General features: G+C 54.4%; 49 protein-coding genes. 28 read left to right on the forward strand and 21 right to left on the reverse strand.

All coding sequences use genetic code 11. The features are described from left to right. Positions 1-139 precede the first annotated feature (139 nt). On the reverse strand, positions 140-1,123 hold the full coding sequence (locus tag ACFL9S_RS22565; protein ID WP_405264110.1) for an arabinose ABC transporter substrate-binding protein: 984 nt from the start codon (positions 1,121-1,123) through the stop codon (positions 140-142). 372 nt (positions 1,124-1,495) lie between these two features. On the opposite strand from ACFL9S_RS22565, the gene ACFL9S_RS22570 reads away from it, so the two are divergent. From ACFL9S_RS22570 to ACFL9S_RS22590, 5 genes are all read left to right on the forward strand, one after another. Beyond that, entirely contained in the window at positions 1,496-3,181 is a 1,686-nt protein-coding gene (locus ACFL9S_RS22570; protein ID WP_405264111.1) for a ribulokinase, read from the forward strand. 11 nt (positions 3,182-3,192) lie between these two features. Beyond that, positions 3,193-4,698: an L-arabinose isomerase gene (gene araA / locus ACFL9S_RS22575; RefSeq protein ID WP_405264112.1), complete on the forward strand. Its 1,506-nt coding sequence runs from the start codon at positions 3,193-3,195 to the stop codon at positions 4,696-4,698. A 248-nt stretch (positions 4,699-4,946) separates the two neighbouring features. Beyond that, positions 4,947-6,158, forward strand: a complete 1,212-nt coding sequence (locus tag ACFL9S_RS22580) for a hypothetical protein (protein WP_405264113.1) — start codon at positions 4,947-4,949, stop codon at positions 6,156-6,158. A gap of 23 nt (positions 6,159-6,181) precedes the next feature. Next, a complete protein-coding gene (locus ACFL9S_RS22585; protein WP_405264114.1) occupies positions 6,182-7,366 on the forward strand; it encodes an amidohydrolase in 1,185 nt (394 codons plus the stop codon). Positions 7,367-7,634: 268 nt separating this feature from the next. Continuing rightward, positions 7,635-7,814, forward strand: coding sequence for a hypothetical protein (locus tag ACFL9S_RS22590; protein WP_405264115.1), 180 nt, complete (start codon positions 7,635-7,637; stop codon positions 7,812-7,814). 29 nt (positions 7,815-7,843) lie between these two features. Here ACFL9S_RS22590 and ACFL9S_RS22595 read toward each other — a convergent pair whose 3' ends face one another. From ACFL9S_RS22595 to ytfQ, 6 genes are all read right to left on the reverse strand, one after another. Beyond that, positions 7,844-8,167: an N-acetylmuramoyl-L-alanine amidase gene (locus ACFL9S_RS22595; RefSeq protein WP_405264153.1), complete on the reverse strand. Its 324-nt coding sequence runs from the start codon at positions 8,165-8,167 to the stop codon at positions 7,844-7,846. Beyond that, entirely contained in the window at positions 8,146-8,313 is a 168-nt protein-coding gene (locus ACFL9S_RS22600) for an N-acetylmuramoyl-L-alanine amidase (protein WP_405264116.1), read from the reverse strand. The genes ACFL9S_RS22595 and ACFL9S_RS22600 overlap by 22 nt, the downstream gene beginning before the upstream one ends. A 197-nt stretch (positions 8,314-8,510) precedes the next feature. Beyond that, the gene (gene yjfF, locus ACFL9S_RS22605; protein WP_405264117.1) at positions 8,511-9,494 is read right to left on the reverse strand and encodes a galactofuranose ABC transporter, permease protein YjfF; all 984 of its coding nucleotides are present in this window, start codon (positions 9,492-9,494) and stop codon (positions 8,511-8,513) included. Further along, complete coding sequence (gene ytfT, locus ACFL9S_RS22610; RefSeq protein ID WP_133845181.1) at positions 9,487-10,506, reverse strand: galactofuranose ABC transporter, ATP-binding protein YtfT; 1,020 nt, start codon at positions 10,504-10,506, stop codon at positions 9,487-9,489. Before ytfT ends, yjfF begins: the two co-directional genes overlap by 8 nt. Continuing rightward, complete coding sequence (gene ytfR / locus ACFL9S_RS22615) at positions 10,499-12,022, reverse strand: galactofuranose ABC transporter, ATP-binding protein YtfR (RefSeq protein ID WP_405264118.1); 1,524 nt, start codon at positions 12,020-12,022, stop codon at positions 10,499-10,501. The genes ytfT and ytfR overlap by 8 nt, the downstream gene beginning before the upstream one ends. 50 nt (positions 12,023-12,072) lie before the next feature. Further along, on the reverse strand, positions 12,073-13,029 hold the full coding sequence (gene ytfQ / locus ACFL9S_RS22620) for a galactofuranose ABC transporter, galactofuranose-binding protein YtfQ (protein ID WP_133845185.1): 957 nt from the start codon (positions 13,027-13,029) through the stop codon (positions 12,073-12,075). A 490-nt stretch (positions 13,030-13,519) separates the two neighbouring features. On the opposite strand from ytfQ, the gene ydgT reads away from it, so the two are divergent. The 10 genes from ydgT to ACFL9S_RS22670 all read left to right on the forward strand — a co-directional run bounded on the left by ydgT (position 13,520) and on the right by ACFL9S_RS22670 (position 21,553). Beyond that, on the forward strand, positions 13,520-13,735 hold the full coding sequence (gene ydgT, locus ACFL9S_RS22625) for a transcription modulator YdgT (protein WP_405264154.1): 216 nt from the start codon (positions 13,520-13,522) through the stop codon (positions 13,733-13,735). A gap of 123 nt (positions 13,736-13,858) precedes the next feature. Beyond that, the gene (locus ACFL9S_RS22630; protein WP_405264119.1) at positions 13,859-14,299 is read left to right on the forward strand and encodes a DUF2569 domain-containing protein; all 441 of its coding nucleotides are present in this window, start codon (positions 13,859-13,861) and stop codon (positions 14,297-14,299) included. Between the two features lie 126 nt (positions 14,300-14,425). Beyond that, positions 14,426-15,007 (forward strand): electron transport complex subunit RsxA, encoded by a 582-nt coding sequence (rsxA, locus tag ACFL9S_RS22635; protein ID WP_405264120.1) that lies wholly within the window; start codon positions 14,426-14,428, stop codon positions 15,005-15,007. Further along, entirely contained in the window at positions 15,007-15,582 is a 576-nt protein-coding gene (gene rsxB / locus ACFL9S_RS22640) for an electron transport complex subunit RsxB (protein WP_405264121.1), read from the forward strand. Before rsxA ends, rsxB begins: the two co-directional genes overlap by 1 nt. Beyond that, positions 15,575-17,788, forward strand: a complete 2,214-nt coding sequence (gene rsxC, locus ACFL9S_RS22645) for an electron transport complex subunit RsxC (RefSeq protein ID WP_405264122.1) — start codon at positions 15,575-15,577, stop codon at positions 17,786-17,788. Before rsxB ends, rsxC begins: the two co-directional genes overlap by 8 nt. Beyond that, complete coding sequence (rsxD, locus tag ACFL9S_RS22650) at positions 17,789-18,850, forward strand: electron transport complex subunit RsxD (RefSeq protein ID WP_405264124.1); 1,062 nt, start codon at positions 17,789-17,791, stop codon at positions 18,848-18,850. It begins immediately after the preceding gene. Continuing rightward, positions 18,850-19,482 carry an electron transport complex subunit RsxG gene (rsxG, locus tag ACFL9S_RS22655; RefSeq protein ID WP_405264125.1) on the forward strand — a complete coding sequence of 211 codons (633 nt, stop codon included), beginning with the start codon at positions 18,850-18,852 and terminating at the stop codon, positions 19,480-19,482. The genes rsxD and rsxG overlap by 1 nt, the downstream gene beginning before the upstream one ends. After that, positions 19,475-20,176 carry an electron transport complex subunit E gene (locus ACFL9S_RS22660; RefSeq protein ID WP_405264126.1) on the forward strand — a complete coding sequence of 234 codons (702 nt, stop codon included), beginning with the start codon at positions 19,475-19,477 and terminating at the stop codon, positions 20,174-20,176. The genes rsxG and ACFL9S_RS22660 overlap by 8 nt, the downstream gene beginning before the upstream one ends. Continuing rightward, a complete protein-coding gene (gene nth, locus ACFL9S_RS22665; protein ID WP_405264127.1) occupies positions 20,173-20,805 on the forward strand; it encodes an endonuclease III in 633 nt (210 codons plus the stop codon). Before ACFL9S_RS22660 ends, nth begins: the two co-directional genes overlap by 4 nt. Positions 20,806-20,917: 112 nt before the next feature. Further along, positions 20,918-21,553, forward strand: coding sequence for a carbonic anhydrase (locus ACFL9S_RS22670; RefSeq protein WP_405264128.1), 636 nt, complete (start codon positions 20,918-20,920; stop codon positions 21,551-21,553). A 68-nt stretch (positions 21,554-21,621) separates the two neighbouring features. Here the strand turns inward: ACFL9S_RS22670 and betA are convergent, their stop codons facing one another. From betA to betI, 3 genes are read right to left on the reverse strand one after another with little or no spacing between them, the layout of a single operon-like run. Continuing rightward, complete coding sequence (betA, locus tag ACFL9S_RS22675; RefSeq protein ID WP_405264129.1) at positions 21,622-23,268, reverse strand: choline dehydrogenase; 1,647 nt, start codon at positions 23,266-23,268, stop codon at positions 21,622-21,624. Between the two features lie 46 nt (positions 23,269-23,314). Next, positions 23,315-24,772, reverse strand: coding sequence for a betaine-aldehyde dehydrogenase (betB, locus tag ACFL9S_RS22680; protein ID WP_405264155.1), 1,458 nt, complete (start codon positions 24,770-24,772; stop codon positions 23,315-23,317). 20 nt (positions 24,773-24,792) lie between these two features. Next, positions 24,793-25,392 (reverse strand): transcriptional regulator BetI, encoded by a 600-nt coding sequence (gene betI, locus ACFL9S_RS22685; protein ID WP_405264131.1) that lies wholly within the window; start codon positions 25,390-25,392, stop codon positions 24,793-24,795. A 554-nt stretch (positions 25,393-25,946) separates the two neighbouring features. Between betI and dtpA the strand changes: the two genes are divergently transcribed. After that, on the forward strand, positions 25,947-27,440 hold the full coding sequence (dtpA, locus tag ACFL9S_RS22690; protein WP_405264132.1) for a dipeptide/tripeptide permease DtpA: 1,494 nt from the start codon (positions 25,947-25,949) through the stop codon (positions 27,438-27,440). Between the two features lie 46 nt (positions 27,441-27,486). On the opposite strand, the gene ACFL9S_RS22695 is transcribed toward dtpA, so the two are convergent. Together ACFL9S_RS22695 and ACFL9S_RS22700 are read right to left on the reverse strand one after the other, a co-directional pair. Continuing rightward, positions 27,487-28,374, reverse strand: coding sequence for a pyridoxamine 5'-phosphate oxidase family protein (locus ACFL9S_RS22695; protein ID WP_405264133.1), 888 nt, complete (start codon positions 28,372-28,374; stop codon positions 27,487-27,489). Between the two features lie 2 nt (positions 28,375-28,376). Beyond that, positions 28,377-28,994: a glutathione S-transferase gene (locus ACFL9S_RS22700; protein WP_405264134.1), complete on the reverse strand. Its 618-nt coding sequence runs from the start codon at positions 28,992-28,994 to the stop codon at positions 28,377-28,379. A 93-nt stretch (positions 28,995-29,087) separates the two neighbouring features. On the opposite strand from ACFL9S_RS22700, the gene ACFL9S_RS22705 reads away from it, so the two are divergent. Both ACFL9S_RS22705 and gstA read left to right on the forward strand, forming a co-directional pair. Further along, positions 29,088-30,005, forward strand: a complete 918-nt coding sequence (locus ACFL9S_RS22705; RefSeq protein ID WP_405264135.1) for a LysR family transcriptional regulator — start codon at positions 29,088-29,090, stop codon at positions 30,003-30,005. Between the two features lie 100 nt (positions 30,006-30,105). After that, positions 30,106-30,711, forward strand: a complete 606-nt coding sequence (gene gstA, locus ACFL9S_RS22710) for a glutathione transferase GstA (protein WP_405264137.1) — start codon at positions 30,106-30,108, stop codon at positions 30,709-30,711. Positions 30,712-30,757: 46 nt separating this feature from the next. Here the strand turns inward: gstA and pdxY are convergent, their stop codons facing one another. The 5 genes from pdxY to anmK form a co-directional block, all read right to left on the reverse strand. Next, positions 30,758-31,618 (reverse strand): pyridoxal kinase PdxY, encoded by an 861-nt coding sequence (pdxY, locus tag ACFL9S_RS22715; RefSeq protein WP_405264138.1) that lies wholly within the window; start codon positions 31,616-31,618, stop codon positions 30,758-30,760. Between the two features lie 71 nt (positions 31,619-31,689). Beyond that, the gene (gene tyrS / locus ACFL9S_RS22720; protein WP_405264139.1) at positions 31,690-32,964 is read right to left on the reverse strand and encodes a tyrosine--tRNA ligase; all 1,275 of its coding nucleotides are present in this window, start codon (positions 32,962-32,964) and stop codon (positions 31,690-31,692) included. Between the two features lie 138 nt (positions 32,965-33,102). After that, positions 33,103-33,759, reverse strand: a complete 657-nt coding sequence (pdxH, locus tag ACFL9S_RS22725) for a pyridoxamine 5'-phosphate oxidase (RefSeq protein ID WP_405264156.1) — start codon at positions 33,757-33,759, stop codon at positions 33,103-33,105. Between the two features lie 64 nt (positions 33,760-33,823). Next, positions 33,824-34,144: an MliC family protein gene (locus ACFL9S_RS22730; protein WP_405264140.1), complete on the reverse strand. Its 321-nt coding sequence runs from the start codon at positions 34,142-34,144 to the stop codon at positions 33,824-33,826. A 63-nt stretch (positions 34,145-34,207) separates the two neighbouring features. Then, positions 34,208-35,326, reverse strand: a complete 1,119-nt coding sequence (gene anmK, locus ACFL9S_RS22735) for an anhydro-N-acetylmuramic acid kinase (RefSeq protein WP_405264141.1) — start codon at positions 35,324-35,326, stop codon at positions 34,208-34,210. Between the two features lie 274 nt (positions 35,327-35,600). Here anmK and ACFL9S_RS22740 point away from each other — a divergent pair, with 274 nt between their 5' ends. Next, complete coding sequence (locus ACFL9S_RS22740) at positions 35,601-36,068, forward strand: glycine zipper 2TM domain-containing protein (protein ID WP_405264157.1); 468 nt, start codon at positions 35,601-35,603, stop codon at positions 36,066-36,068. A gap of 46 nt (positions 36,069-36,114) precedes the next feature. Here ACFL9S_RS22740 and slyA read toward each other — a convergent pair whose 3' ends face one another. Then, positions 36,115-36,552 carry a transcriptional regulator SlyA gene (gene slyA, locus ACFL9S_RS22745; RefSeq protein ID WP_405264142.1) on the reverse strand — a complete coding sequence of 146 codons (438 nt, stop codon included), beginning with the start codon at positions 36,550-36,552 and terminating at the stop codon, positions 36,115-36,117. A gap of 149 nt (positions 36,553-36,701) precedes the next feature. On the opposite strand from slyA, the gene ACFL9S_RS22750 reads away from it, so the two are divergent. Genes ACFL9S_RS22750 through ACFL9S_RS22760 form a run of 3 tightly spaced genes read left to right on the forward strand, consistent with a single transcriptional unit; the run spans position 36,702 to position 39,803 of the window. Continuing rightward, a complete protein-coding gene (locus ACFL9S_RS22750) occupies positions 36,702-36,938 on the forward strand; it encodes a DUF1656 domain-containing protein (RefSeq protein WP_405264143.1) in 237 nt (78 codons plus the stop codon). Positions 36,939-36,942: 4 nt separating this feature from the next. Further along, positions 36,943-37,800, forward strand: coding sequence for an efflux RND transporter periplasmic adaptor subunit (locus ACFL9S_RS22755; RefSeq protein ID WP_405264144.1), 858 nt, complete (start codon positions 36,943-36,945; stop codon positions 37,798-37,800). A gap of 5 nt (positions 37,801-37,805) precedes the next feature. After that, positions 37,806-39,803, forward strand: coding sequence for an FUSC family protein (locus ACFL9S_RS22760; protein WP_405264158.1), 1,998 nt, complete (start codon positions 37,806-37,808; stop codon positions 39,801-39,803). A gap of 89 nt (positions 39,804-39,892) precedes the next feature. On the opposite strand, the gene ACFL9S_RS22765 is transcribed toward ACFL9S_RS22760, so the two are convergent. The 3 genes from ACFL9S_RS22765 to ACFL9S_RS22775 all read right to left on the reverse strand — a co-directional run bounded on the left by ACFL9S_RS22765 (position 39,893) and on the right by ACFL9S_RS22775 (position 42,073). Beyond that, a complete protein-coding gene (locus ACFL9S_RS22765) occupies positions 39,893-40,789 on the reverse strand; it encodes an aldo/keto reductase family oxidoreductase (RefSeq protein WP_405264145.1) in 897 nt (298 codons plus the stop codon). An 87-nt stretch (positions 40,790-40,876) separates the two neighbouring features. Next, entirely contained in the window at positions 40,877-41,116 is a 240-nt protein-coding gene (locus tag ACFL9S_RS22770) for a DUF1289 domain-containing protein (RefSeq protein WP_405264146.1), read from the reverse strand. A 42-nt stretch (positions 41,117-41,158) separates the two neighbouring features. Further along, positions 41,159-42,073 (reverse strand): LysR substrate-binding domain-containing protein, encoded by a 915-nt coding sequence (locus ACFL9S_RS22775; RefSeq protein ID WP_405264147.1) that lies wholly within the window; start codon positions 42,071-42,073, stop codon positions 41,159-41,161. A 101-nt stretch (positions 42,074-42,174) separates the two neighbouring features. On the opposite strand from ACFL9S_RS22775, the gene ACFL9S_RS22780 reads away from it, so the two are divergent. From ACFL9S_RS22780 to rnt, 6 genes are all read left to right on the forward strand, one after another. Then, complete coding sequence (locus ACFL9S_RS22780) at positions 42,175-42,819, forward strand: NAD(P)-dependent oxidoreductase (protein ID WP_405264148.1); 645 nt, start codon at positions 42,175-42,177, stop codon at positions 42,817-42,819. 107 nt (positions 42,820-42,926) lie between these two features. Continuing rightward, on the forward strand, positions 42,927-44,564 hold the full coding sequence (gene eptA, locus ACFL9S_RS22785; RefSeq protein ID WP_405264149.1) for a phosphoethanolamine transferase EptA: 1,638 nt from the start codon (positions 42,927-42,929) through the stop codon (positions 44,562-44,564). A gap of 38 nt (positions 44,565-44,602) precedes the next feature. Continuing rightward, positions 44,603-45,193: a TetR/AcrR family transcriptional regulator gene (locus ACFL9S_RS22790; protein WP_405264150.1), complete on the forward strand. Its 591-nt coding sequence runs from the start codon at positions 44,603-44,605 to the stop codon at positions 45,191-45,193. Between the two features lie 43 nt (positions 45,194-45,236). Further along, positions 45,237-46,337 carry an alkene reductase gene (locus ACFL9S_RS22795; protein WP_405264151.1) on the forward strand — a complete coding sequence of 367 codons (1,101 nt, stop codon included), beginning with the start codon at positions 45,237-45,239 and terminating at the stop codon, positions 46,335-46,337. Between the two features lie 87 nt (positions 46,338-46,424). Continuing rightward, positions 46,425-46,832: a lactoylglutathione lyase gene (gene gloA / locus ACFL9S_RS22800; RefSeq protein ID WP_133845248.1), complete on the forward strand. Its 408-nt coding sequence runs from the start codon at positions 46,425-46,427 to the stop codon at positions 46,830-46,832. 95 nt (positions 46,833-46,927) lie between these two features. Next, positions 46,928-47,596: a ribonuclease T gene (gene rnt / locus ACFL9S_RS22805; protein WP_405264152.1), complete on the forward strand. Its 669-nt coding sequence runs from the start codon at positions 46,928-46,930 to the stop codon at positions 47,594-47,596. The last annotated feature ends 90 nt before the right edge of the window (positions 47,597-47,686 follow it).

Here is a 47,686-nt window from a genome sequence, read left to right on the forward strand (position 1 = left end):
GGTTACCGCGTTTTTGTAGGGGCCGGGCATGCCTTACCTCTAAGGGTTACCGCGTTTTTGTAGGGGCCGGGCATGCCTTACCTCTAAGGATTACCGTGTTTTTTGTAGGGGTCGGGCATGCCCGACCCGTTTTCACCCATTATTTCAGGCCTTTTTTCGCCAGCTCTTCCTTGAAGTTGTCGCGGGTGATCAGCACCACATCGGTCACTTCGGTAAATTTGGCAGGCTCGATATCTTTCGTCACCCAGTCATGCAGCATCTGGATACTGCGGTAACCGTGCACATCCGGGCTTGGCAGCAGCGAACCGTAGAATCCGGTTGCTTTCCCTTTTGACAGCTCACTCACCGCATCAACACCGTTAATGCCAATACCGATCACGTTCGGCGCTTTAAAGCCCTGGCCTTCGGTGGCACGCACGCCGCCCAGTACGGTGTTGTCGTTCATGCCAACAATCAGCCAGTTTTTCACTTCAGGGTGCTGAACCAGCAGCGAGTTACCGGCATCAAAGGCACCGGGGATATCGTTAGATTTGGTGGGGATCTGGTAAATCTGTTTGTCCGGGAACCCGGCAGTTTTCAGGGCCTCGATAGAGCCACCGGTACGACGGCGGGCGGTGTCCAGCTCATTGGCGGTGATCGCCATCACGGCAGTCTCTTTCACATCCCAGCCGCGTTTCTGCATCTCTTTGTACAGTTCCTGGCCCTGACGTTCACCAATTTTGGTGGCCGCCATCATCACCAGCGGAACGGTATCCATCGGTTTGCCTTTCGCGGTCACAAACTGGTCATCCACCGCGATCACTTTCAGGCCGTAGCTGCGCGCTTTGGCGACAATCGCCGAACCGAGTTTCGGGTCCGGCGTACAGATAACGAAACCTTTCGCGCCGCTGGCGGCCAGGCTGTCGATGGCATTCAGGGTTTTTTCACCATCCGGCACAGCGATTTTGATCACCTCGAAACCGAGGTCTTTACCGGCTTTATCGGCAAACTTCCATTCGGTCTGGAACCAGGGTTCTTCCGGTTGTTTCACCAGGAAACCCAGCTTCATGGATTCCGCCATAGCGGATTGTGACATAACGGCTGCGAGGCCAATCGCGGCCAGCGCTTTAGTGAATTTGTGCATGAGGCTCTCCGGCTCAGTGCCCGCTCAGGGCGGGATTGTGTAAACGGTAACAATCGGTTGTTGAAAAAATTAAAAGCATCCAAACAAGACCTTACCTGAGCACTGACGACATAACAGTGGCGGTAGTGCGCTAGTTTTACCCGCAAGCACAGGGAAATATGTAGAGCGCTATCACACCTTGAAATTACAGTCGTTTTGTCCATCTATTCAGCCAATTTAACCGAAGGGCAACATTTGAAGCCCATCACATTCCCAACCTGCATGACAGAAAAGTGCATATATGCAGCCAGCCGCACCTAACCCCTCCGCCGCGATGTTTCCAGGATAGAGGAACAGTAAAAGAGCCTGTTCTGAACATAACGGAGAACAACTATGCATAAGGGTGCGATTACCCTCGGTCTGGATTTCGGCAGCGACTCGGTCAGGGCGCTGGCGGTCGATTGTGCCAGCGGTCGTGAGCTGCACAAGCAGGTGGTGGCCTATCCTCGCTGGAAGGCCGGGCGCTTCTGCAACCCGGCGAACAATCAGTTTCGTCACCATCCACAAGACTATATTGATGCGCTGGAGCAGGCCATTCGTGACGTTGTCACCAAACTCACTCCTGAGCAGCGCCTTAACGTGGTGGGAATTGGCGTAGACTCCACCGGTTCCACCCCCGCCCCTGTCGATCGTGAAGGCCGCGTGCTGGCACTGCGCCCTGAATTCGCCGACAACCCCAACGCGATGTTCGTGCTGTGGAAAGACCACACCGCCATTGAAGAAGCCGAAGCCATCACCCATTTGTGCCACAGCGGCGACTATCAGGACTACTCGCGCTTTATCGGCGGTATTTATTCGTCCGAATGGTTCTGGGCCAAGATCCTGCACATCAGCCGCAACGATGCGGCGGTGCGTGAGGCCGCCGTTTCCTGGGTAGAGCTGTGCGACTGGGTGCCAGCGTTGCTCAGCGGCACGACGGCACCTGCCGACCTGAAGCGTGGACGCTGTGCCGCAGGCCATAAATCCCTCTGGCACCCGTTATGGCAGGGATTACCGGAGGCGAAGTTCCTCAATGCCCTCGATCCCCTGCTCACTGCCGATCTCGATCACCCGATGTTCACCGAAACCTGGACCGCCGATGTGCCTGTCGGCAAGCTCAGTGCCGAATGGGCCGAACGTCTTGGCCTGCCGGGTGATGTCGTGCTGTCCGGGGGGGCGTTTGACTGCCATATGGGCGCGGTGGGCGCAGGCGCGCAGCCTTACACCCTGGTGAAAGTGATTGGTACCTCCACCTGCGACATTCTGATTGCTGACGCAGACCGCGTGGCTGATCGGGCAATTAAAGGCATCTGCGGCCAGGTGGATGGCAGCGTGGTGCCGGGGATGATTGGCCTGGAGGCCGGACAATCAGCCTTCGGCGATATGTATGCCTGGTTTGGCCGCCTGCTGAGCTGGCCGTTAGTGCAGGCCGCAACGCTGCACCCCGATCTGCAACCTCAGCTGGAAACGATCCAGCACAGCCTGCTGGAACAGCTGACCGCCGCCTGGGCGGCTGACCCGCAGCTTGACCATCTTCCGGTGGTGCTCGACTGGTTTAACGGCCGCCGCACGCCGTTTGCCAACCAGCGCCTGAAAGGCGTGATCACCGATCTGAATCTTGGCACCGACGCCCCGACGCTGTTCGGCGGGTTTATTGCCGCCACCGCATTTGGCGCACGCGCCATTATGGAGTGTTTCGAACAGCAGGATATTCCGGTACAGCAGATCCTCGCGCTGGGCGGGATTGCCCGTAAATCACCGACGATCATGCAGGTGTGCTGCGATGTGATGAACCGTCCGCTGGATATTGTCGCCTCCGATGAGTGCTGTGCGCTTGGCGCGGCAATCTTCGCTGCGGTGGCCGCCGGTGTTTATGCCGACATCCCGTCAGCACAGGCGCAGATGGCCAGCCCGCTGGAACATACCCTGCAACCGGATCCCCTGCGCGTTGCCCGTTTCCAGCAGCTTTATCAGCGTTATCTTCAATGGTGTGAACTGGCGGAACCTCAGTTTGCCCCACAACCTTCATTAGTCAGTTAAGGAATCGTTTTATGACACAGTTAAACGCCCGTAGCGTATGGTTTGTGATTGGTACACAGCATCTGTACGGTGCAGAAACTCTGCGCCAGGTCGAACAGCACGGGCAGCAGGTGGTGGATGGCTTAAACCGGGCGGGTAAACTGCCCTTCCCGCTGGTGCTTAAACCGCTGGTGAAAACCCCTGATGAAGCGCTGTCGCTGTGCCGCGAGGCGAATCACGATCAGAGCTGCCTGGGCATTATCACCTGGCTGCATACCTTCTCCCCGGCAAAAATGTGGATTGGCGGCCTGTCGATCCTGAATAAACCGTTGTTGCAGTTCCATACCCAGTTCAATGCGGAAATCCCGTGGGACACGATGGATATGGACTTTATGAACCTGAACCAGACCGCACACGGCGGCCGTGAGTTCGGCTTTATTGGCGCGCGTATGCGCCTGCCGCATCAGGTGGTCACCGGGCACTGGCAGGATGAGCGTTCACAGCTGCGTATCGGGCAGTGGATGCGCGGTGCGGCAGCCCTGCTCGCCAGCCAGCAGCTCAAAGTGGCACGTTTTGGCGACAATATGCGTGAAGTGGCTGTGACTGAGGGAGACAAAGTCGCGGCGCAAATCCAGTTCGGCTACTCAGTGAATGGCTGGGGCGTGGGCGATCTGGTGGAGGTGATCAACCAGGTCAGCGATGGCGATGTGAACCAGCTGGTCGATGAGTATGAGAGCAGCTATGCGTTCAGCGCCGCCGCCGCAGTGAACGGCAATAAGCGCCAGAACGTGCTGGACGCTGCGCGTATTGAGTTGGGGATCAAGCGCTTCCTTGACGATGAAGGCTGCCGCGCGTTTACCACCAATTTCCAGACGCTGCACGGCATGACGCAGTTGCCGGGCCTGGCGGTTCAGCGCCTGATGCAACAAGGCTATGGTTTTGCCGGTGAAGGTGACTGGAAAACCGCCGCACTGCTGCATGTGTTCAAGGTGATGGCGGGTGATTTACCGGGCGGCACCTCGTTTATGGAGGATTACACCTATCACTTCGCGCCGGGTAACGATCTGGTGCTGGGTTCCCATATGCTGGAAGTCTGCCCGACCATTGCACGCGAAGCCAAACCGCTGCTGGATGTGCAGCCGTTGGGTATTGGTGGCAAAGCCGATCCGGCGCGTCTGATCTTCTCCGCCCCTGCCGGGCGGGCGGTCAACGCCAGTGTGATTGATATGGGTGACCGTTTCCGCCTGCTGGTCAACGTGGTGGATGCGATTGAGCAGCCGCAGGCGCTGCCTAAGCTGCCGGTCGCCCGCGCGCTGTGGCGTGCGCAGCCTTCACTGGCAACGGCCTCTGAAGCCTGGATACTGGGCGGCGGTGCGCACCATACGGTGTTCAGCCAGGCGCTGACGGTGGAAGATATGCGTCTGTATGCTGAACTGCACGGCATTGAGGTGCTGGTGATTGATGAGGAGACAACGCTGCACGGATTCCGCGATGCCCTGCGATGGAATGAAGCGTACTACCGTTTGAATCAGCGTTAATTTCAAGGTTCAGTGAGATAGCGGGCGGACCGAAAAAAAGGGTCCGCCCCTATCATCCCGCCGCAGTGCCTTCCTGTTTCCACCGCCTTTCACATTATTTCAATCTCTTCTGGTCAGCACCGCTGCATTGCGCTTACTATGAAACCTGCAAGCTTAAAACCCTATGATTTTATTGGGTTTTAATCATATCGCCATTCGCGCCTCGGTCAGGGGAATTATGCTAATAATTATTCAAATGGAAGTGGTTCATGTCGCAAATGCTCGCTCTTTTACTGATTATTTCTATTCTTTATCTTGGTGACCTGGTTTCAGTCAGAACGAAAGCCTGGGTGCCTTCCGTCTTTGTCTGCGCGGTACTGTTTTTAATCGGTTACTGGACTTTTTTCCCAAAAGATATTGTCAGCGTTGCCGGGATCACGCCGGTGGTGGCGGTGATGCTGATGTATCTGCTGATCACCAATATGGGCACGCTGCTGTCAGTGCCGGAGTTGATCCGTCAGTGGAAGACGATTGTTATCTCTTTGGCCGGTATCGCCGGTATTTTTGTCACGGTATTTGGCGTCTGCCTGCTGTTGTTCGATTTCAATACCGCTATCGTCACTATCCCACCGCTGGTTGGCGGGATTGTTTCGGCGATTATTATGTCGAAAGGCGCGGCCAGTGCTGGTCTGGTTGATTTGTCGGTGTTCGCCATTCTGATCTACGTGATGCAGGGCTTTGCCGGTTATCCGCTCACCGCCATTATGCTGCAACGCGAGGGTAAACGTGTGCTTAACCTGTACCGTTGCGGTGCATGGCCGCAGACGGCCGTGACAACCGAAACGCCCACGCTAACAACGCACCAGTCTGCTGATGCCATGCCGCACCTGTTTAAGCGCTTCCCTGCCCACTACAACACCAGCTACTTTAAATTCCTGCGCCTGGCGGCCGTCGGCTATCTGGCGTATCTGGTGTCTGGCTGGCTGGCGCCCATCATCTCCGTCAGCCCGTTTGTCCTGTGCCTGCTGTTTGGCGTGGTGGCGACTACGCTGGGATTTTTAGAGAAGCAGCTATTACAGAAAGCCAACGGCTTTGGCTTTGCCGTGATGGGGCTGATGCTGTTTATCTTTGATACGCTGAACCGTGCGACGCCGGAGATGCTGTTGCGCCTGCTGTTGCCAATGCTGGTACTGATCGCCACTGCGGTTATCGGCATGTTTATCGTCTGCTGGGTGGTGGGTAAGCTGCTGGGCGTCAGCACCGAGATGGCCTTCGCCATCGCCCTGACCTCGATGTACGGTTTCCCGGCAGACTATATTATTACCAATGAAGCCATTACCGCCCTGACCCGCGATGAAAATGAGCGCGAGGTGCTGATGCAGCACATGCTGGCCCCGATGCTGGTCGGTGGATTTATCTCCGTAACTATGGTGTCGGTGGTGATGGCCGGTGTCATGGTGGCGTATATTATCCCTGCATAAAAAACCAACAAGGAAGCTAAAAAGTGATTAATCACGATATTAAGAAATCCGTCCATGCGCATGTTGACGCGATGATTGCCCTGCGCCGCGACCTGCATGCCCATCCGGAACTCCCATGGGAAGAAGTACGCACCACCAATACGGTAGCCGCACTGCTGGATGAAATGGGCATCGACTATCGCCGCACGCAACCGACCGGGATCATTGCCGAGATCCGTGGGGGTAAACCGGGTAAAACCGTCGCCTTGCGTGCCGACATGGATGCGCTGCCAGTGCAAGAACTGAGTGATTCACTCAGCTATAAATCCCTGACCGACGGTAAAATGCACGCCTGCGGGCATGATGCCCATACCGCCATGCTGCTGACGGCAGCCAGAGCATTACAGGAGCATCGCACCCATTTGCGCGGTAATGTACGACTGATTTTCCAGCCCGCAGAAGAGATCGCCCAGGGTGCTCGTGCCATGGTGAAACAGGGCGCGGTGGACGGCGTTGATAACGTTTTTGGCATGCATATCTGGACGACGACGGCCTCGGGTAAAGTGTCCTGCAATGTCGGTTCTTCCTTTGCGTCCGCCGATCTCCTGAAAGTCACGTTTAAAGGGCGCGGTGGCCACGGTTCGATGCCAGAAGCCTGCATTGACGCGGCGGTGGTGGCCTCATCGTTTGTAATGAATTTGCAGGCAATTGTGGCGCGAGAAACGTCCGCGCTGGCATCCGCCGTTGTCACCATTGGCCGTATGGAAGTGGGCACACGTTTTAATGTTATCGCCGAAAATGCGGTACTGGATGGCACGGTGCGCTGCTTTGACGTCGACACTCGCGAACGTCTTAAAGCGGCTATTGAACGTTATGCACAGCATACGGCGGCAATCTATGGCGCAACGGCTCAGGTTGAGTACACCTACGGCACGCTGCCGGTGATTAATGAGGCACGCAGTGCGCTGCTGGCACAGTCAGTGATCAGCGATGCCTTTGGGGCCGGGGTGCTTTTTGAAGAGAAACCCACCACCGGTGGTGAGGATTTCAGCTTCTTTATGGAAAATATCCCCGGATGTTTTGCCCTGCTCGGCTGCGGCAATGCAGAAAAAGGCACCGACTGGGCGCACCATCACGGCTGTTTTAATATCGATGAAGATGTGATGGTGACCGGGGCCGAACTTTATGCACAATACGCCTGGCGCTACCTGCAACAGGATGATTTTTAACCACAGCATCACATAAACACTGTCTTGCCAGATAACTGGCAAGACATATTCGTTATTTCTCATCATACGTCCCTGCATTCGGGTCGAACCATCCATTGTGTTCATAAAAGAAGGTAACAGTATCCCCACGATTAAATACAAACGTCGTTCCACCACTTGAGTACAGCCTCCACGTTCCAAAGAAACCATCACTAAAGTTTATATCCCCCTCGGCATAGCACGATGAATATCGGGAATTAACAATGACATCTGATTCAACAGGATAAGCATGGCTGAAGTAGTTTATTACCTGTTCGTTCGTTGGCCTGAATTTTTTACAGGCATTAATCTCATTAATATTGGTGACGTTCTTCAACGTCTGTCCTGTCGCCGTGATATGAACGGACGTGACCGTTCTGGCCTGGCCTGGCCTGGCCTGGCAGTAAGGGGTAATAAGCAGGATCAATAACACGCAGGTTTTTAAGTAGGGACGGACGATTACCATTTGGCTGAACTCGCTTCAGTTTCGTTTTTGCGGGCAATATCCGGGTGCCGAAAAATTTCATTTACTCTTATGCCAAACGTATCTTTCAGTTCATTAATCAACCACTTTAGTGATTGGTTTTGCTGTTCAGTGACGGCTTCATAAATGTATTCTTTAGCGTTTTTATCAGAAGGATCTTTTTTATAAGCCGCCCCGACAATTTCTATGCCAATTGAATCCGTATTCGCCGGAAAACGGTCGGGCCAGGTCTTTGCCTTCTCTCTATCGGATATCTCCTTTGTTCGCCAGGCATTTTCTAAGAGAGCAGTTTTTTTAATTCAGCCGGTTCACACCGTTGTGTTATCAGGCAGCGAGAACGCATTAACCCGACATGATAAGTTATCCTGAAAAGCGAAGCCGTTTGATAGATGCTGCCACCTTTATCAATGATGAAATGAGCGCCATTGGCATCGATATAAAGCATGGTTCATCCTTGTTTTGATTAATAAACATCCTCTGTATGTTATATAACCAGGTACTGGCGAACAAGATAGCCTGATGATTCTCGTTGTTTGTCCACCTTATCTGTTCCGGTTTAGATGATCGCCCCATAAAACCGGGCAGCACCCTGCTCAACATCACGGGCAGACCGCAAAAAAGGGTCTGCCCCGAGTTGGAGACCTAACTTAATCGCTTCACCGGGGCATTCTGCTGCCGATCCCACATCACCGTCAGCAACCGTTGCAGCGCAATAAACGCAAACAGCAGCACGCCAATGGCAATCTTGGTCCACCATGAGCTCAACGTGCCGTCGAAATTAATCCAGGTCTGAATCAACCCCTGAATCAGCACGCCAAACAGGGTGCCCAGCACCGTGCCGACACCGCCGGAAAGCAGCGTGCCGCCGATAACCACCGAGGCAATCGCATCCAGCTCCACGCCCATGCCCGCCAGCGCATAACCTGCCGAGGTATAGATGGAGAACACAATTCCCGCCAGCGTGGCCAGACCGGATGACAGCATATAAATGCGCACCGTGGTGCTGCGGGTGGAGATGCCCATCAGCTGTGCAGACGTCGCACTGCCGCCAATGGCGTACACCTGATTACCAAAACGGCTGCGGTGCGCCAGCAGAATGCCGAATACCACCACCACCAGCATAATCACCGCCAGCAAACTGAGGCGACCGCCGCCGGGGATTTTCCATGCCATCGACGAGAGCGTGGCATACAGCGGGTGATCAATCGGCAGCGAACTTTCAGCCACCAGATAGCTACAGCCGCGCAGGAAAAACATCCCGGCCAGCGTGATAATAAACGCCGGGATTTTCAATGCATCGATCAGCCAGCCCATAAAGGCACCAAATGCGGTTCCCAGCGACATCACCAGCGCAAAGGCCAGCCAGGGGTCGACATGGAAATCACCAATCAAACGCGCCAGAAACACCCCGGTAAAGGCGATCACCGCGCCTACCGACAGGTCGATACCACCAGACAGGATCACAAAGGTCATGCCGACGGCAATAATCCCAAGGAAGGCATTATCCGTGAGGATATTGGCGATCACTCTTGTTGAGGCAAACCCCGGAAACTGGCTCAGACAGAACAGATACCCCGCCACAAACACCAGCAGGGTGATCATTAATGGCAGATGACGTTTAATCACGGCGGTGCCCTCGTTTAAACAGTTGAATAAAGCGCGGGGATTGCAGCAACAGCACCAGCATCACCACCACCGCTTTCACCACCTGATTCAGCTCTGGCGGGAAACCGGACAGGAGAATACCGGTGTTCATTGCCTGAATAATCAGCGCACCAATCAGCGACAGCAGCAGATTGAACCGCCCGCCCATCAGGGATGCACCGCCAATCACCACCGCCAGAATCGCGTCCAGTTCCAGCCACAATCCGGCGTTGTTGGCATCGGCGCCGCGAATATCCGCCGCCACGATCAGCCCGGCGACTGCCGCACACAGTCCGCTGAGAATATAGGTGCTCATCACCACCAGCCAGCCGTTGACGCCCGCATTGCGCGCCGCACGCAGGTTGATCCCCACCGCTTCAATAAACATCCCCAGCGCTGTTTTACGTGTCAGCAGCCAGACCAGCAGTGCCAGCGTCAGCGTAATCCACACCGGGACGGGCAGCAGCAGCAATGTCCCGCTGCCGAGACGTGCCAGTGCATCACTGTCGAAGGTCACAATCTGCCCCTGGGTGATCAGCTGCGCGATGCCGCGCCCCGCCACCATCAGGATCAATGTGGCGACAAACGGCTGGATCTTCAGTAAGGCCACCAGCACCCCATTCCATAATCCACACAGAATGCCGCTGCCCAGCGTGACCAGAATAATCACCGGAATACTGTGCCCGGCCACGGTCAGCGTCGCCGCTGTTGCACCTGCAATGGCCATGACGGCACCCACCGACAGATCGATACCCCCGGTGGCGATCACCAGTGTCATACCAATCGCCAGGATCGCGACGGGTGCTGCGCGGTTGAGAATGTCTATCGGGCTGCCGAACAGGCGCCCGTCCTGTAAATGCACGGCAAAGAAGTTGTTTGCCACCAGACTGTCAATGATCAGCACCAGCAGCAGTGCGCCAATCTGCGGTAATCCCGGCGGCAGTTTTCGTTTTAACATCGGTGGTTTCCCCGCCATCAAATGCGACTCAGGCATGTTGCTCCCCTCCTGCAGCAATCGCGTTGACGATAGCCGCAACGGACAGTTGTTCCAGTGGTATCTCCGCCACCTGCTGACGATCGCGCAGGATCACCACGCGGTCGGCGTACCCCACCAGCTCCTCCAGCTCCGATGAAATCACCAGCAGCGCCAGACCGTCGGCACACAGCGTTTCAATCAGGCGGATAATCTCGGCGTGGGCCCCCACATCAATGCCGCGCGTGGGTTCGTCCAGAATCAGAAACTGCGGCTTTGTCACCAGCCAGCGTGACAGCAGAACCTTTTGCTGGTTCCCGCCGGAGAGCAGCTCCACTGGCTGCTCCGCGTCCGGGGTACGGATCCCCAGGCTTTTGATAAAGCGGTCAGCCACCTGTTGCTGCTCGCGTTTCGGGATCGGTCGCAGCCAGCCGCGCTGGGCCTGCAACGCCAGGATGATATTTTCGCGTACGGATGCCGCGCCAATAATCCCGTCGGTTTTACGATCTTCCGGGCAAAAACCCATGCCAAGCTTCGAGGCCTGGGCCGGTGAACGGATCGTTTGAGGTTTTCCCTTGATGAAGGCGCGGCCGCTGTCGGCGCGTTTAATGCCGAACAGCAGCTCAGCGGTTTCCGTTCGTCCTGAGCCCAGCAGGCCAGCCAGTCCAACGGCCTCCCCGGGGCGCACGCTCAGGCTGAAGGGTTCAATTGTTCCTTTTTTGCCGTAGTCTTTAAATTCCACCACCGGCTGGTTGCTTTTCAGCGTGCTACCCGCGCGTTGTAAGGCAGTTTCCATCAGATCGCGCCCCAGCATCAGCTTGATCAGCTCAAGTTGCGGCAGCGTGCGGGTATCTCGTGTGGCGATAAACTGCCCGTTACGCAGCACGGTAATACGGTCGGTAATGCGGTAAACCTGGTCGAGGAAGTGCGTCACAAAGATCAGGCTCATGCCTTTCTCTTTGAGTTGCGTCATCAGCGTGAACAGCATGGTGACTTCGCTGGCGTCCAGGCTGGCGGTCGGTTCGTCGAGGATCAGCACTTTGGCCGAGAGATCCACCGCCCGGCAGATGGCGATGATTTGCTGCATCGCTACCGAGTACTGCCCGAGTGGACGCGTCACATCCAGTTCAAAACCGTAGTCCGCCATCAGCTTCACGGCGCGCTGATTCAGCGTCTTACGGTCAATCAAACCAAAACGTTTCGGCTCGCGGCCGATAAACAGATTGTCAGCGACCGACATATTCGGCAGCAGGTTCACTTCCTGATACACGGTGCCGATCCCCAGCATCTGGGCTTCTGCGGTGTTACGCGGGTTTATCGCCTGTCCGCCGAGCATCATCGTCCCGGCATCACGCTGATAGACGCCGGTCAGCACCTTAATCAACGTGGATTTTCCTGCTCCGTTCTCCCCCAGTAGCGCCATGATTTCGCCAGGGCGAAGGTCAAACGAGACATTATCCAGCGCCCGGACGCCGGGAAAGGATTTGCTGACGTTGCAGATATTCAGTAAGGCAGGCGTTGGGGTGTCGATGGTCATTGTATGCCTCAGGCCATGAGTAAACCGCCCCGAAAGGGGCGGTGCGGGGATCAGTAACCCATCCCTTTTTTGGTGTCTAACTGGGCCTGAGCATCGGCTGGCAGGAACAGTTTGGTTTCGGTTTTGATGATTTTTGGCGGCATGGTGCCGTCTTTTTTCAGTTTTTCCAGCGCATCAAACGCCGGGCCGGCCATATTCGGCGTCAGTTCCACGTTGGCATTCGCCTCGCCTGCCAGCATGGCTTTATAAATATCCGGCACGCCGTCAATCGAGCCGGTTAAAATATCTTTACCCGGTTTAAGTCCGGCTTCTTTAATAGCCTGGATGGCGCCAATCGCCATATCATCGTTGTGGGCGTAAACCATGCAGATATTTTTGCCGTTGTTTTCTGCCTTAATAAAACTTTCCATGACTTCTTTCCCTTTGCTACGGGTAAAGTCGCCGGACTGGGAGCGGATCACTTTAATATTCGGGGTATTCGCAATGGCTTCGGCAAAGCCTTTTTTACGGTCAATCGCCACGCTGGCGCCGACCGTGCCTTGCAGCTCGACAACGTTACAAGGTTTGCCTGCCTGATGTTTGACCAGCCAGTCACCGATCAGCTTGCCTTCGTACACGTTATCTGCGGTGACGACGGCCTGATACAGCGATTTATCTTTGACCACGATGGCGCGATCGAGCAGGAATACCGGAATTTTGGCGTCTTTGGCTTCGGAGAGCACCGGTTCCCAGCCTGTCTGAACAACGGGCGCAATGAATATTGCGTCAACGCCCTGAGCGATAAAGGAGCGTACCGCTTTGATTTGATTCTCTTGTTTTTGCTGGCCATCCGCGATTTTCAGCGTAATGCCGCGTTTCTGTGCCTCACTTTTTGCCACGCTGGTTTCTGCTGCGCGCCAGCCCGATTCAGAGCCAACCTGTGAGAATCCGACGGTCATGGATTCGGCCAGCGCAGGTGCAGACAGGCTGGCACTGATGAGAGTGGTTAAGAGTAAACGCTTCCACATGATCATTTTTCCTCTGATGGGATTTTATCGTATAGGGTTAAGAGCCACTAAAGCCTGGACTATTCATCGAAAAACATTTACGACAATGCTCACAAAATTCAACAAATCAAATAGCTTACGTGACATGGCCGGGCTGTTTCTGTGTATAGCGATATGGAAAAAACGCGCACCGGGTGCCAAAAGAAGGTTAAATAACTGTAATAAACAGAAGCGGTTGCGCCAGAAGCGCGTGGAAGCGATTACAACACCGCGTACAGTTCTGTCACCCGCGATGCCCTTCCGTTCATCACCAATCAAAAAGCCGATTTGTGAACTGCTGCACAGTTTAATCTGTTGCGCAAAATGTGCTGCCCATCCACGCTTTGTGGTAACAGGCACAGGAGGAGTTCTGAATTTTCTGATTTTTATATTACAAAGCCGAAACGGCGTGGAATATTTTTCTCTGCAACATATAATCAGCGACTCATTATTCTGTCGCTGGCTGACCGCAATGACCGTTCAAGACTATTTGTTAAAATTTCGAAAAGTAAACTCTCTGGAAAGTCTGGAAAAACTTTTTGACCATTTGAATTACTCCCTGACGGATGACACCGATATTATCCAAATGTACCGTGCCGCCGACCATCGTCGGGCGGAGCTGGCTTCCGGTGGACGCCTGTTCGACCTCGGTTGCGTGCCAAAAACGGTCTGGCATTACGTGGTGTAATCCGACAGAGGATTATCGTGCTGATGACCTGAAACGCGAATTATTTAGGGTATAATCCTCCGTATCTTGCGTATCGCTCTGTGCAATGCGCGCTTTGCCGTTCTGGTTGAATAAGGATTTTGTGTGGCTGTTGATTCTAAACCGCGCCTCGGTGGCTGGCTTTTGGTGCCGCTGGCCTGGCTCACGTTTTCGTTACTGAGCATGATTCTGGTGTTGATAGTGTATGGCGGCTCACTGTTTGGCACAGCCCTTCGCGGTGCGTCATTTAGTCCGCCATCGTCGGCACTGTTGCAGTGGGGGGCCTTCCTGCTGACCACAATTCTGATGCTGAGCTACAGTGCCTGGATTGCCTGGATTTTCTGCAAACGTTCCAAACGCCTGCCGCGCCACTACATTATTTGGCTGTTGCTGAATGTGATCCTGGCGTTTAAGGCCTTTCTCTTCTCTCCGGTGGAAGACAGCGTGGTGGTCAACAGCCTACTGATTGCCCTGCTGGCAGCCAGCCTGTTTGTCCCTTATTTCAAGCGTTCTCAGCGGGTTAAAAACACCTTTATTGCTCCCTGATGCCGAAAAAAGCGTCAGGAATTTAATCCTGAGTGCGCTATTAAAATCTCACAGACCCGGAGCGGTTGTGGTCAGGCAAGCAATGCCTGATAATAAGCCGCTTTTTCTATATTTTCAGGCGTATCAATGACCGAATACCTGCTTCTTTTTATTGGCACAGTGCTGGTGAATAACTTCGTTTTAGTGAAGTTTCTCGGCCTCTGTCCCTTTATGGGTGTTTCCAAAAAACTGGAAACGGCAATTGGCATGGGACTCGCCACGACATTCGTCATCACACTGGCCTCTATTTGTGCCTGGCTGGTGAACCATCTGATCCTGCTGCCGCTGGACCTCGTCTATCTGCGTACCATGGCGTATATCCTGGTGATCGCCGTGGTAGTGCAGTTCACCGAGATGGTGGTGCGTAAAACCAGCCCTGACCTTTATCGCCTGTTAGGCATCTTCCTGCCGCTGATCACCACGAACTGTGCCGTGCTCGGCGTGCCGCTGTTAAGCGTTAATCTTAATCACACATTCCTTCAGGCCGCCCTTTACGGTTTCAGTGCATCACTGGGCTTCTCGCTGGTGATGGTGCTGTTCGCCGGTATCCGCGAACGCCTGGTGCTGGCCGACGTGCCTGCGCCGTTTAAAGGCTCCTCCATTGCACTGGTCACCGCCGGACTGATGGCGCTGGCGTTTATGGGCTTCAGCGGGTTGGTTAAGTTCTGATGAGTGCGATTTGGATAGCGATTGCGGTTTTAAGTGCGCTCAGTCTGATTTTTGGTGGGCTGCTGGGGTATGCCTCGCGCCGTTTTAAAGTGGAAGAAGATCCGATTGTTGAGCAGATCGATGCGATTCTGCCTCAGAGTCAGTGCGGCCAGTGCGGCTACCCTGGCTGCCGCCCCTATGCGGATGCCGTGGGTAATAACGGTGAGATGATCAATAAATGTGCCCCTGGCGGCGAGCAGACGATGCTTAAGCTGGCGGCACTGCTTAACGTTGATCCTCAACCGCTGGGCGATGAAATGCCCACCGAACCGGAACGCAAAGTGGCCTGGATTGACGAAGCCAACTGTATCGGTTGTACCAAGTGTATTCAGGCATGCCCGGTCGATGCCATTGTCGGTGCCACGCGCGCAATGCACACCGTGCTAAGCGACGTCTGTACCGGCTGCGATCTGTGCGTTGCTCCCTGCCCGACCGACTGCATCGAGATGCGTCCGGTTGCGACTACCACTGCTAACTGGAAATGGGATCTCAACACCATCCCAATCCGCGTTATTCCTGTAGAAAGTCATGTTTAACCTGCTTAATTTCTTTAAAAAAGATCGGCTCTGGGACTTTGAAGGTGGCATTCATCCACCGGAGATGAAAACCCAGTCGAATGGCGTGCCGCTGCGTCAACTGCCGTTACCTGCGCAATTTATTCTGCCACTGAAGCAGCATATCGGCCATGAAGGCGAGATTGGCGTGCGTCCGGGCGATAAGGTGCTGCGCGGACAACCGCTGACCTTCGGCAACGGCCGCATGTTACCGATCCACGCACCGACCTCCGGTACAGTGACGAAAATCGCCCCGCATATGACCGCTCATCCGTCGGCGCTGGCGGAGATGTGCCTGTTTATTACCCCCGATGGCGAAGACCGCTGGGTGGATAAGCAGACCCTGAGCGATTATCGCAGCGTGGAACGCAGCATTCTGGTGGAGAAAATCCATCAGGCCGGTGTCGCCGGTCTTGGCGGCGCGGGATTCCCCACGGCGACAAAACTGAAAGGCGGCCTGCGCGGCGTGAATACGCTGATTATTAACGCCGCCGAGTGCGAACCTTATATCACTGCCGACGACCGCCTGATGCAGGACTGCGCCGAAGAAGTGCTGGAAGGCAGCCGCATCCTTGCGTGGATCCTGCAGGCAGAGCAGGTCTTAATCGGCATTGAGGATAATAAACCGGAGGCGATTGCCGCACTGAAGCAGGCGTTAGGCAGTGCCACCGATCTGCACATCCGGGTGGTCCCGACCAAGTACCCGTCGGGCGGTGCCAAGCAGCTGACCAAAATTCTGACCGGGAAAGAAGTGCCGCACGGTGGCCGCTCCACCGATATCGGCGTGCTGATGCAGAACGTCGGTACTGCTTTTGCCGTTAAGCGCGCCATTGTCGACGGTGAAGCACTGACCGAGCGCGTGGTGACACTGACCGGCGAATCCGTGGCAAAGCCGGGCAATGTCTGGGCGCGTCTTGGCACGCCAATCAGCCATCTGTTGCAACAGGCCGATTTTATGCCGGGTGCCGAACAGATGGTGGTGATGGGCGGCCCGCTGATGGGCTTTACCCTGCCGACGCTGGATGTGCCGGTGGTGAAGATCACCAACTGTATTCTCGCACCCGCTGCCAGCGAAATGGGCCAGAACGAACCGGAACAGGGCTGCATCCGTTGCAGCGCCTGTGCCGATGCCTGCCCGGCGGCATTGTTACCCCAGCAGCTTTACTGGTACAGCCGAGGTGGCGATCACGACAAAGCGCGTGAACATCATATCGCTGACTGTATTGAGTGCGGCGCCTGCGCCTACGTCTGCCCGAGTAATATCCCGCTGGTGCAGTATTACCGTCAGGAAAAAGCGGAGATCCTGGCCATCGATCAGGAAGCCGAACGCAACGCGTTGGCGAAGACCCGTTTCGAAGCGCGTCAATTGCGTCTTGAACGTGAAAAAGCCGCGCGTGATGCCAAACATCAACAGGCAAAACGCAGCGTAGCCACCAGTGATGCCGACGCGATCAGTGCGGCACGCGAGCGGGTCAAAGCGAAGCAGGCTGAAACGTCCGGCCAGGATGCTGCTGAACAGGCTGCCAGGCAGGCACAGCGGGAAGCGCGTCAGGCTGAGGCCCGTGCCCGCCAGGTGGCGGAACAATCCCGCAGCGAGCCGGTGACCCGCCAGACTGACGATCCGCGTAAAGCAGCGGTTGAAGCGGCTATCGCTCGTGCGAAAGCCAAAAAAGCCGCACAGGCAACAGTCAGTGTGGCGGAACCCGCTGAAACCGAAGCCCCCGCCGCTGAACCGGTTGTCGATGCCCGCAAAGCAGCCGTCGAAGCCGCCATTGCCCGTGCAAAAGCCAAAAAAGCCGCACAGGCAACGGCCAGTGTGGCGGAACACGCTGAAACCGAAGCCCCCACCGCTGAACCGGTTGTCGATGCCCGCAAAGCGGCTATTGAAGCCGCTATTGCACGCGCAAAAGCCAAAAAAGCCGCACAGGCAACAGTCAGTGTGGCGGAACTCGCTGAAACCGAAGCCCCCGCCGCTGAACCGGTTGTCGATGCCCGCAAAGCGGCTATTGAAGCCGCCATTGCCCGCGCAAAAGCCAAAAAAGCCGCACAGGCAGCCGAATCAGTGGATACAGAACAAAGTGAAGCGCCCGCCGCTTCAGATGATGCACGTAAAGCGGCGGTGGCAGCAGCCATTGCGCGCGTGAAAGCGCGTAAATCGCAGCAGCCTTCAACGCAGCAAGAGGATTAAATGGCTTTTCGTATTGCAAGTTCGCCTTACACCCACAACCGCCGCAGCACCAGCACCATTATGCTGCTGGTGCTGATTGCTGCCGTGCCTGGCATGGTGGCGCAGTGGTACTATTTTGGCTGGGGTAACCTGATTCAGGTGCTGATTGCTGCCGTCGCTGCTATTGGTGCTGAGGCCGCCATACTGCGCCTGCGCAAACTGCCGCTGGCCGAGGCGCTGAAAGATAACTCTGCGTTACTCACCGCCCTGCTGTTAGGCATCAGCATCCCTTCACTGGCCCCCTGGTGGGTGATTGTGATCGGCACGCTGTTCGCGGTAGTGATTGCGAAGCAGCTTTACGGTGGCCTTGGACAGAACCCGTTTAACCCGGCGATGGTCGGGTATGTGGTGCTGCTGATCTCCTTCCCGGTACAGATGACCAGCTGGTTGCCACCGGACAGCTTGCAGGGCATGACGCCGAGCCTCGGCGACACCCTGAGCATGATCTTCCATTTCCACACCCTCGATGGTCACACCATGCAGCAGTTGCAGGTGGGGATTGACGGTGTCAGCCAGGCAACACCGCTGGATACCTTCAAGACCGGGCTGCGTGCCGGGCATAGTGCAGAACAGCTGCTGGCGCAGCCCATTTACAGCGGCGTGCTGGCCGGATTGGGCTGGCAGTGGGTGAATGTCGGTTATCTGCTGGGCGGTATTTTCCTGCTTTGCACCCGCAGCATCCGCTGGCATATTCCGGCGGGGATGCTTATCTCGCTGGCGTTTTGTGCCACCCTGGGCTGGCTTATTTCTCCGCACAGCCTGGTGTCGCCAACCCTTCACCTGTTATCCGGCGCGACCATGTTAGGTGCGTTCTTTATCGCCACGGACCCGGTCACTGCCTCTACGACCAACAAAGGCCGCCTGATCTATGGCGCATTGATTGGTCTGCTGATCTGGCTGATCCGCAGTTTCGGCGGTTACCCGGATGGCGTCGCGTTTGCCGTGTTGCTGGCCAACATCTGCGTACCGCTGATCGATTACTACACGCAGCCGCGCGTTTACGGCCACCGGAAGGATAAATAATGCTGGATGCCATTCGTAAAAACGGTGTCACGCTGGCCGTGTTTGCCGCTATCACTACCGGCCTGACGGCGGTGGTTAACACCGTGACCAAACCGACGATTGCTCACCAGACCGCGTTACAGCAGAAAGTGTTGCTGGACCAGGTGGTGCCCCCTGAGCTGTATGATAATCACATCCAGCAGGAGTGCTATATCGTCAGTAATCCGGCACTGGGTAATGCCAGCCCGCATCATCTATATCTGGCGCGTAAAGGGGATAAACCGGTTGCCGTGGCGGTTGAAACCACCGCCCCTGATGGCTATTCCGGCAATATTCAGATGATTGTCGGTGCCAGTTTTACCGGCACGGTTTACGGTACGCGCGTGGTGGAACACCACGAAACGCCGGGGCTGGGCGATAAAATTGAGCTGCGAATTTCCGACTGGATCAACAGCTTTAACGGCAAGCAGGTGAAAGGCGCCGATGACAGCCAGTTCGCGGTGAAAAAAGACGGCGGTGAGTTTGATCAGTTTACCGGTGCCACCATTACACCCCGCGCCGTGGTGAATGCGGTTAAGCGCACAACGTTGTATATTGAAACCTTACCGGAGCAGCTTTCTTTGCTGCCACCTTGTGGAGAGTCCAATGAGTGAAGCCAAAACCCTGCTGGTCGGCGGGCTGTGGAAGAATAACTCAGCGCTGGTGCAGTTACTGGGCCTCTGCCCGCTACTGGCCGTGACCTCGACGGCGACCAATGCGCTCGGTCTCGGCCTGGCAACCACGCTGGTACTGACCTGTACTAACAGCGCAATTTCGCTTTCGCGCCGCTGGGTGCCCTCTGAGATCCGTATTCCGATTTACGTGATGATTATTGCGGCGGTTGTGAGCTGCGTGCAGATGCTGATCAACGCTTATGCTTACGGGCTGTATCAGTCGTTGGGGATCTTTATCCCGCTCATTGTCACCAACTGTATTGTGGTCGGGCGCGCAGAGGCCGTGGCATCGAAAAGCAGCATCCCGCTCTCGGCGCTGGATGGCATGGCCATCGGTCTCGGGGCCACCAGCGTGATGGTGGTGCTGGGTTCGATTCGCGAAATCATCGGTAACGGCACCCTCTTTAACGGTGCGGATCAGCTGCTCGGCCCCTGGGCGAAGGTGATGCGCATTGAGGTTGTCCACTTTGACTCCCCGATGTTGCTGGCGATGTTGCCGCCGGGTGCCTTTATCGGGCTGGGAATGCTGCTGGCGGCTAAGTATCTGATTGATAATAAAATGAAACAACGTGCTGCCCTGAAGGCTGAAAGAGAAGCGCAGGCGCTGCCGGAGGGGAAAACAGGTGTGCTGTGAATAAGGACAAACGTCAGGAAATTTTGACCCGCCTGCGGGATAACGACCCGCATCCCACCACGGAACTGGTGTACCGCGACCCTTTTGAACTGCTGATTTCGGTTCTGCTTTCTGCGCAGGCTACCGACGTTAGCGTGAATAAAGCCACGGCTAAACTCTACCCGGTTGCCAATACGCCTGCGGCAATACTGGCGCTGGGCGTTGACGGGGTGAAAGAGTACATCAAGACCATCGGCCTGTTTAACAGCAAGGCTGAGAACGTGATTAAGACCTGCCGCATTCTGCTGGAACAGCACGGCGGTGAGGTGCCAGAAAGCCGAGAGGCACTGGAAGCCTTACCCGGCGTTGGGCGTAAAACGGCCAATGTGGTGTTAAATACCGCCTTCGGCTGGCCGACTATCGCCGTCGACACACATATTTTCCGCGTCTGTAATCGCACCCGTTTTGCCCCTGGGAAAAACGTGGAACAGGTGGAAGATAAGCTGCTTAAGGTGGTGCCGAAAGAGTTTAAGGTCGACTGCCATCACTGGCTGATCCTGCATGGCCGCTACACCTGCATTGCGCGTAAACCGCGCTGTGGCTCCTGCCTGATTGAAGATCTTTGTGAATTTGATGCTAAAGTAGAATAACCAGGCGTCTTAAAATTTCCCTCTGACCCTTATAACAATATCATTTTTATTACTATTATCGGCCCGTTCCCTGACGTGTTTCGCGGCCATAATCCAGGATAGAGAGACTGCTATGCAACATATCATTGAAGGTTTCCTCAACTTCCAGAAAGACATTTTCCCCGAGCAGAAAGAACTTTTCCGTAGCCTCGCGTCAAGCCAGAATCCCAAAGCGCTGTTTATCTCCTGCTCCGACAGCCGCCTGGTGCCGGAACTGGTCACCCAGCAGGACCCGGGACAACTCTTCGTGATTCGTAACGCAGGCAACATTGTGCCTTCTTTCGGTCCTGAGCCTGGCGGCGTGTCTGCCACTATCGAATATGCCGTGGTGGCGCTGGGGGTGACGGATATCGTGATTTGCGGCCACTCTAACTGCGGCGCAATGAAAGCTATCGCTACCTGTCAGTGCCTTGACCCAATGCCTGCCGTGGCCCACTGGCTGCACTATTCTGATGCGGCGAAAGCCGTGGTCGAGAAGCGCACCTACGCCACTGAGGAAGAGCGTGTGAATGCGATGGTGCAGGAGAACGTGATTGCACAGCTGAATAACATCAAAACGCACCCGTGCGTGGCGGTGGGCCTGCGTAACAATGCGCTACGGCTGCACGGCTGGGTGTATGACATTGAAAGCGGTGTGATTAAGGCGCTGGAGAAAGACACGAAGGAGTTTGTTCTTCTGTCTGATAATCCTGAGGTTTACTTCGAGTAAGGCTGTTCACTGCGGGGCGACCGGAAAAAAGGTCGCCCCCTACAACTGTTTCAGTCAGCCCCTTAACGTTAACGGCTTAACTGATAATAATCCGCTTCTGACAGCGGTAATGGCGCTTTACCGCGAATGGCGTCAGAAATTTTCTCCGCAATCATCACTGTTGGCGCATTCAGGTTACCCGTGACAATCTGCGGCATAATCGATGCATCCACCACACGCAGGCTGTTCATGCCGTGTACGCGCCCTTCTGCATCCACTACCGCCATCGCATCGGTGCCCATCGCACAGCTACCACATGGGTGATAGGCGGTTTCCGCATGTTCACGGATAAACGCGTCGATCTCTTCATCGCTCTGCACGTTGATACCGGGCTGCAACTCTTCACCGCAGTATTCCGCCAGCGCAGGCTGACGCATAATCTCACGCGTCAGGCGCACCGCATTACGGAACTCCACCCAGTCACGCTCTTCCGACATATAGTTGAAGAAGATCGATGGTGCTGCATACGGGTGCTTTGATGTCAGCTTGATATGGCCACGGCTCATAGAGCGCATCGGCCCAACGTGTGCCTGGAAACCATGCTGTTTTACCGGGCTGCTGCCGTTGTAGTTAATCGCTACCGGGAGGAAGTGGTATTGCAGATCCGGCCAGTCTGGCTGATCATCACTGCGAATAAACCCGCCCGCTTCAAACTGGTTGCTGGCGCCCACGCCCGTGCCGTTGAACAGCCATTCGGCACCGATAGCCGGCTGGTTCCACCACTGCAATGCCGGATAAAGGCTGACCGGCTTCTTACAGCCATACTGCATGTAGACTTCCAGGTGATCCTGTAAGTTGCGCCCAACGCCTGGCAGAGCATGAACCACGTCAATATCCAGTTCACGCAGCCACTCTTCCGGGCCAACGCCAGAACGTTGCAGGATCTGTGGCGAATTGATAGCCCCGGCACACAGCAGCACTTCACGGCGGGCTTCTGCCTGTTCCGGCTTACCGTTGCGTAGCCAGGTCACCCCGGTCGCGGTTTTGCCGCTGAACAGAATACGATCGGTCTGAGCATGGGTGACAATCGTCAGGTTTGGACGCTGTTTTGCCACATCCAGATAGCCACGTGCGGTGCTGGAACGACGACCTTTGGCGGTCACGGTGCGGTCCATTGGGCCAAAACCGTCCTGGCGATAGCCGTTCAGATCGTCGGTTTCATGATGTCCCGCCTGCTGCGCGGCATCGATAAAGGCACGATAGAGCGGATTATTGCCTTGTTTCGGCGTGGTGACGCTGAGATAACCGTCGCCGCCGTGCCAGTCGTTCTCACCGATATCACGCTTTTCCGCACGACGGAAATACGGCAGGCAGTTCAGATAGGACCAGTTTTCCAGCCCTGGTTTGCTCGCCCAGTTGTCGTAATCCATGGCGTTACCACGGATGTAACACATGCCGTTGATCAGTGACGAACCGCCAAGACCTTTGCCGCGTCCGCACTCCATACGACGGTTATCCATATACGGCTCAGGATCGGTTACAAATGCCCAGTTGTAGCGTTTACCCTGCAACGGATAAGCCAAAGCGGCTGGCATTTGGGTACGGAAGTCCCAGCGGTGATCTTTGCCGCCTGCTTCCAGTAACAGTACCGATACGTCAGCATCCTCAGTTAAACGGGTCGCCAGCACGTTGCCTGCTGAACCCGCACCAATAATGATATAGTCAAATTTCTGCATTAAACCTCCGGAAATATTGCCGCGACGCGCACGCCGCGGCGAACAATCAGAATGCGGATGGATAGTCACCCATTTCGATCAGAATAGATTTGGTTCTGGTGTAGTGATGCAGCGTTTCCAGGCCATTTTCGCGCCCCACGCCGGACTGCTTATAGCCGCCAACAGGCATCGGCGCAGGTGACTCGCCCCAGCTGTTTACCCAGCAGATACCCGCTTCCAGCTGATGGATCACCCGATGTGCGCGATTCAGTGAGGTGGTAAACACCCCGGCAGCCAGACCGTACTCGGTATCGTTGGCGCGCTGGATCACTTCATCTTCGTCGTCAAAGGCCAGGATGCTCATGACCGGGCCGAAGATCTCTTCACGCACGATACGCATATCGTCGGTGCAGTCAGTAAAGACCGTTGGCTGCACATAACATCCTTTCGCCAGTGGGCCTTCGGTCATGCGTGAGCCACCTGCCAGCAGACGCGCACCTTCTTGTTTGCCGATCTCCAGATAAGAGACCACTTTCTGGCAATGCCCTTCGCTGACCAGCGGGCCAAAGTTCACCGCCGGGTCTGTCGGGTCACCGCAGTGGATCCCGGCCATTTTCTCTTGCAGACGTTTTTCAAAGGCAGGCAGCAGTGAACGCTGGACGAACACACGCGTGCCGTTGGTGCATACCTGGCCGCTACTGTAGAAGTTCGCCATCATCGCACCGTCGACCGCACGCTCCAGATCGGCATCTTCAAACACCACCAGCGGCGACTTCCCGCCCAGCTCCATGGTGACGGACTTCAGATTGGCCAGTGCAGCATCGGCCATCACGCGTTTACCGGTATTCACTTCACCCGTAAAGGACACTTTGGCAATCCCGGTGTGCTGGCTCAAACCCTGCCCCACGGCAGCAGCCCCCTGAACAACGTTGAATACGCCATCCGGCAGTCCGGCTTCGCTAAAGATTTTAGCCAGTTCGAGCACACTGAGAGGGGTGACTTCGCTTGGTTTGAAGATCATCGCGTTGCCCGTTGCCAGCGCCGGTGCGCTTTTCCACAGAGCAATCTGAATCGGGTAGTTCCAGGCACCAATCCCGGCGCAAACACCCAGCGGTTCACGGCGGGTATAGACCAGCGCCGTGTCGCGCAGTGGAATGGATTCGCCTTCTACAGCGACGGCCAGCCCGGCGTAATACTCCAGCACATCCGCACCGGTGACGATATCTACCGCAGAGGTTTCACTGATCGGTTTACCGGTATCGGCGGTTTCCAGTTCGGCCAGTTCCTGATTGCGTTCACGCAACAGGGCAACGGCTTTTAGCAAGACGCGGCTACGCTCAACCGGTGTATAGCTGCGCCAGATACGCTGGCCTGCTTGTGCAGAGGCAACAGCGTCATCAATATCCTGCTGACTGGCGGCGGTAATTTCGGCCAGGACATCGCCATTGGCAGGATTAATGGTGGTGAACAGTTCGCCATTGCCAGGAACTTCGCGTCCGTTGATGTATAAACCGCGGCGTTTCATATCGGCCATGTATCCTCCTGTCAGGGGGTGGGTGCGCTGTTCAGCCACAGCGCAAGATTTTGATAACAAAGCATGCGGGCCTGCTCCAGGCCCTGTTCCATCGGCTGAGGTGCCAGCGTCATGCGCAACCACACCCCATCAATCAGCGCCGCCAGGCTTGCGCCCGCAGCACGGGCCTGTTCTTCAGGCAGAACACGGCGGAAATGCGCCGTCAGGTTAGAATAAAGGCGACGATCGTTCATGCGTTGCAGGCGATGCAGATTGGGCTGATGCAGGCTGTCGGCCCAAAACACCAGCCAGGTTTTCAGCACCGGCGCGGCAATCTGCGTAACGTCAAAATTGCCATCGATAATAGCGCGGATCTGCGCGGCAGGATCGGGCTCGGCCTTCTGACGATGGTGCTCTAGTGCTACATAGAGGTCAGAGAGGATCTGGCGCATACAGGCGTCGAGCAGGCCGTTTTTGTCACCAAAATAGTGGCTGACAATCCCGGTGGAGACCCCGGCCTCTTTCGCTATTAATGCCAGACTGGCATCTGCCAGTCCAACCCGGTCAATCACTGTCAGCGTCGCGTTAATCAACTGCGCCTGACGAATCGCCTTCATTCCAATTTTTGGCATTGCTTCATCGGTTTTAGCTATCGAATGAGACTCATTGTAGATGTTTTATATTGAACGTTCAATCAATAAAAAACATTTGGAACTTATTAGTTCGTTTTCAATAAAAATTATCACACCTTCTGTGATTAAAATCACACAAAGGCACTATATCTGCTGTTCACTCTGCATTGATGTATCAATGCAGCCGCCAATGACTAAAAAATCCACAATAAACAGCTAATAACACTAACAAATTAGTTTATTTAAGCTTTTATTATCGTACAAGTCACTATCAGAACTATTGTCTAATTACGGAGTAAACACACAACAAACCAAAGCGTCATCCTCTAAAAAAATCAATCAAATAAGAATAAAATATCAATCAAACATCAAAACAACTCATTTAAGGCTGTTATTTCATCAACAGGCGATATTGAAATAACACTTGCCTCACGGCCTGCAATCGGCGAAATTATTCGGCGTTTTTCAATCTTATAACTATACGGTGAGCGCACGTCCCGCGTTACGCCGACTTATTTCCTGTCACGAAACAGGTTCAGAATTCAGAGGTACTCGTGTCAACTGCAAACAAGAAACCTGAGGCAGCAAGCCTCAACGCGTTCAAGCAACCCCGCTCGTTTTATCTGATTTTCTCCATCGAATTATGGGAGCGTTTCGGTTACTACGGCCTGCAAGGGATTATGGCTGTCTACCTGGTGAAAATGCTGGGGATGTCAGAAGCACAGTCTATTACCCTGTTCGCATCGTTCAGCGCCCTGGTGTATGGACTGGTGGCCGTTGGTGGATGGCTCGGTGATAAAGTTCTGGGAACGAAGCGCGTTATCGTGCTCGGGACGCTGGTGCTGGCGCTGGGCTACGCTCTCGTGGCCTGGTCAGGTCACGATGTTAGCCTGGTGTATATCGGCATGGCGACCATCGCCGTCGGTAATGGCCTGTTCAAAGCTAACCCTTCGTCTCTGCTGTCTACCTGTTATGAGAAAGATGATCCCCGCCTCGACGGTGCCTTCACCATGTATTACATGGCGATCAATATCGGCTCCTTCTTCTCTATGCTCGCCACGCCGTGGCTGGCCGCTGAATTCGGCTGGAGCACCGCATTTGCCCTGTCATTTGTCGGCATGTTGATCACCCTGGTGAACTTTATGTTCTTCCGCAAGTGGGTGAAAAATCACGGCTCCAAAGCTGACTTTGCCCCACTGAACATCCGCAAACTGTTGATGACCCTGGTGGGTATTGTGGTGATGATTACCCTGGCCACCTGGTTGCTCCATAACCAGGGCATTGCCCGCCTGGTGCTGGGCGTGATCGCGATCGGTATTGTGCTGGTGTTTGCTAAAGAAACCTTCGCACTGAAAGGCCATGCACGCCGCAAGATGATTGTTGCTTTCGTGCTGATGGTGCAGGCTATCGTCTTCTTCGTGCTGTATATGCAGATGCCAACCTCGCTGAACTTCTTCGCTATTCGTAACGTCGAACACACCATTTTGGGCATCACTTTCCAGCCAGAGCAGTTCCAGGCGCTGAATCCTTTCTGGATCATGATTTTCAGCCCGTTACTGGCCGCAATCTATAACAAGATGGGCGATCGCCTGCCGATGCCGCATAAGTTTGCGCTGGGCATGGTGCTGTGCTCGGCGGCCTTCCTGGTGTTGCCGCTGGGTGCTTCGCTGGCTAACGAACTGGGTATTGTTTCCGTCAACTGGCTGATCCTCAGCTACGCGATGCAAAGCGTAGGCGAACTGATGATCTCCGGCCTGGGCCTGGCAATGGTTGCACAGTTGGTTCCACAGCGTTTGATGGGCTTTATCATGGGTTCCTGGTTCCTGACTACGGCGGGTGCTGCGATGGTTGCCGGTAAAGTGGCCAACCTGATGGCGGTGCCAGAAAATATCACCGACCCGCTGCTGTCGCTGCACGTCTATGGTGACGTATTCCTGAAAATCGGTATCGTCACCGGGGTGATCGCTGTGCTGATGATGTTTACAGCGCCTCTGCTGAACCGCATGACTCAGGACGGGACCCCCGCTCCGCAGAAAGCGATTAGCTGATTACTCAGCGCATGATGAACAGGGCGACAGCGATGTCGCCCTTTTTTTATCCTTCGACCGCCCGCGTTGAACCGGCATATTCCCCCTCCGTCCCGGCAGCGGGTAATAACTGCCTGAGGCGAAGAATACGTTCCGGCTCAACCGTCCAGAAACGTTCCACCCGCCCTTCCTTCTGCGTGTCCCATAGGATCTCAGCCCGCCCCTGAATATGCAGTGCCGCACCCTGATGAAAATCCATGATCAGCAGCGCACAGCGCGGTTCCAGCATCAGGTTTCCCAGCGTGTTCATATAGCGATTACCGGAATAATCGGGGATAAGAAGCTTTCCCTGCCTGAGGGTAATAAACCCGGGCAGACCTCCCCGATGCGAAATATCCGCACCACCAACGCCATTCTGCCGTGGCGCATGGCTGGCAACAAAGAAGGTATCCGCAGCCGAAATCAAATAACGTGCATCGGCATCCAGGCAGTTAAGAGTGTCGATATGCAACGATCGTCGGGGATCCCGCACGGGCAATGCTCGTCGCTGGATATACTGCGGGCAGTTGCCAAAACTCTCCTGTACGTGCAGCCGCAACCGATCGTCGCTGCCGCCCTCAACCACCGCGTTGACCCGATTACGGCGACGATTAGAGAAGTCGATGCCGAGGCCACCCAATGCCATCCCGGCGTTCAAAGCAGGCAGATAAGGCACCGCATCGACGGCACTGCGCAGCAGGGAAAGGTGGCTCTCATCCGGTGTGGCAATAAATCCGGGAGCACCCTGAATCAGCGCGGCAAACGGATAACCGCTTTCATCCTGTACGGTAATATAAAACGTCTGCAAGCCCTGATAAAACAGACAGTGCTGTTCAGGCATCGATGGAAAAACGGCTGCTTTCACCTGCTGATAGCCAGCTTTTTGCTGCGCCTGCAACTCCCCCGGATGGAACATGATTACGCTTCCGCAGGTAAAGGCAGCGGTGGCAGCGCAATAAAGCCCGGCAACGCAACAACCTGCTGTAACCAGGCCTGAATGTTGGGATACGCATGCAGTCCGATATCCCCTTCCGGCGCACAGGCAACATAGGCATAACAGGCCAGATCGGCCAGCGTGGCTCGTTTCCCCACCAGCCACTGACGATCGCTAAGATGTGCTTCCATCTGAGGTAAAAATTTCTTTGCTACATACACTGCTGAGGCGTAGTTTTCCGGCGCGTTGAACTGCTTGATCAGACGCGCGGAGGCTACGCCATAGCGAATTTCTCCGGCGGCTTTTGCCAGCCACTGATGCACCTGCACTTCCTCCAGCAAATCAACCGGCAACCAGCCGCTGTTGGGGGCGTAACGCTTCACCAGCCAGATCAGAATGGCGTTACTGTCGCTGATCACCGTGTCACCATCCACCAAAACCGGCACCTGCCCGAGTGGGTTCAGCGCGCGATAAGCAGCACTTTGTCTGACCCCAGCGTCAGCTTCAACCTGGGTAGCAGAAAGCCCCAGCATGCTTAACAGCAAGCTGACGCGGTGAACGTGGCCGGACAGTACGGTGCCATATAACGTTAATGAACTCATGATGACCTCCTGTTTTTTAGTCAGCTTACTCTTGCTGAAAACGAGGTAAACAGGCAAAAATAGCAATTCATAATTTCGCCAGGTGGAATAATCATGGATAAGCTGGATGAACTGGCGGTGTTTGTCGCCGTGGTGCAGCAGGGTAGCCTTGCCGCAGCGGCACGGACTTTGCGGCGATCGCCTCCGGCTATAACACGCGCGCTGACAGCGCTGGAAAACCGTTTTGCCGTGAGTCTGATTGAACGAACCACCCGGCGCCTGTCACCCACGCCAGCCGGGCTGGCACTTTTTGAGCGAGCGAAAGGCGTGCTGGAGGATTATCAGCAGGCACTCAACGCCACCACGCGCAATCAGCTGAGTGGCCGGATCCGCCTGACGGCACCGGTCCAGTTCGGCCGCCAGCATATTGCGCCGCTGGTGCTGACGTTTCTCGATCTCTACCCCGATATCCAGATTGATCTGATGCTCAGTGATCGTTATCAGGACCTGATCGAACAGGGTCTGGATATGGCGGTACGCATCGGCCAGCTGCGGGACTCTTCACTGGTGGCGACGGAGGTGGGCCAGGTGCAACGCATGCTGGTTGCCAGCCCTGATTACCTCAACCTGCACGGCACGCCGCTGGCGCCCGTTATGCTGGCCGATCATCACCTTATCGCCAGTGCGGCACTCACCACTCAAAGGGAGTGGCGCTTCGGCTCTGAGGCGCAACAGGAGAGAGTGCGCATCATGCCAAGACTGACCGTCAATGAAGTTGAGACCCAGCTGATTGCTGCCAGGGCCGGTAAAGGGATCGCCCGCCTGCTCTCATATCAGGTCTATGATGACCTGCAACGAGGCACACTCATGGAAGTTCTTCCCGATTTTCGCCCTCCATCCATTCCGGTGCAGCTGGTTGCCCAGAATGTAAAATATATGCCGGCAAAAGTGCGCGCATTCTGGGATCTGGCCCGAACATCCCTGCCTGAACTGGGCAGTTTACGCCAGCAGTGGTTGCCACAGGTTAATTAATCGGCAAAAAATGCACCCTTGTCCGTCCGTTGACACTGACTTTTATGTGCTGCGGCAGTAAGCTGAAGGCGTCGTCATCATTCAATGAAAGGAGCAAGCAATGAAGCTGTTCTGTAAACCCGGGGCCTGTTCACTGTCACCCCATATTGTGCTGCGCGAATCCGGCCTTGATTTCACGCTGGTCACCGTGGATACCAAAACGAAGAAGACGGAACAGGGAGAAGACTATCTGCGAATCAATCCGAAAGGACAGGTTCCGGCGTTGCAACTTAATGACGGGTCGGTCCTGACGGAAGGCGTGGCGATTGTGCAGTATCTTGCCGACCTTAAACCTGACCGCCAACTGCTGGCCCCGCCGGGTAGCCTGACGCGCTACCATACGCTGGAATGGCTTAATTACATTGCCACTGAACTTCATAAAGGATTCAGCCCGCTGTTTCGCCCAACCACCCCGGAAGAATTCAAGACGTTGTCCCGGGAACTGCTGGAGCAGAAATTCCAGTACGTGAATACCGAATTGAAAGAGAAACAGTGGCTGATGGGACTGCATTTCACCGTCGCAGATGCCTATCTGTTTACCGTGACGCGCTGGGCTCATGCGTTAAAGTTGAACCTGAGTGGCCTGGATGCGTTAAACGACTGGTTTGAACGGGTGGCTGCGCGCCCTGATGTGATCGCTGCGCTGAAAGCTGAAGGGTTGAACTAATAATGGCGGGCAGGCCGCAAGGTCTGCCCGGAATAACAATGGCAGGTCAGAGTTTTTCTGCCGAGAAATGTTGCTGCGGTTCAGCAATCGCCTGCTGTGCCGCAACCAGCTGTAGCTCATACTCACCCATCTGATGGGTTTTCAGCATCACTTCATACACAGCCGCCGTGACATGCTCCAGCGCCTGCTGTAGCGACTGTCCATGCAGCAGATCCACCAGCAGTAATCCGCTGGTCAGGTCACCGACACCCACCGGCTGGCGCACGCCAAAGTCAATCAGCGGACGGGCAATATGCCAGGCTTCATCTGCCGTGACCAGCAGCATTTCGAAACGATCGCTGCGGTAACCCGCACGTGCAAGATGCTTGACCAGCACAACTTTTGGCCCTTTAGCGATCAGCTCACGCGCTGTCGCAACCGCCTGCTCCACATCAGCCACCGGATGGCCGCTGAGTATTTCCAGCTCCAGCAAATTGGGCGCAATAATGTCGCTGGCCGGTAATAAAATCTGAGTGTGAAACTCAGCGACACCCGGTGCCACAATGCAGCCCTTTTCCGGGTGACCCATTACTGGATCACAGAAATACCAGGCTTCAGGGTTTGCCGCTTTAACCATGCGCACAATCTCAAGAATGGCCTCACCCTGCTCGGCAGAACCGAGATAGCCACTTAACACAGCGTGACAGGTCTTCAGACGATCAATTTCCCCAATACCCCGGGCAATCTCGGTCAGATGGCTGGCCGGCATGACCGTACCTGCCCAGTGACCATACTGAGTATGGTTGGAAAACTGAACGGTATTGAGTGGCCAAACGTTTGCGCCCAGGCGGCGCATAGGAAATTCTGCTGCACTGTTTCCGGCGTGACCAAAAACAGTATGGGACTGGATGGAGAGAATATTTTTCATCGCGCGACTCTGACCTTTCTTGCCTAAAAAAAGCCGGCATTGCCGGCTTCAGTACGGAACGAACCCGCTTATTATTTCCAGCTGATTAAGCTGTAGTTCTTTTTACCGCGACGCAGCAGGGTGTATTTGCCGAACAGGCGATCGGCATCCACAAAGGCATATTCTGCTTCGGTTTGCAGCGCACCGTTGATGCTGATGGATTTCGCATCAATCAGTTTACGTGCCTGACCGCGTGACGGGGCCAGTTCAGTATTGACCAGCGCCTGTTGCAGATCCTGACCGTTTTCCAGCTCCACGCCAGGCATACCGTCCTGCGCCAGCTGTGCCAGATCCTGCTCGGTCAGTTCGCTCAACGCACCGGAGAACAGACTTTGGGTAATGCGCTGCGCGGCCACCAGACCCTCCTCGCCGTGTACCAGTTTAGTCACCCGTTCGGCCAGAACATATTGAGCACGCGGGGCTTTACCGCTGTTCTTGTCTTCGTCTTCCAGCGCGTTGATTTCATCAATGCTCAGGAAAGTGAAGAACTTCAGGAAGCGATAAACGTCCGCGTCTGCGGTATTAATCCAGAACTGGTAGAACTTGTAAGGACTGGTTTTCTTCGCATCGAGCCACACTGCGCCACCTTCGGTTTTACCGAATTTGGTGCCGTCAGATTTGGTGATCAGCGGAACGGTCAAACCAAACACCTGGTTCTGATGCATACGACGCGTCAGGTCGATACCGGAGGTGATGTTCCCCCACTGGTCAGAACCCCCAATCTGCAACGCTACGCCGTGGCGTTCGTTCAGACAGGCGAAGTCGTAACCCTGCAACAGGTTGTAAGAAAACTCGGTGAAAGAGATCCCCTGGTCGTCACGGTTCAGACGCTGCTTGACCGCTTCCTTGTTAATCATCTGGTTTACAGAGAAGTGCTTGCCAATATCACGCAGGAAGGTCAGCACGTTCATGCTGCCAAACCAGTCATAGTTGTTAGCCGCAATCGCGCTGTTGTCGCCGCAGTTGAAATCAAGGAAAGGGGCAACCTGATGACGGATTTTATCGACCCATTCATTCACGGTATCACTGGTGTTCAGCTTACGCTCGGCTGCTTTAAAGCTCGGGTCGCCGATCAGGCCAGTTGCGCCACCGACTAAAGCCACTGGCTTGTGTCCGGCATCCTGAAAACGTTTCAGGCAGAGCAACGGCACCAGATGCCCCAAGTGCAAGCTGTCGGCAGTCGGGTCGAAGCCGCAATAGAGTGCGATTGGCCCCTGCGCCAGTCGTTCTGCTAACGCATCTTCATCCGTTACCTGGGCGACAAGGCCCCGCTCTTGCAATTGTTTGATCAGGTTACTGCTGGCCATCTAAGACTCCATGTAAAAAAAGTCTGCACCTAAGCTGGTACACAGCTTTCCGCTGAAACGCGGAGAGAGAAAAATAAGGGATATAGAATAATGGGCCGGACCGCTGCGATCCACCCATTCACGGCATTATTTCGTATTTTAAGGTGCCAGACGGTCGATTTTCCACGCGTCATCTTCACGCTGGTAGAAAAAACGGTCATGCAGACGATGAGCGCCGCCCTGCCAGAACTCCATGGAATCAATTTTGACCCGATACCCGCCCCAGAAACTCGGCAAGGGAATTTCTCCCTGCTGGAATTTCTGCTTTAGTTCGAGGAACTTGCCTTCGAGGATGCCACGGGCAGAGATACGGCTGGACTGCTTCGATACCCAGGCACCGAGTTGACTGTCACGTGGGCGGCTGTGGAAATACTTCAAGACCTCAAGCGTGGACAGGCGCTCAACACTGCCCAGCACCATGACCTGACGCTCCAGCATATGCCAGGGAAACAGCAGGCTGATACGTGGGTTATTATCCAGCTGCTGCGCCTTACGGCTGCCCAGATTGGTGTAAAACACCATGCCGCGCTCATCAAAATGCTTCAACAGGACAATACGTTGATAAGGTTGCCCATGTTCATCAACCGTAGCAACACTCATGGCCGTCGGGTCCGGCAACTGTGCTTCAACCGCCTGGTTAAGCCAGTGTTCGAATAAGGTTAACGGGTTAGCAGGAAGATCCTTGCGGCGCAGGCCGCCACGCGTGTATTCGCGCCGCAGATGGGCAATTTGTTGCAGATGGTCGCTGTCGGTCATCGCTCTGGCTTCTGATAGGTAGGGATAAGGCATTGTGCGCCGCACCCTACAATAGTTCAATGGGTTAACTGGCTGGCTGCTGTAGCTGACAGTCGTTAATGATAATCTTGTCATTGCGCTCAATGAATGCACTGTCACCCTTCGACCAGAAAGCGTAATGCTCATCGCCGTAACGGGTTCCGGACGCCGCAGGCTGCTGCTTCAGCACCAACGGTTGACCGTCGAGGATCAGGCTCACTTCACTTTTACTGTTATCCAGTTTGACCGTTAACGGCAGCGTGCCGCAGGTATAATGCAATGTTTTGACCTGTTCCTGAGAGCCGGTCTGAAAATAGCTGCATCCTGACAATGCCACCAGCATGCCGGCGATATACCACTTCTTCATTGTTTATTCCTTGTGAGCTACGTGACGTTTACTTAGGCTAAAACGTCTTTTCGGGTGATGCAATCAGCGAACCGGACGATTTGCCGGGAATATTGCCCCGATCACGCTGGCCTCGCGCGCACCGGTCACCGACGGTAAATTGCCCGGTAACCCACTCAAGGTACACCATGCCAGCCAGGCGAAAGCCAGCGCTTCCATATCATCGCCACTGATCCCTGCCTGGTCGGTACTCATCACTTCCGTCCCGGCTAACTGCGCCGCCAGACGCGACATTAATAGTGGATTATGACCACCGCCGCCGCACACTAACAGTCTGTCACAACCTCCGCTGAGCAAAACTTGCTGCGCGATCGTGGTCGCCGTCAGCTCCACCAGCGTTGCCTGTACATCCTGGGCGAGCAAACCAGGGAAGGATGACAACTGCTGCTCCAGCCAGCTCAGATTGAAATATTCGCGGCCCGTACTTTTTGGCGCACTCAGTGCAAAATAGGGATCGCTCAGCATCTGTTGCAGCAACGGCCAGGCTACGTTCCCCCCGGCACCCCAGACACCGTCTTTATCATAAGGTTTACCCTGCTGCCGCCAGACCCAGGCATCCAGCAGCATATTGCCAGGCCCGGTATCAAAACCTCGCAACGCCTGCCCAGGCAACAGCAAGGACAAATTCGCAATTCCCCCGATGTTCAGTACCATTCGGCGCTCGGTGGGGTGCATCAATACCGCGTGGTGGAAAGCCGGAACCAGCGGTGCGCCCTGCCCGCCCAGTGCCATATCGCGCCGACGGAAGTCACCCACCACGGTGATCCCCGTCGCTGCCGCTATCTGATTATTATCACCAATTTGTAGGGTGTTCGGGGCATCACCCTGTGGCTCATGCCACACTGTCTGGCCGTGGCAGCCAATGGCGGTAATGTCGTCCGCGCACAATCCCTGCTGTTTGAGTAGCGCCAGTACCGCATCGGCAAACAACCGTCCTAAACGGGTATCCAGTTGCCCCAACTGCGACAACGTTAATGACTGCCCCTGGCAGATTGCCAGGATCTGCTGGCGTAACGCCTGCGGGATCGGGTGACTATAGCTGGCCTGCTGTGCCACGATATGTCCATCAATCACCGCCATCACCACGTCAACGCCGTCCAGGCTGGTGCCAGACATAACGCCAATAAATCGACCTGATTTCATGCCTTCGCCTTATCCCGTCTGCGGGTATGAGTTTCATTGCGCCAGCCTGGCAAAATTAGCGCGTCAATTCTATGATTTAATGATCTTTTATTCACGTTGTTAACTGTGCCACATTTTATTGTCGTGATTGAATCCACGTTTAAGCGCCCCAGGTTATCTTTCTGCGTTGCTTTTACAAACTAATAGTGAGAAAGGCGCGGCTTGTACCTTATAATAGTGTTATTGACCGCTGCCCAATGTCTCGCAGCACCTGCTACACATAGGAGTTTTAATGATGACGATGCGTTTATTAATCGTGGCACTTGCCGGGATAACGCTGGCTGGCTGTGTAAATGATAATACTCTGTCCGGTGATGTTTACAGCGCCTCTGAAGTTAAACAGCCCCAGTCTGTGACCTACGGTACGCTGGTGTCTGTTCGCCCGGTGCAAATCCAGGGTGGCGATGACAGCAACGTTATCGGGGCCATTGGCGGTGCCGTGCTGGGTGGTTTACTCGGCAACACAGTAGGTGGTGGTACGGGGCGTAACCTGGCAACCGCAGCCGGTGCCGTAGCCGGTGGTGTTGCAGGCCAGGGTGTTCAGGGATCGCTGAACAAAAGCCAGGGTGTTGAACTGGAAATCCGCAAAGATGATGGCGACACCATTATCGTGGTCCAGAAGCAGGCAGCAAGCCGTTACTCTCCTGGTCAGCGCGTAGCAATGGCCTCAAACGGTCGCCAGGTCACTGTTTCCCCACGCTAAGGTGTCATTAGCACATAAAAAAACCGGCTTCTTATGCCGGTTTTTTTTATTCGTCTCGTCCCTGAAGCTCAAGAATATTCCTTTCCAGTCTGGCAATCAGCGTCACCATTTTTTCGATTTCGGGCTGAGAAATTCCGGCCAGAATATCATCACGCGTCGCATCAATCACATGCTCAACCTGAGTAATAATCGGCTCTGCCTGTGCCGTCAGGCTGATACGCTTAGCCCGGCGATCATTCGCACAGGTGCTGCGCGTAATTAATCCTTTTTCTTCCAACTGGTCGAGAGTACGGACCAAAGAAGGTTGCTCAATACCAATGGCTTTTGCCAACTGAATTTGTGACTGTTCAGGTGGTAGCTGATGAATGTTGTGTAACGTCACCCAATGGGTTTGCGTCAGCTGCAACGGTTTCAATCGTTGATCAATCAGCGCACGCCAGATGCGCACTAATCTTGACAGGTCAGTTCCCAGAGTCGTATTCAATTTCTACCTCTTATAATTAGCTTGCTAGCTATCAAGCATGATTTTAGACTATTCTGCGAGTTTACAAGGCAAAACACAAATCCATCATAATCAGATAGGCGCATTGAGTTATCCTCACCAACAATTCACTGAACATAGGGATTTTGTGTGTGATTACATCACTATTACCTGCTGCCAGCCCCATCACCGAACTGGTGTTCGGGGACTCACTTTTTTTTCCGCCGCTTTTTAAAGTCGTCCTGCTCGGTTTTTTCTTATGGCTGCTACTTCATCCGTTGCTGCGTGACTGGATGTACTCAGGCGAAATCTGGCACCCCACTCTGTTCGATCTCTCCCTGTTTATTCTCTGCATCGCCGCCTCTCTTGGGTTGTTAATCATCGGGTAACGTTATGAAGCTAAATTCTTTAAAGTACTTTTCCACACTGTTTTTTTTCGCTGCGGCATTCTGTGCCGGTTGGTGGATGTGGAATTACTATATGCAGTCACCCTGGACACGAGATGGCAAAATCAGAGCAGAACTGGTCAGCATTACTCCACAGGTCTCCGGGCGCATTGTTGAGCTGGATGTCGAAGATAACCAGTTTGTAACCAAAGGAACCCGCTTATTTACCCTTGATGACGAGCCCTTTCGTATTGCCGTATTAAATGCAGAAGCCCAGCTGGCGAAGGCGCAGTCGGACCTGGTCAAGGCACAGCATGAGGCGCACCGACGTCAAAACCTTCCGCGTAATGTTATTTCAGAAGAAGATCTTGATGTCGCTAATCTCAACGTAAAGGCAATGGATGCAAGCTTTAAGGCTGCTCAGGCTGAGTTAGACCGTGCGCGCTGGAACCTGTCGCAGACAGTGGTTTTTGCCCCCACCGATGGCTGGATCAACAATCTGGAAACCCGTGTAGGCAACTACGCCAGCACCGGCTCACCGCTGTTTGTGCTGGTAGACAGTCATTCGTTTTACGTGATGGGTTATTTTGAAGAAACCAAACTGCGCCATATCCGCACAGGTGCCCAGGCGAATATCATCTTGTACAGCAACAACCAGCCACTCACTGGCGTGGTACAAAGTATTGGCCGGGCGATCTACGACCAGAGTGTCGAATCTGACAGCGGCCTGGTGCCGGATATCAAACCGAACGTTCCCTGGGTCCGGCTGGCCCAGCGTGTGCCAGTGCGTTTCCGCCTGACTCATCTTCCGTCCTCCGTCTCACTGGTCGCCGGGACCACCTGCACTATTTCTGTCCAGCCATGAGTCGTCTGAATTTGAGCTGGCTGCAATGGCAGCAGTTGCCGTGGATCAAAGCCACCGCCGCACAATGGCGCTATGCCCTGCGTAATTCCATCTCCATGTGTCTGGCGTTGAGTATCGCTTACGCCCTTCAGTTAGATGAACCATACTGGGCGATGACGTCAGCGGCGGTGGTAAGTTTTCCGACCGTTGGCGGGGTAATCAGTAAAAGTCTGGGCCGCATTGCAGGCAGCATGCTGGGGGCGACGGCAGCCCTGATGATCGCCGGTCATACGCTGGACGAACCCTGGCTTTTTGCCGTGAGTATCGCGAGCTGGCTGGCGTTGTGTACCTGGGTATCAAACCATTATCAAAATAATGTGGCTTATGCCTTTTCACTGGCGGGTTACACCGCAGCCATCATCGCCTTTAGCGGTGTCAATGTGGTTGAGATCGACAGTATATGGACCATTGCACAGGCTCGCGTGTGCGAGGTCATTTCCGGGATACTGTGTGGCGCGCTGATGATGATGATCCTGCCCAGCACCTCGGATGGAGAAACGTTAATCCATTCCCTGAAAGAGATGCACAGCAAACTGCTCGACCATGCAATGGTGATGATAAATAAAGAGGACACCAGCACGATACGCCAGGCGCACGAAAATGTGATTGGCGAGATCCTGACGATGAATCTGCTGCGCATACAGGCATTCTGGAGCCATTACCGCTTTCGCCGTCAAAACAATGTGCTGAACTATGTTTTGCATCAGCAACTGCGCCTGACCAGCACTCTCTCCAGCCTTCACCGGATGTTGTTGAACTGGGATAATCCACCAGAAAACCTGTTTGGAACATTGCACCAGCTACTGGAAGCGATGACACGTGGTGAAACGGATAAATATCACCTGGCGCAGATACTGTACCGCGCCGCCCCGAAGGACACGACGGATTACCAACACCGGGCCTTCTGGGAACAGTTGCGTTACTTCTGCTGGCTGTATCTGAATATCTCACGCTGGTTACGCCAGTTCGAACGAGCAGATAACCATACGGATCTCACCCCTCCGGTTGTGCCGTCACTGGCACGCGAGGCAGATGGGGCTGAAGCCAGCTGGAATGCGCTGCGGACCTTCAGCGTCATTTTGTTTGGAACCAGTTTCTGGATCACCACTCAGTGGGATGCCGGTAGCTCAGCACTGACGCTGGCGGCCATCAGTTGCGTGCTTTATTCCTCCTCTGCATCCCCGGTCAGCAGTGCCTCATTATTACTAAAAACACTGGTGCTGCTGTCACTCTTCAGCTTTGTCATGAAATTTGCCTTCATGATCCAGGTGACCGTAATGTGGCAGTTTCTTATCGTACTCTTCCCCCTGCTGATCACCATGCAACTGTTTAAATTACAGCAGAAAAAACGGGCGGCACTTTGGGGTCAACTGATTGTTTTTATGGGGTCTTTCCTGGCAGTCACCAATCCTCCCACTTATGATTTTCCGGGCTTTATCAATGATAACCTGGCCAAAGTCTGTGGCGTGGCCCTGGTCTGGCTGGCCTTCAGTATTTTGCATCCCAGTTCAGATAAACGCCGCAGCAGGCGTCATATCCGTGCGTTACGCGGTGAGTTTGTCGACCAGTTAGGAAGACACCCGCGCCGGAGTCAGAACAGTTTTGAGTCGCTGGTTTATCACCGCATCAACCAACTTAAAAACAGTCGCGATGATCAGGCACATCTGTGGTTGATGCGCTGGGGCGTGGTATTGCTCAACTGTTCGCATATTGCCTGGACTCTGCGCAACTGGAGAACCCACTCGCCTGCGTTAGCCACTATACGCGACGCCGTGCTGCACGATTTGCAATCGATTATCAGTGAACGCGGGATACACCATATGTCGCTGAACGATACGCTGAAAACACTGCAACAGCGTATCGAAATACTGAGTGATACTCCGGAAGACCAGGGCATCGATCTGGCTGGGATCATCTGGCGTTTATACTGTTCACTCTCACGATTGCAAACGACAAAAACGTGATGTCGCCCGTCATACCCTGGAGATAGTCGTATTTTTTGAAGCCTGATCTGAAAGGATCATATCTCTTCTATAAATAACGGGAATGCAGATTACGGCACATCAAAACCCAGTGCGGCTTTGCGAATGCGGAACCACTGCTGACGAGTCAGTGTGATGTTAACCGCTTTCGCTGCCGCACTGACTCGCTCAATTTTACCACTTCCGATAATCGGCAGTGGTTTAGAAGGGAGTTGCAGAATCCAGGCGTAGATCAGCTGCTCAATATTCTCTGCACCAGTCTCTTGCTGGATCAGTAACAGTTCATCACGCAGCGGCTGGTACTCAGGGGCAGTGAACATCGTTCCGCCCGCAAGGCATGACCAGGCCATCGGTCTCACGCGCATCTGCTGACACTGATCCAGCGTACCATCCAACAACAGGGGCTGATGCACAGGGGAAATTTCAACCTGGTTCGTGACCAGAGTAAATGGCAGCCGTGACTGTAACAGCGAGTATTGTGCCGAGGTAAAGTTAGAAACACCGAAATGTTTTACTTTTCCGCTTTGATGAAGCTGCTGAAACGCACTGGCAACCTCATCAGCGTCCATCAATGGATCGGGACGGTGGATCAATAACAGATCAAGGTAGTCCGTGTTGAAATAACGCAGTGAATTCTCAGCACTATTAATGATGTGCGAAGCATCCGTGACATAGTGCCCCAGCGAGTTCTCTGGGTTTGCCGTAGTGGCGATACCGCATTTCGTGACCAACTCCAGACGTTGACGCAAAGCGGGTTGCAGGCGCAGTGCCTTGCCAAACTCTGCTTCACACTGGTAGCCGCCATAAATATCAGCGTGGTCAACCGTGCTGATACCGCATTCCAGATGTTGCTCAATAAATTGCACCAGTTGCTGAGAGGTCATTCCCCACTCCATCAACCGCCAGTATCCCATCACCAGAGGTGAAAATGACGGTCCCTGTGGGGCGATCTGTACGCGTTGTAGCATCTTATTCTTACTCCCGTTGATGAAATAGCTGACCCGGATAATACGCCATCAGGTTATCGCTACAACAGGACCGGATCAAACTCCGGGTCAAAACAATGTTGGCTGCTCTGGCTCATCCGGAATGTCTGGATTTCCCCCACGACGCTGGCGCTGGAAACGCAGCCGACACAAACGCAGAACTTCACGTTTCTGTGCATCGTTATAGGCCATCCAGTTGAACCGTTCTTCACGGCTACGCAGGCAGCCACGGCAGTAACCGCGTTCGTTAACCTGACAGATCCCCCGACAGGGACTGGGTACCGGGAAAAACTCTAATTGTTCTGCCACCGCCCCTCCTGGTGAGTTCGCTCTTTCTTTATTGAAGACGGCTCATCCCATGTCTGCAAGTACGACACGGTGATTTTTACTAAAATAGTCACGTAACGCACGTAAAGCCTGCTGGCTCTTCTCCGGTAAAACGCGTTCCAGCGTGAGTGCGGTCAGTTTTAGCGAGCTGGCGCGCCACTCAGGCAACAGCACCATTAATTGCCCGCTGTGTAGCTCCTCCTGGATCTCCTGTAACGGCTGCAATGACAGCCCCATACCTGCGACGGTAAACGCACGCATCACGTTCATGCTGTCGCTGACCACCTGCCCCTCGGCCAGACGCAGCGTCAACGCCCCTTCTCTCGGGTGATGAAAATCAATATGGCGATGTGTACGGTGGCCGTGTATCCAGCGATGAGTTGAGAGCGCCTGCGGCGTTTCCGGCACACCATAACGGCTGAGATAGGCAGGTGCTGCACAGATGACCATCGGCCATTCTGCCAGTGGATGGGCAATAATATTGGCATCACTTAACTGACGGCTAAAGCGCAGTGCAATATCAATCCGATGCTCAATCATATCCAGTACATTATCGGTGGCAATAATGCGGAGCTTCAGCCCCGGGTTCTGCTGCAACAACGGTGATAACGCACTGCATAGCGGCTGACCGCCGATCCCGACCGTGGCGCTGATGCGTAACTCTCCGCTCAGGGTGTCGCGCATTTCCGCGAGGCGTTTTTCCGCTTCCAGCGCGTGATTAAGCATGGCCTCACAGCCCGGATAGAATGCCGCGCCCGCCTCAGAAAGCGTGAGTTTTCGGGTCGAACGATGCAGTAATGGAACACCAACCGCCTGCTCAAGCGCCCGCAAATGCTGGCTCACTGCCGAAGGTGACATACCCAGTCGACGTGCAGCAGCGGCCAGAGAACCTTCGCTGACCACCGTTGCAAACACCGCCATACGGTTAAGTTTTTCCATTATTCGTAAGTACCACTTCATTATAAAAGCTGAAATATGCCACTTATCATCCTGTCTGTTAAGCAGTAAAGTTGAATCCACACTTACAGAGGAATGAATAAATGAACATTACCATTATTGGCGCAACCGGTTTTGTCGGCCCTGATGTTGTAAAAGAAGCGCTGGCGCGTGGGCATCAGGTTACTGCTGTATCCCGTTCTGGAAAAAATCTGCCTTCTGACCCTCTGTTGACTGTGGCGACAGGTGATATTCATGACAGCACCTGGTTGAGTGACGTTCTGAAAGGTCAGGATGCAGTGATCAGCGCCTATAATCCAGGTTGGGCAGAAAGCGACCTGTTTGAAAAATTCACCCGTGGCAGCCAGCAAATCCTGCAAGCTGTAAAAAGCAGCGGTGTGAAGCGCGTGCTGGTGGTGGGTGGCGCAGGCAGCCTGGAAGTGGCTCCGGGCGTGGAGCTGGTGGATACTGAAGCTTTCCCGGCCAATATCAAACCGGGTGCGCTCGGCGCACGCGCGTTGCGCAACCAGCTTCAGGCTGAAGAGCAGGCGCTGGAGTGGACTTACCTTTCACCCGCCGCATTTCTCGAACCCGGACCGCGTACTGCTCAGTTCCGTCTTGGCACCACCTCACTACTGATGGACGGAGACAAACCTGCATCTGTGAGCGTTGCTGATCTGGCCGTCGCGATCCTGGATGAAATCGAACATCCGCAGCATATTCGCCAGCAGTTTACCGTTGCTTACTAATGTTTTGGCCCGCTTCTGGCGGGCTATCTCAATGTTTAATCAAGGTTAAGGTTTATCTAAGGTTTTCCAGCTACTGTTATTTCAGATTATTCTGTTACTGGACGACCATGAAACGCCTGAACAAGTTACGTTGTAATGAAATTACTTTTAACGTTTGCGCTGCGTTGTTTTTCGCGCTGATACTCAACAGTCTTTTCCTGCTGCGTGCATGGAAAACGATCCCTTATCAAGGTCTGCATGATTATCTCTATGCAGCCACCCTTCCCATCGTGCTTTTTTGCGCTTTTTTGCTGATTTTTAACGTCATTGCGCTGCCGTGGTTACGTAAGCCTGTATTGGCTATACTGATCGTTGCCAGTGCCGCGGCTAACTACTTTATGTTCAGTTTCGGTACGGTCATTGATACCAACATGATCCAGAACGTATTTGAGACAGACCTGCAGGAAGCGACCTCTCTGTTCAGCATGAAGTATCTCCTTTGGATGCTGCTGCTGGGCGTGCTCCCCCTGGTCATCATTTTCCTCACCCGAATCGAAAACAACCGCCCGTGGTGGATGGCTATCGTCTGGCGCGTGGTGACGTCTCTGGGTGCCATTTTAGTGGTGCTTCTGGTGGCGGCGCTGTTCTATAAAGATTACGCCTCGATGATCCGCAATAATAAAGGGCTGGTGAAAATGATCACGCCAGCCAATGTGGTCAGCAGCATTGGGCACTACGCCAATAATCGCTGGTTTGCCGGGGATCAGACGCTGGTGAAAATAGGTCAGGATGCCCGTAAAGGCACGCTATTGGCCGGTGAGCAGAAGAAGACGCTGGTGATTTTTGTACTGGGAGAAACCGCTCGGGCTGAAAACTTCTCACTCGGAGGTTATACCCGAGAGACCAATCCGAAACTGAAGCGCGACAATGTCATCTACTATCGCAACGCCACTTCCTGCGGCACCGAAACCGCCATCTCTGTGCCCTGCATGTTTTCCAATATGCCGCGCCAGCAGTATGACGCGGCGCTTGCACGCCATCAGGAAGGGCTGCTGGATGTGATGGCACATGCCGGGATTAACGTGCTGTGGCGCGAAAATGACGGTGGCTGCAAAGGTGCCTGCAATCGCGTTCCCCATACGGATATGACCCAATGGAAGGTCAGTGCATTATGCAAAAGTGATTACTGTCTTGATGACGTGCTGCTGCATCGCCTCAATAACTATATTGATAGCGTGAAGGATGACACGGTGATTGTCCTGCATCAGATGGGTAGCCACGGTCCTGCTTACTATCTACGTTATCCGGACACGATGCGCCAGTTTACGCCGACCTGTGACAGTAACCAGATTCAGGACTGTGACCATCAGGCGCTGATCAATACCTACGACAACTCCATTCTCTATACTGACAGTATGCTGCACAACACGATTAATCTGCTGAAGTCGTACAGTGATAAATACAACGTAGCGATGGTGTATCTCTCCGATCATGGAGAGTCACTGGGGGAACACGGAATGTATCTGCACGGCACGCCTTACGTCTTTGCACCGAGCCAGCAGACGCATATTCCGTTTTTACTCTGGATGTCGCCGGACTATGCCACGGCATTCGGCATTGATCAGCAATGCCTGCAACAACAGGCACAGACGGATGATGTCTCTCAGGACAACATTTTCCATACCCTGCTGGGCATGATGAATGTGCAGACCCGTGAGTACCAGCCTTCTCTGGATATGATCCGATCGTGTCGTAAAAGCCGCTAAGGGTTGAAACCGACCGTTCGGTCTAGTACCCTACTGCGATGAATAAAACGACCCGCTTTGACACACGTGAACATCTGCTCGATACCGGTGAACTGCTCTGCCTTCAGCGCGGCTTCAACGGTATGGGCCTGATCGAGCTGCTGAAACAGGCAGAAGTGCCAAAAGGGTCGTTCTACCACTACTTTCCTTCAAAAGAAGTGTTCGGCGTTGCGATGCTTGAACGCTACTTCGCCCGCTACCACCAACGTCTTCAGGATTATCTTGACGACCATCAGGATGATTCCCGCCAGCGCGTGCTCGACTATTATCATCAGTCGCTCGCTTACTGTCAGGAAAGCAGTTTTGCAGGGTGTCTGTCGGTGAAATTATCCGCCGAAGTCTGCGATCTGTCTGAGGCCATGCGCAGTGCGCTGCATGCGGGATCGTCCGCGTTGATGGACACCCTCAAGGCAGCACTGGATAAAGCACAACAACAGGGAACACTGCATGCAGACGTGAACTGTGCGTCCTGTGCGCAAACCCTGTACACACTGTGGCTGGGCGCCAGTCTGCAAAGTAAAATCTGCCGTGATAACGCACCGTTACTGAATGCATGGCAGGAAATGACGCGAATATTGCGTAAAGATTAAAAAAACAACCCACACTAGTCGACCGGTCTACCAGGAGTAAGTTATGAAATTGAACACGCTGTTTACCCCGCTGAAAACCGGTGCTATCACCGTGCCGAACCGCATTTTTATGGCGCCGCTGACGCGCCTGCGTAGCATTGAACCCGGCGATATCCCAACCCCGCTGATGGGTGAGTATTACCGTCAGCGCGCAACCGCCGGGCTGATTATTACTGAAGCCACACAGATCAGTTTCCAGGCGAAAGGTTATGCTGGCGCACCGGGATTACATTCGTCAGAGCAGATCGGCGCGTGGAAGTCGATTAACGCGGGGATTCACCAGGATGGCGGCCACAGCGCCGTACAGCTTTGGCACACCGGACGTATTTCTCATGCCAGCCTGCAGCCGGAAAGCAAGGCTCCTGTCTCTGCCTCTGCTATTAATGCCGAAACCCGCACCTCCCTGCGTGATGCAGAGGGGAAGCCAGTACGTGAAACCACTTCCACTCCACGCGCATTAGCAACGGCAGAAGTTGCGGGTATCGTCGGTGACTTCCGTCAGGCTGTGATTAATGCCCGTGAGGCCGACTTTGACCTGGTTGAACTGCATGCCGCGCACGGCTACCTGATTCACCAGTTCCTCTCCCCGGCATCCAACCAGCGTGATGACCAGTACGGTGGCAGCATCGAAAATCGTACCCGTTTTGCACTGGAAGTGGTGGATGCAGCCATTGCTGGCTGGAGCGCCGATCGCATTGGTATCCGTATCTCTCCGCTGGGGCCTTTCAACGGTCTGGATAACGGCGAAGATCAGGAAGAAGCGGCCCTGTACTTTATTGCCGAACTGGCAAAACGCCAGCTGGCCTACCTGCACATTTCCGAACCTGACTGGGCCGGTGGCAAGCCGTATACCAGCGAATTCCGTCAGGCGATCCGTGCTGTCTATCCTGGTGTGATTGTCGGCGCTGGCGGTTACACGGCAGAAAAAGCCGAAGCCCTTATCGGACAAGGTCTGATTGATGCCGTTGCCTTTGGCCGTAGCTACATTGCTAACCCGGATTTGGTTGCGCGCCTGCAAAACGATGCTCCTCTGAACGAACCTAAACCAGAGACGTTCTATGGCGGCGGTGCGGAAGGTTATACCGACTATCCATTTCTCGGTTAATGGCCACAAGGGTTCGCACCCGAGGGCATAATCGTTATACTGGTTTTTTTACGTCATCCACCGATGACGCCGATAAAAGAGGATGTTATGCGTTTACTTCACACCATGCTGCGCGTTGGCGATCTGCAACGCTCCGTTGATTTTTATACCAAAGTGCTGGGCATGCGCCTGCTGCGCACCAGTGAAAATACCGAATATAAATACACCCTCGCGTTTGTCGGCTACACCGAAGAGAGCGAAGGTGCTGTCATTGAGCTGACCTACAACTGGGGCGTGGATAAATACGACCTGGGGAATGCTTATGGGCACATTGCACTGGGCGTGGATGATGTCGCCGCGACCTGCGATCGTATCCGCAACGATGGCGGGAACGTGACGCGTGAAGCTGGCCCGGTAAAAGGCGGCACCACAGTGATCGCGTTTGTTGAAGACCCCGATGGCTATAAAATTGAGCTGATCGAGAACAAACAAGCGGGTAATGGCCTCGGCCACTAAGTATTTCGGGTGCCTTTTAGGCACCCATTTCCCCTCCCTGCTGCATCCCCCGACAAAATTTGCCATAATGCGCGCTGCCTTTTTTCTCCTGTGAGATGCCGATGTCTGAATCGAATGAACTGAATACCCTTAGCAGCCGTTTTCGCGGTTTTTATCCAGTTGTTATTGATGTTGAAACTGCCGGTTTTGATGCCAAAACTAACGCATTATTGGAAATCGCAGCGGTAACGCTAAAGATGAATGACGATGGCTGGCTGGAGAAGGATGAGACGATCCATTTTCACGTAGAGCCTTTTGTTGGTTCAGTTCTGCAACCTGAAGCTCTGGCATTTAACGGCATCGACCCGGAAAACCCGCTGCGCGGTGCCGTCAGTGAACATGAAGCGCTGCATGCTATTTTCAAACTGGTGCGCAAGGGCATTAAGGAAAGTGGCTGCAGCCGCGCGATTATGGTGGCACACAATGCCACATTCGATTTGAACTTCATGAATGCGGCTTCCGAACGCGCCAGCCTGAAGCGCAACCCTTTCCACCCGTTCGTGACCTTTGATACTGCGGCACTCAGCGGACTGGTGCTGGGACAAACCGTTCTGGCGAAGGCCTGTACCGCGGCTGGAATGCCCTTTGATAACGCCCAGGCACACTCCGCACTGTACGATACCGTGCAAACAGCCGATCTGTTCTGCGAACTGGTAAACCGCTGGAAGCGCCTGGGAGGCTGGCCGCTGCCGGTTGATGCAGGAAGTGACGACAGCGAAGAATAAAAGCAGCTGCTGTAAGCGCGAAAAAAAACCGGACCTTTCTGAACTGAACCCCAAAACCTGGACGGTTTAGTTAACAAGTCGCCTGATACT

Origin of the sequence: Erwinia sp. AnSW2-5 (genome assembly GCF_045107195.1) — a bacterium.
In the GTDB taxonomy this organism is placed as follows: Bacteria; Pseudomonadota; Gammaproteobacteria; order Enterobacterales; family Enterobacteriaceae; genus Erwinia.

Coding starts and splice junctions, on each gene's coding strand:
- ACFL9S_RS22705 (WP_405264135.1), top strand. CDS start 29,088: ATGGATAAGCTGGATGAACTGGCGGTGTTTGTCGCCGTGGTGCAGCAG.
- eptA (WP_405264149.1), top strand. CDS start 42,927: ATGAAACGCCTGAACAAGTTACGTTGTAATGAAATTACTTTTAACGTT.
- ACFL9S_RS22740 (WP_405264157.1), top strand. CDS start 35,601: ATGACGATGCGTTTATTAATCGTGGCACTTGCCGGGATAACGCTGGCT.
- ACFL9S_RS22790 (WP_405264150.1), top strand. CDS start 44,603: ATGAATAAAACGACCCGCTTTGACACACGTGAACATCTGCTCGATACC.
- ACFL9S_RS22670 (WP_405264128.1), top strand. CDS start 20,918: ATGCAACATATCATTGAAGGTTTCCTCAACTTCCAGAAAGACATTTTC.
- betB (WP_405264155.1), bottom strand. CDS start 24,772: ATGAAACGCCGCGGTTTATACATCAACGGACGCGAAGTTCCTGGCAAT.
- pdxH (WP_405264156.1), bottom strand. CDS start 33,759: ATGACCGACAGCGACCATCTGCAACAAATTGCCCATCTGCGGCGCGAA.
- rsxG (WP_405264125.1), top strand. CDS start 18,850: ATGCTGGATGCCATTCGTAAAAACGGTGTCACGCTGGCCGTGTTTGCC.
- betI (WP_405264131.1), bottom strand. CDS start 25,392: ATGCCAAAAATTGGAATGAAGGCGATTCGTCAGGCGCAGTTGATTAAC.
- pdxY (WP_405264138.1), bottom strand. CDS start 31,618: ATGAAAAATATTCTCTCCATCCAGTCCCATACTGTTTTTGGTCACGCC.
- ACFL9S_RS22660 (WP_405264126.1), top strand. CDS start 19,475: ATGAGTGAAGCCAAAACCCTGCTGGTCGGCGGGCTGTGGAAGAATAAC.
- ACFL9S_RS22695 (WP_405264133.1), bottom strand. CDS start 28,374: ATGTTCCATCCGGGGGAGTTGCAGGCGCAGCAAAAAGCTGGCTATCAG.
- ACFL9S_RS22730 (WP_405264140.1), bottom strand. CDS start 34,144: ATGAAGAAGTGGTATATCGCCGGCATGCTGGTGGCATTGTCAGGATGC.
- araA (WP_405264112.1), top strand. CDS start 3,193: ATGACACAGTTAAACGCCCGTAGCGTATGGTTTGTGATTGGTACACAG.
- ACFL9S_RS22765 (WP_405264145.1), bottom strand. CDS start 40,789: ATGCTACAACGCGTACAGATCGCCCCACAGGGACCGTCATTTTCACCT.
- ytfT (WP_133845181.1), bottom strand. CDS start 10,506: ATGCCTGAGTCGCATTTGATGGCGGGGAAACCACCGATGTTAAAACGA.
- ACFL9S_RS22755 (WP_405264144.1), top strand. CDS start 36,943: ATGAAGCTAAATTCTTTAAAGTACTTTTCCACACTGTTTTTTTTCGCT.
- ACFL9S_RS22580 (WP_405264113.1), top strand. CDS start 4,947: ATGTCGCAAATGCTCGCTCTTTTACTGATTATTTCTATTCTTTATCTT.
- ACFL9S_RS22600 (WP_405264116.1), bottom strand. CDS start 8,313: ATGCTTTATATCGATGCCAATGGCGCTCATTTCATCATTGATAAAGGT.
- gstA (WP_405264137.1), top strand. CDS start 30,106: ATGAAGCTGTTCTGTAAACCCGGGGCCTGTTCACTGTCACCCCATATT.
- rsxD (WP_405264124.1), top strand. CDS start 17,789: ATGGCTTTTCGTATTGCAAGTTCGCCTTACACCCACAACCGCCGCAGC.
- ACFL9S_RS22565 (WP_405264110.1), bottom strand. CDS start 1,123: ATGCACAAATTCACTAAAGCGCTGGCCGCGATTGGCCTCGCAGCCGTT.
- ytfR (WP_405264118.1), bottom strand. CDS start 12,022: ATGACCATCGACACCCCAACGCCTGCCTTACTGAATATCTGCAACGTC.
- rsxC (WP_405264122.1), top strand. CDS start 15,575: ATGTTTAACCTGCTTAATTTCTTTAAAAAAGATCGGCTCTGGGACTTT.
- tyrS (WP_405264139.1), bottom strand. CDS start 32,964: ATGGCCAGCAGTAACCTGATCAAACAATTGCAAGAGCGGGGCCTTGTC.
- rsxA (WP_405264120.1), top strand. CDS start 14,426: ATGACCGAATACCTGCTTCTTTTTATTGGCACAGTGCTGGTGAATAAC.
- ACFL9S_RS22700 (WP_405264134.1), bottom strand. CDS start 28,994: ATGAGTTCATTAACGTTATATGGCACCGTACTGTCCGGCCACGTTCAC.
- ACFL9S_RS22795 (WP_405264151.1), top strand. CDS start 45,237: ATGAAATTGAACACGCTGTTTACCCCGCTGAAAACCGGTGCTATCACC.
- betA (WP_405264129.1), bottom strand. CDS start 23,268: ATGCAGAAATTTGACTATATCATTATTGGTGCGGGTTCAGCAGGCAAC.
- anmK (WP_405264141.1), bottom strand. CDS start 35,326: ATGAAATCAGGTCGATTTATTGGCGTTATGTCTGGCACCAGCCTGGAC.
- rsxB (WP_405264121.1), top strand. CDS start 15,007: ATGAGTGCGATTTGGATAGCGATTGCGGTTTTAAGTGCGCTCAGTCTG.
- ACFL9S_RS22570 (WP_405264111.1), top strand. CDS start 1,496: ATGCATAAGGGTGCGATTACCCTCGGTCTGGATTTCGGCAGCGACTCG.
- gloA (WP_133845248.1), top strand. CDS start 46,425: ATGCGTTTACTTCACACCATGCTGCGCGTTGGCGATCTGCAACGCTCC.
- ydgT (WP_405264154.1), top strand. CDS start 13,520: ATGACCGTTCAAGACTATTTGTTAAAATTTCGAAAAGTAAACTCTCTG.
- ytfQ (WP_133845185.1), bottom strand. CDS start 13,029: ATGTGGAAGCGTTTACTCTTAACCACTCTCATCAGTGCCAGCCTGTCT.
- ACFL9S_RS22590 (WP_405264115.1), top strand. CDS start 7,635: ATGGCTGAAGTAGTTTATTACCTGTTCGTTCGTTGGCCTGAATTTTTT.
- rnt (WP_405264152.1), top strand. CDS start 46,928: ATGCCGATGTCTGAATCGAATGAACTGAATACCCTTAGCAGCCGTTTT.
- ACFL9S_RS22780 (WP_405264148.1), top strand. CDS start 42,175: ATGAACATTACCATTATTGGCGCAACCGGTTTTGTCGGCCCTGATGTT.
- ACFL9S_RS22775 (WP_405264147.1), bottom strand. CDS start 42,073: ATGGAAAAACTTAACCGTATGGCGGTGTTTGCAACGGTGGTCAGCGAA.